Source organism: Pseudomonas sp. 2 (assembly GCF_056627435.1).
In genome coordinates this window covers 281,040-337,113 of record NZ_JBWXNG010000002.1, presented here as the reverse complement: position 1 = coordinate 337,113, position 56,074 = coordinate 281,040, and the positions used below count along the sequence as shown (strand labels likewise).

The 56,074-nt window shown below is 62.2% G+C and carries 50 protein-coding genes, 1 tRNA gene and 1 riboswitch (2 of these 52 only partly in view); of the genes, 18 read left to right on the top strand and 33 right to left on the bottom strand.

All coding sequences use genetic code 11. The features are described 5' to 3' along the window. Positions 1 to 549: the 3' portion of a TetR family transcriptional regulator gene (locus AC1MEK_RS04530; RefSeq protein WP_480395063.1), read on the top strand. It extends 99 nt beyond the left edge of the window; the window shows 549 of its 648 coding nt (coding positions 100–648); its start codon lies off the left edge, out of view; its stop codon occupies positions 547 to 549. A 153-nt stretch (positions 550 to 702) separates the two neighbouring features. Here AC1MEK_RS04530 and AC1MEK_RS04525 read toward each other — a convergent pair whose 3' ends face one another. The 3 genes from AC1MEK_RS04525 to AC1MEK_RS04515 all read right to left on the bottom strand — a co-directional run bounded on the left by AC1MEK_RS04525 (position 703) and on the right by AC1MEK_RS04515 (position 3,557). Beyond that, positions 703 to 2,211 (bottom strand): MDR family MFS transporter, encoded by a 1,509-nt coding sequence (locus tag AC1MEK_RS04525; RefSeq protein ID WP_480395062.1) that lies wholly within the window; start codon positions 2,209 to 2,211, stop codon positions 703 to 705. 138 nt (positions 2,212 to 2,349) lie between these two features. Further along, positions 2,350 to 2,526, bottom strand: a complete 177-nt coding sequence (locus tag AC1MEK_RS04520) for a hypothetical protein (protein WP_480395061.1) — start codon at positions 2,524 to 2,526, stop codon at positions 2,350 to 2,352. A 149-nt stretch (positions 2,527 to 2,675) separates the two neighbouring features. After that, positions 2,676 to 3,557 carry a LysR substrate-binding domain-containing protein gene (locus AC1MEK_RS04515; protein ID WP_480395060.1) on the bottom strand — a complete coding sequence of 294 codons (882 nt, stop codon included), beginning with the start codon at positions 3,555 to 3,557 and terminating at the stop codon, positions 2,676 to 2,678. A 130-nt stretch (positions 3,558 to 3,687) separates the two neighbouring features. Between AC1MEK_RS04515 and AC1MEK_RS04510 the strand changes: the two genes are divergently transcribed. Next, positions 3,688 to 5,325, top strand: coding sequence for a 5-guanidino-2-oxopentanoate decarboxylase (locus AC1MEK_RS04510; RefSeq protein ID WP_480395059.1), 1,638 nt, complete (start codon positions 3,688 to 3,690; stop codon positions 5,323 to 5,325). Beyond that, a complete protein-coding gene (locus AC1MEK_RS04505) occupies positions 5,322 to 6,782 on the top strand; it encodes an aldehyde dehydrogenase family protein (RefSeq protein ID WP_480395058.1) in 1,461 nt (486 codons plus the stop codon). Before AC1MEK_RS04510 ends, AC1MEK_RS04505 begins: the two co-directional genes overlap by 4 nt. Here AC1MEK_RS04505 and AC1MEK_RS04500 read toward each other — a convergent pair whose 3' ends face one another. After that, a complete protein-coding gene (locus tag AC1MEK_RS04500) occupies positions 6,783 to 7,670 on the bottom strand; it encodes an AraC family transcriptional regulator (protein WP_480395271.1) in 888 nt (295 codons plus the stop codon). It abuts the gene before it with no gap. 411 nt (positions 7,671 to 8,081) lie between these two features. Here AC1MEK_RS04500 and AC1MEK_RS04495 point away from each other — a divergent pair, with 411 nt between their 5' ends. Both AC1MEK_RS04495 and AC1MEK_RS04490 read left to right on the top strand, forming a co-directional pair. Then, positions 8,082 to 8,432 carry an antibiotic biosynthesis monooxygenase family protein gene (locus AC1MEK_RS04495; RefSeq protein WP_480395057.1) on the top strand — a complete coding sequence of 117 codons (351 nt, stop codon included), beginning with the start codon at positions 8,082 to 8,084 and terminating at the stop codon, positions 8,430 to 8,432. 180 nt (positions 8,433 to 8,612) lie between these two features. Continuing rightward, the gene (locus AC1MEK_RS04490) at positions 8,613 to 8,852 is read left to right on the top strand and encodes a hypothetical protein (protein ID WP_480395056.1); all 240 of its coding nucleotides are present in this window, start codon (positions 8,613 to 8,615) and stop codon (positions 8,850 to 8,852) included. Positions 8,853 to 8,878: 26 nt separating this feature from the next. Here the strand turns inward: AC1MEK_RS04490 and AC1MEK_RS04485 are convergent, their stop codons facing one another. The 7 genes from AC1MEK_RS04485 to bglX form a co-directional block, all read right to left on the bottom strand. Continuing rightward, positions 8,879 to 9,502: a flavin reductase family protein gene (locus AC1MEK_RS04485; RefSeq protein WP_480395055.1), complete on the bottom strand. Its 624-nt coding sequence runs from the start codon at positions 9,500 to 9,502 to the stop codon at positions 8,879 to 8,881. A 195-nt stretch (positions 9,503 to 9,697) separates the two neighbouring features. Then, positions 9,698 to 10,099 carry a hypothetical protein gene (locus tag AC1MEK_RS04480; RefSeq protein WP_480395054.1) on the bottom strand — a complete coding sequence of 134 codons (402 nt, stop codon included), beginning with the start codon at positions 10,097 to 10,099 and terminating at the stop codon, positions 9,698 to 9,700. 423 nt (positions 10,100 to 10,522) lie between these two features. Further along, a complete protein-coding gene (locus AC1MEK_RS04475) occupies positions 10,523 to 11,026 on the bottom strand; it encodes a hypothetical protein (protein WP_480395053.1) in 504 nt (167 codons plus the stop codon). A gap of 299 nt (positions 11,027 to 11,325) precedes the next feature. After that, a complete protein-coding gene (locus AC1MEK_RS04470) occupies positions 11,326 to 12,657 on the bottom strand; it encodes an MFS transporter (protein ID WP_480395052.1) in 1,332 nt (443 codons plus the stop codon). 307 nt (positions 12,658 to 12,964) lie between these two features. After that, the gene (locus AC1MEK_RS04465; RefSeq protein ID WP_480395051.1) at positions 12,965 to 14,305 is read right to left on the bottom strand and encodes a sigma-54-dependent transcriptional regulator; all 1,341 of its coding nucleotides are present in this window, start codon (positions 14,303 to 14,305) and stop codon (positions 12,965 to 12,967) included. Beyond that, positions 14,299 to 16,056 (bottom strand): sensor histidine kinase, encoded by a 1,758-nt coding sequence (locus tag AC1MEK_RS04460; RefSeq protein WP_480395050.1) that lies wholly within the window; start codon positions 16,054 to 16,056, stop codon positions 14,299 to 14,301. Before AC1MEK_RS04460 ends, AC1MEK_RS04465 begins: the two co-directional genes overlap by 7 nt. 135 nt (positions 16,057 to 16,191) lie before the next feature. Further along, the gene (gene bglX / locus AC1MEK_RS04455; RefSeq protein WP_480395049.1) at positions 16,192 to 18,492 is read right to left on the bottom strand and encodes a beta-glucosidase BglX; all 2,301 of its coding nucleotides are present in this window, start codon (positions 18,490 to 18,492) and stop codon (positions 16,192 to 16,194) included. A 356-nt stretch (positions 18,493 to 18,848) separates the two neighbouring features. On the opposite strand from bglX, the gene AC1MEK_RS04450 reads away from it, so the two are divergent. The 4 genes from AC1MEK_RS04450 (at position 18,849) to AC1MEK_RS04435 (ending at position 22,090) form a co-directional block, all read left to right on the top strand. Continuing rightward, entirely contained in the window at positions 18,849 to 19,409 is a 561-nt protein-coding gene (locus tag AC1MEK_RS04450) for a LemA family protein (protein ID WP_480395270.1), read from the top strand. Further along, on the top strand, positions 19,409 to 20,152 hold the full coding sequence (locus AC1MEK_RS04445; protein ID WP_480395048.1) for a TPM domain-containing protein: 744 nt from the start codon (positions 19,409 to 19,411) through the stop codon (positions 20,150 to 20,152). Before AC1MEK_RS04450 ends, AC1MEK_RS04445 begins: the two co-directional genes overlap by 1 nt. A 26-nt stretch (positions 20,153 to 20,178) precedes the next feature. Next, positions 20,179 to 20,799: a TPM domain-containing protein gene (locus AC1MEK_RS04440; protein WP_480395047.1), complete on the top strand. Its 621-nt coding sequence runs from the start codon at positions 20,179 to 20,181 to the stop codon at positions 20,797 to 20,799. Positions 20,800 to 20,872: 73 nt separating this feature from the next. Beyond that, the gene (locus AC1MEK_RS04435; protein ID WP_480395046.1) at positions 20,873 to 22,090 is read left to right on the top strand and encodes a class I SAM-dependent methyltransferase; all 1,218 of its coding nucleotides are present in this window, start codon (positions 20,873 to 20,875) and stop codon (positions 22,088 to 22,090) included. On the opposite strand, the gene AC1MEK_RS04430 is transcribed toward AC1MEK_RS04435, so the two are convergent. Beyond that, the gene (locus tag AC1MEK_RS04430; protein WP_480395045.1) at positions 22,087 to 22,986 is read right to left on the bottom strand and encodes a DMT family transporter; all 900 of its coding nucleotides are present in this window, start codon (positions 22,984 to 22,986) and stop codon (positions 22,087 to 22,089) included. The genes AC1MEK_RS04435 and AC1MEK_RS04430 overlap by 4 nt on opposite strands. Positions 22,987 to 23,245: 259 nt before the next feature. Between AC1MEK_RS04430 and AC1MEK_RS04425 the strand changes: the two genes are divergently transcribed. Continuing rightward, a complete protein-coding gene (locus tag AC1MEK_RS04425; protein ID WP_480395044.1) occupies positions 23,246 to 23,476 on the top strand; it encodes a hypothetical protein in 231 nt (76 codons plus the stop codon). A gap of 332 nt (positions 23,477 to 23,808) precedes the next feature. On the opposite strand, the gene AC1MEK_RS04420 is transcribed toward AC1MEK_RS04425, so the two are convergent. Beyond that, positions 23,809 to 24,840, bottom strand: a complete 1,032-nt coding sequence (locus AC1MEK_RS04420; protein ID WP_480395043.1) for a DUF4917 family protein — start codon at positions 24,838 to 24,840, stop codon at positions 23,809 to 23,811. A gap of 208 nt (positions 24,841 to 25,048) precedes the next feature. On the opposite strand from AC1MEK_RS04420, the gene AC1MEK_RS04415 reads away from it, so the two are divergent. From AC1MEK_RS04415 to AC1MEK_RS04400, 4 genes are all read left to right on the top strand, one after another. Continuing rightward, a complete protein-coding gene (locus AC1MEK_RS04415) occupies positions 25,049 to 25,279 on the top strand; it encodes a hypothetical protein (protein WP_480395279.1) in 231 nt (76 codons plus the stop codon). A 99-nt stretch (positions 25,280 to 25,378) separates the two neighbouring features. Continuing rightward, the gene (locus tag AC1MEK_RS04410; protein WP_480395042.1) at positions 25,379 to 25,636 is read left to right on the top strand and encodes an SPOR domain-containing protein; all 258 of its coding nucleotides are present in this window, start codon (positions 25,379 to 25,381) and stop codon (positions 25,634 to 25,636) included. A gap of 197 nt (positions 25,637 to 25,833) precedes the next feature. Then, positions 25,834 to 28,128: a TonB-dependent receptor gene (locus AC1MEK_RS04405; RefSeq protein ID WP_480395041.1), complete on the top strand. Its 2,295-nt coding sequence runs from the start codon at positions 25,834 to 25,836 to the stop codon at positions 28,126 to 28,128. A gap of 164 nt (positions 28,129 to 28,292) precedes the next feature. Continuing rightward, on the top strand, positions 28,293 to 29,234 hold the full coding sequence (locus AC1MEK_RS04400; RefSeq protein WP_480395040.1) for a LysR family transcriptional regulator: 942 nt from the start codon (positions 28,293 to 28,295) through the stop codon (positions 29,232 to 29,234). Here the strand turns inward: AC1MEK_RS04400 and AC1MEK_RS04395 are convergent. The 15 genes from AC1MEK_RS04395 to AC1MEK_RS04325 form a co-directional block, all read right to left on the bottom strand. Continuing rightward, on the bottom strand, positions 29,147 to 30,355 hold the full coding sequence (locus AC1MEK_RS04395; protein ID WP_480395039.1) for a YbfB/YjiJ family MFS transporter: 1,209 nt from the start codon (positions 30,353 to 30,355) through the stop codon (positions 29,147 to 29,149). The two genes, AC1MEK_RS04400 and AC1MEK_RS04395, sit on opposite strands and share 88 nt — an antisense overlap. Positions 30,356 to 30,596: 241 nt before the next feature. Then, a complete protein-coding gene (locus AC1MEK_RS04390) occupies positions 30,597 to 30,731 on the bottom strand; it encodes a hypothetical protein (RefSeq protein ID WP_480395038.1) in 135 nt (44 codons plus the stop codon). Further along, positions 30,706 to 31,248: a hypothetical protein gene (locus AC1MEK_RS04385; protein WP_480395037.1), complete on the bottom strand. Its 543-nt coding sequence runs from the start codon at positions 31,246 to 31,248 to the stop codon at positions 30,706 to 30,708. The genes AC1MEK_RS04390 and AC1MEK_RS04385 overlap by 26 nt, the downstream gene beginning before the upstream one ends. A gap of 228 nt (positions 31,249 to 31,476) precedes the next feature. Beyond that, a tRNA-Gly gene (locus AC1MEK_RS04380) sits at positions 31,477 to 31,550 on the bottom strand. A gap of 182 nt (positions 31,551 to 31,732) precedes the next feature. Next, the gene (locus AC1MEK_RS04375) at positions 31,733 to 32,617 is read right to left on the bottom strand and encodes an alpha/beta fold hydrolase (protein ID WP_480395036.1); all 885 of its coding nucleotides are present in this window, start codon (positions 32,615 to 32,617) and stop codon (positions 31,733 to 31,735) included. A gap of 309 nt (positions 32,618 to 32,926) precedes the next feature. After that, entirely contained in the window at positions 32,927 to 33,619 is a 693-nt protein-coding gene (locus tag AC1MEK_RS04370) for a pseudouridine synthase (protein WP_480395035.1), read from the bottom strand. A 143-nt stretch (positions 33,620 to 33,762) separates the two neighbouring features. Then, positions 33,763 to 33,984 carry a cysteine-rich CWC family protein gene (locus AC1MEK_RS04365; protein WP_480395034.1) on the bottom strand — a complete coding sequence of 74 codons (222 nt, stop codon included), beginning with the start codon at positions 33,982 to 33,984 and terminating at the stop codon, positions 33,763 to 33,765. Continuing rightward, on the bottom strand, positions 33,981 to 35,462 hold the full coding sequence (locus AC1MEK_RS04360) for a sensor domain-containing diguanylate cyclase (RefSeq protein WP_480395033.1): 1,482 nt from the start codon (positions 35,460 to 35,462) through the stop codon (positions 33,981 to 33,983). The genes AC1MEK_RS04365 and AC1MEK_RS04360 overlap by 4 nt, the downstream gene beginning before the upstream one ends. Before the next feature lie 96 nt (positions 35,463 to 35,558). Then, positions 35,559 to 38,762 carry a dermonecrotic toxin domain-containing protein gene (locus tag AC1MEK_RS04355; protein WP_480395032.1) on the bottom strand — a complete coding sequence of 1,068 codons (3,204 nt, stop codon included), beginning with the start codon at positions 38,760 to 38,762 and terminating at the stop codon, positions 35,559 to 35,561. 146 nt (positions 38,763 to 38,908) lie between these two features. Beyond that, positions 38,909 to 42,562: an urea carboxylase gene (gene uca / locus AC1MEK_RS04350; protein ID WP_480395031.1), complete on the bottom strand. Its 3,654-nt coding sequence runs from the start codon at positions 42,560 to 42,562 to the stop codon at positions 38,909 to 38,911. Between the two features lie 123 nt (positions 42,563 to 42,685). Then, positions 42,686 to 43,309: an urea amidolyase associated protein UAAP2 gene (locus AC1MEK_RS04345; RefSeq protein ID WP_480395030.1), complete on the bottom strand. Its 624-nt coding sequence runs from the start codon at positions 43,307 to 43,309 to the stop codon at positions 42,686 to 42,688. 10 nt (positions 43,310 to 43,319) lie between these two features. Then, entirely contained in the window at positions 43,320 to 44,045 is a 726-nt protein-coding gene (locus tag AC1MEK_RS04340) for an urea amidolyase associated protein UAAP1 (RefSeq protein WP_480395029.1), read from the bottom strand. Between the two features lie 12 nt (positions 44,046 to 44,057). Further along, positions 44,058 to 44,822 (bottom strand): ABC transporter ATP-binding protein, encoded by a 765-nt coding sequence (locus AC1MEK_RS04335; RefSeq protein WP_480395028.1) that lies wholly within the window; start codon positions 44,820 to 44,822, stop codon positions 44,058 to 44,060. Further along, the gene (locus tag AC1MEK_RS04330; RefSeq protein WP_480395027.1) at positions 44,819 to 45,634 is read right to left on the bottom strand and encodes an ABC transporter permease; all 816 of its coding nucleotides are present in this window, start codon (positions 45,632 to 45,634) and stop codon (positions 44,819 to 44,821) included. The genes AC1MEK_RS04335 and AC1MEK_RS04330 overlap by 4 nt, the downstream gene beginning before the upstream one ends. Positions 45,635 to 45,661: 27 nt before the next feature. Further along, positions 45,662 to 46,729, bottom strand: a complete 1,068-nt coding sequence (locus AC1MEK_RS04325; RefSeq protein WP_480395026.1) for a putative urea ABC transporter substrate-binding protein — start codon at positions 46,727 to 46,729, stop codon at positions 45,662 to 45,664. A 62-nt stretch (positions 46,730 to 46,791) separates the two neighbouring features. Further along, a riboswitch (guanidine-I (ykkC/yxkD leader) is annotated at positions 46,792 to 46,893 on the bottom strand. A gap of 279 nt (positions 46,894 to 47,172) precedes the next feature. Between AC1MEK_RS04325 and AC1MEK_RS04320 the strand changes: the two genes are divergently transcribed. After that, positions 47,173 to 47,700 carry a hypothetical protein gene (locus AC1MEK_RS04320; RefSeq protein WP_480395025.1) on the top strand — a complete coding sequence of 176 codons (528 nt, stop codon included), beginning with the start codon at positions 47,173 to 47,175 and terminating at the stop codon, positions 47,698 to 47,700. 39 nt (positions 47,701 to 47,739) lie between these two features. Here AC1MEK_RS04320 and AC1MEK_RS04315 read toward each other — a convergent pair whose 3' ends face one another. Beyond that, positions 47,740 to 48,852, bottom strand: a complete 1,113-nt coding sequence (locus AC1MEK_RS04315; RefSeq protein ID WP_480395024.1) for an enoyl-CoA hydratase/isomerase family protein — start codon at positions 48,850 to 48,852, stop codon at positions 47,740 to 47,742. A 170-nt stretch (positions 48,853 to 49,022) separates the two neighbouring features. Between AC1MEK_RS04315 and ung the strand changes: the two genes are divergently transcribed. Then, on the top strand, positions 49,023 to 49,718 hold the full coding sequence (gene ung / locus AC1MEK_RS04310; protein ID WP_480395023.1) for a uracil-DNA glycosylase: 696 nt from the start codon (positions 49,023 to 49,025) through the stop codon (positions 49,716 to 49,718). A gap of 114 nt (positions 49,719 to 49,832) precedes the next feature. On the opposite strand, the gene AC1MEK_RS04305 is transcribed toward ung, so the two are convergent. The 4 genes from AC1MEK_RS04305 to AC1MEK_RS04290 all read right to left on the bottom strand — a co-directional run bounded on the left by AC1MEK_RS04305 (position 49,833) and on the right by AC1MEK_RS04290 (position 53,901). After that, entirely contained in the window at positions 49,833 to 50,867 is a 1,035-nt protein-coding gene (locus AC1MEK_RS04305) for an AbrB family transcriptional regulator (protein WP_480395022.1), read from the bottom strand. Then, positions 50,860 to 52,374 (bottom strand): tripartite tricarboxylate transporter permease, encoded by a 1,515-nt coding sequence (locus AC1MEK_RS04300; RefSeq protein WP_480395021.1) that lies wholly within the window; start codon positions 52,372 to 52,374, stop codon positions 50,860 to 50,862. Before AC1MEK_RS04300 ends, AC1MEK_RS04305 begins: the two co-directional genes overlap by 8 nt. Position 52,375: 1 nt before the next feature. After that, complete coding sequence (locus AC1MEK_RS04295) at positions 52,376 to 52,834, bottom strand: tripartite tricarboxylate transporter TctB family protein (protein ID WP_480395020.1); 459 nt, start codon at positions 52,832 to 52,834, stop codon at positions 52,376 to 52,378. Between the two features lie 80 nt (positions 52,835 to 52,914). Beyond that, positions 52,915 to 53,901, bottom strand: coding sequence for a Bug family tripartite tricarboxylate transporter substrate binding protein (locus AC1MEK_RS04290; RefSeq protein ID WP_480395269.1), 987 nt, complete (start codon positions 53,899 to 53,901; stop codon positions 52,915 to 52,917). A gap of 448 nt (positions 53,902 to 54,349) precedes the next feature. Here AC1MEK_RS04290 and AC1MEK_RS04285 point away from each other — a divergent pair, with 448 nt between their 5' ends. Further along, the gene (locus AC1MEK_RS04285; protein ID WP_480395019.1) at positions 54,350 to 55,021 is read left to right on the top strand and encodes a response regulator; all 672 of its coding nucleotides are present in this window, start codon (positions 54,350 to 54,352) and stop codon (positions 55,019 to 55,021) included. Then, positions 55,014 to 56,074, top strand: the 5' portion of a protein-coding gene (locus AC1MEK_RS04280) for a sensor histidine kinase (protein WP_480395018.1). 352 nt of this gene lie beyond the right edge of the window; only the first 1,061 of its 1,413 coding nucleotides appear in the window; the start codon lies at positions 55,014 to 55,016; its stop codon lies off the right edge, out of view. The genes AC1MEK_RS04285 and AC1MEK_RS04280 overlap by 8 nt, the downstream gene beginning before the upstream one ends.

Genomic DNA, 56,074 nt, shown 5'->3' with positions numbered 1-56,074 from the left:
CTGGCGGACATCGCGGCGCTGGCGGGCGTCACGCGAGGCGCGATCTACTGGCATTTCAGCAACAAGGCCGATCTGGTGCAGGCGATGCTCGACAGCCTGCATGAACCGCTGGAAGAGATGGCCCGTGCCAGCGAAAGTGCCGACGAACTGGACCCATTGGGCTGGACGCGAAAGCTTCTGGTTCATTTGTTTCAGCAAGTTGCTACGGACCCAAAAACCCGCCGCATCAATGAAATTCTTTTTCATAAATTCGAATTCACCGATGAAATGTGCGACATGCGCCGCCAGCGTCAATTCGTCTGGCTGGACGCCAACGAGCGAATCGCCCTGGCCCTGAGCAACGCCGCGCGCCAAGGACAGCTCCCCGCTGACCTGGACCCACAGCGAGCGGCCATTTGTCTGCATGCTTATATACACGGCATTCTGGGCCAGTGGTTACTGGTGCCAGACAGCTTCCCTCTGTCCGAGGACGCCGAACGACTGGTCGATACCGTGCTGGATATGCTCCGTTACAGTCCCGCGCTGCGCAACTCTGAGTCCGGTGCCTGAGCCACCGTCTTCGCGTCACAGAATGTTGCGTCTACGTGACCGGACTATAACGGCGTGGCGCATAGCCTGCATCTATACCTAGGTTCTATCCACTTGAACAGGTGGTTTACCTGCTCTTTACCCGGATTATGCCGCCATTCAGTTAACTGACAGTTAACGGTCCTTGTCCTCACGTCCGCGCAGCACCGTGTTGGGCATCGCCAGCGCGGCCGCCAGCCCCAGCAGGGAAATCGCGGCGCTGGCCAGCAGCAGGTGCTGGAAGGTCATCGACAATTGGCCGCGCAACAACTCCAGTGCCGGGCCGCTGACCTTGCTCAGGCTGTCCATCAGCACATTCCCGGATTGACCTTCGCCGCCGATCGCACCTGCGCCGAGTTGGTCCAGCCCCGAACCTGCCAGCATCGCCAGTAGCAGCGCCGACATGCTCGCCACCCCGACCGCGCCGCCGAGCGAGCGGAACAGGTTGGTGGTGCTGGTGGCCACCCCCATGTCCTTCATCTGTACCGAGTTCTGCGAGCCGACCAGCGAGGTCGGAAATTGCAGGCCGCAAGCGATGCCGGTCAGGACCATGAACAGGCTGGTGAGGACCACAGAGTCGGCCGGGGTGAAGGCGATGCCGATAATGGTCAGTGGCATCAACAGCGCGCCGCTCAGGATGATCGGTTTGTAACGGCCGCTGAGTGACGTCCGGCGGCCGCCGAAATAGGCGCCCATGGGCATGCCGATGGCCAGTGGCATCAGGTGCAGGGCGGCGCTGTCGGCGCCGCCGCCGGTGACGGTCTGGAAGCGCAGCGGCAGCAGGACGATCAGCGAGATGGCCTGAAAGTTGGTAAAGAACACCGTGCACCAGCACAGCACCGCACTGCGATTGGCGAACAGGTGCATGGGCAGCAACGGCTCGGCGGCACGCCGTTCGTGGACGACGAACAGCACCAGCGCCAGCAGCGCGACACCCAGTTGGCTCAGCACATGCGGGTCACGCCAGCTGTGGCCCTGGCCGATTTCGGTGATCCCCAGCAACAGCGCGGTCAGGCCGACGATCATCAGCACCGTGCCCAGGTAATCGATGATCGGTTTGCGCTGCGGCACCGGCAGTCCGATCAGCGTTTTACGTGCGACCCACCAGGCAAGCAAACCCAGCGGCAGGTTGATGATGAACACCCAGCGCCACGACAGGTACTCGGTCATGAACCCGCCGAGCACCGGGCCAGCAACGCTGGCCAGCGCGTACATGCTGCTGAAATAGCCCTGATAGCGACCGCGTTCGCGAGGGGGGACGATGTCGCCGATGATCGCCTGGCTGACCGAGACCATGCCGCCGGCGCCGATCCCTTGCAGCACCCGGGCCAGCACCAATTGTTCCATGCTCTGGGCCATGGCACAGAACAGCGAGGCGAGGGTGAAAGTGCCCAGGCCGAACAGCATCAGGCGCCGGCGGCCATACAGATCGCCCAGCTTGCCGTAGATCGGCACGGCGACAGTCAACGCCACCATATAGGCCGAGATCACCCAGGCCAGCAGGTCGAAATCCTTGAATTGGGCGGAGATGGCCGGCATCGAGACCGCGACGATGGTCTGGTCCAGGGCACTGAGAAACACGGCCATCATCAACGCGAACAGAATGCTGCGGATGTCCGTATGGGATTGGTTGAGACTGGTCACGGGGCAGGACTCGAACAGGCAGTTGAATCACCGCAAGCGCGGCGGGAAAGTCTGCCCAGTCTAGTCCGTTAGCTTGCTAATCGATAGCTGCCTTGCACGGCTTCCACGAAATCGGATCGGCCGCAAAAGGGAGTGTGATCAGCGCAATGAACTGAAGGTGGCATCGGCGGGTGCGCAATGGCCGAAGGTGCAGACCAGCGCACTTCGTGGCTGCTGACGCAACTGCTCGATCCGGTAGGCGCCTGCGGCGTAGATACCCAGAACCACTGCAACGGCGACGACATAAACGCATTGTCTTTTTATTGTGGTTTGCATGACGGCTGCCTCGATCCGGTTAAAAAATGATCTTTTCTACGGATAAGGTCAGTGTAGGCCCGGATCGTCAGTGATGGCGCAGTGATGGGGATTGAATGTTTTTATCGGCAGCGCCAGCGTAGTGGCGTTATGACGATGGAACTAAATGGCTAGCGCTGCGCTGCCTGCATCAGCAACCAATCCAGCAACTCCTGCAGATGCCCGGCAGGCCGGGTGCGCTCCGGATAGACGAAATAATACGCCGAGCCCGTCCGCACCTTCAGGTCGAACGGCGCGACCAGCCGCCCGGCGCTCAGGTCTTCGCCGATCAATGCCCAGTCTCCCATCGCCACCCCCGAGCCTTGGGACGCGACAGTCATCGCCAGGTCCATGGTGTCGAAGTGCTGCCCCTTGCCCAGATTGCTCAACCGCACGCCCGCCGCCTTGAGCCAGTGCCCCCAGTCCTGTTCGCCCAGCGTGGGGTGCAGCAGCATGTGCTGTTCGAGGTCGCTGAAACGTTCGAGAGGCTGAGCCCCGTCGCGCAACGACTGCGAACAGACCGGCGTCAGTTGTTCGTCGAACAGGTGATGAACGTGCAGCGATTCATCGGGATAAGCGCCATATACCACCGCTGCATCAAAGCCTTCATGTCGAAAGTCCACACCGTGGGCGATGGTGGTCGTCAACTCCACCGGAACATCCGGACGTTCCTTTTGCCACTGCAACAAGCGAGGCAGCAGCCAGCGGGTGATGCAGGTCGGCGCCTTCAATTGCAGCGCCTGGTGGCGATCGCCGACCTGATCCACGGCGTCCTCGATCAGGCCGAAAATGTGCTCGATCCGCGGAAACAGTTCGCGACCCTCGGGCGTCAGGCTCAAGCCCCTGGCCTGGCGCTGGAACAGGCGATAACCCAGATGGCTCTCAAGGCCCGCGATCTGCCGGCTCACCGCGCCTTGGGTGATGTGCAGCAGTTCGGCAGCGCGAGTGAAGTTGCAGCAGCGCGCCACCACCAGAAAGGTGTGCAGCGAGGGCAGGGGAGGCAATCGTTTCATGGATGGCTGAGGCATGAGCTGGAGACATGGCTAAGCATGACATTTTTTGCGTTGTCACTGGTATCCGTGCGCAGGTCCAATGCCTGCACATCCGTGAACCGGCAAACAGAACAACGAAAGGTCCAGACACATGGCGACGTGCGGCGAAGTATTGGTCAAGTTACTCGAAGGCTATGGCGTGGAGCAGGTGTTCGGCATTCCCGGCGTGCACACCGTGGAGCTGTACCGCGGGCTGGCCAGCTCGAAGATCCGCCATGTTACGCCTCGCCACGAGCAGGGCGCCGGTTTCATGGCCGACGGTTACGCGCGTACCAGCGGCAAACCGGGCGTGTGCTTCATCATCACCGGCCCCGGCATGACCAACATCACCACCGCCATGGGCCAGGCCTATGCCGATTCGATCCCGATGCTGGTGATCTCCAGCGTGCAGTCGCGCAGCCAACTGGGCGGCGGGCGCGGCAAGCTGCACGAACTGCCTGCGCAAGGCGCGCTGGTGGCGGGCGTCGCGGCGTTCTCCCACACGCTGATGTCGGCGGCCGAGTTGCCTGCGGTGCTGGCGCGGGCCTTCGCGCTGTTCCAGGCCGGTCGCCCGCGCCCGGTGCACATCGAAATCCCGCTGGACGTTCTGGTGGAAAACGCCGACGACCTGCTGGCCAGCGAGCCTGTGTCGATTACCCGCGCAGGCCCGTCGCCTTTAGCGATCAAGCAGATGGCCAAGCTGCTGGCCGGCGCCAAACGCCCGCTGATTCTCGCCGGTGGCGGCGCCATCGATGCCGCGCCTGCGCTGACGCAACTGGCCGAGCAACTCGACGCGCCGGTGGCCCTGACCATCAACGCCAAGGGCATGCTGGCCTCGCACCATCCGTTGCTGATCGGCTCGACCCAATCGCTGGACCCGACCCGCGAGATAATCGAAGGCGCTGACGTAGTGCTGGCGATCGGCACCGAGCTGGCGGAAACCGACTACGACGTCACTTTCCAGGGCCGTTTCAAGATCCCCGGCACCTTGCTGCGCATCGATATCGACCCGGATCAGACCGTGCGCAACTTCCCGCCGAAGGTGGCGCTGGTGTCCGACGCCGCGACCGCTGCGCAAGCCCTGGTCGAGGCTCTGAGTGAATTCCCTATTGCCGAGCGCGCCCACGACTGGGGCCAAAAGCGCGCCGCCGCCCTCAAGGCCACGCTGGACGCCTCGTGGGATGAAGCCACGCGCGGTCAGACGCTGTTCCTCAACACTTTGCTTGAGGTGCTGCCGCAGATCGTCATCGTCGGCGACTCCACCCAGCCGGTGTACACCGGCAACCTGACGCTGGACCTGGACCAGCCCCGTCGCTGGTTCAACTCGTCCACCGGCTACGGCACCCTGGGCTACGCGCTGCCTGCGGCGATTGGCGCCTGGCTCGGCAGCCAGGACGCGGGCGAGCGCAATCCGGTGGCCTGCCTGATCGGCGATGGCGGCCTGCAGTTCACCCTGTCGGAGCTGGCCTGCGCGGTGGAAGCGCAGACGCCGATCATCGTGCTGCTGTGGAATAACCAGGGTTACGAAGAGATCAAGAAATACATGGTCAACCGCGCCATCGAGCCGGTGGGCGTGGACATCTACACCCCTGACTTCATTGGCGTGGCCAAGGCCCTCGGCTGTGCGGCCGAAGCCGTGGCCGGCGTCGAGCCACTGAAAGCGGCCCTGATCGCGGCGAGCGATCGCCAGGGGCCGACCGTTATCGAAATCGACCAGCGCGGCTGGATGAATGGGTTGAAAGCATCGTGAGTGAGGCAACTGTGTTGAGTCCGGTTCTGGCAGGTCTGTACATCGATGGCATCTGGCGCTCCGGCGCCGAGCAATTGCCGGTAATCAATCCGTCGACTGAAGAGCGTCTGGCCATCGTCACCGGTGGCGACGGGCGCGCCGTGGACGACGCGGTGCAGGCCGCGCGCGCCGCGTTTGGCGGCTGGTCGCAAACCACGGGCGCTGCGCGGGCGATGATCCTGCGCCGAATCGCCGAAGACGTGACGGCCCGGCGTGAGCGGCTGATCGAATTGCAGATGAGCAACAACGGCAAGCCGGGTTTCGAAGCGGCCATCGACGTCGACGATGTGATCGCCACGTTCAGCTATTACGCGGATCTGGCCGAAGCCAGCGATGGCCAGCAGAACCGCGCGGTGGAACTGCCCAGCGACGACTTCACGGCACGCCTGCGTCGCGAGCCGTGCGGCGTGGTCGGGCTGATCGTGCCGTGGAATTTCCCGATGGTCACCACCGCCTGGAAGCTGGCCCCGGCCCTGGCGGCAGGCTGCTGCGTGCTGCTCAAACCTTCGGAAGTGACGCCGCTGGCCGAGCTCGAACTGGCAAAGATCATCGCCGACAGCGGTTTGCCTCAGGGCGTGTTCAACGTCGTGTGCGGCACCGGGTTGTCAGTGGGCGCGCCGTTGTCGGCCCATCCGGGCATCGCCAAGGTGTCGTTCACTGGCAGCAATGTGGTGGGCGTGCAGGTGATGCAACGTGCCGCCGAAACGGTGAAAGGCGTGAGCCTGGAGCTGGGTGGCAAGTCGTCGCTGCTGGTCATGGCCGACGCTGATCTGGACCTGGCCGTGGAATTGGCCAGTGGCGGCGGTTATTTCAATGCCGGGCAGATGTGTTCGGCCACCAGCCGCGTGCTGGTGGCGCAGGAAGTGCTGGCACCGTTTCTCGAGCGTCTGGTGGCCAAGGCCCGCTCGATCAAGGTCGCCGGCCCCGACAACGAAAGCGCCGAGATGGGCCCGCTGGTCAATCAGGCGCAATACCGCCGTGTGGTCGCGCACATCGAAGCCGGCAAGGATTCAGGCGCGCGTCTGTTGTGTGGTGGCGTGCGGCCTGCGGATCAGCCGCGCGGCTACTTCCTGCAGCCTGCGATCTTCACCGACGTGCCGCTGGAAACCGCCCTGTGGCGCGAAGAGATTTTCGGCCCGGTGCTGTGCGTGCGTGGTTTCAGCTCTCAGGCCGAAGCCATCGCGCTGGCCAACGACACGCAATTCGGCCTGGTGGCCAGCGTCGTCAGTGGCGATGTCGAGGCGGCCGAGCGCATCGCCAACGCACTGGAGGCGGGCATGGTGTGGATCAACTCGCCGCAGGTGATCTTCCCGCAAACCTCATGGGGCGGTTTTAAGCAGAGCAGCCTGGGCCGCGAGCTGGGGCACTGGGGCATGCAGGCCTTTCAAGAGATCAAGCACGTGGTGCGGGCTGTCTGATCACAGCGTCTTGCGCAGGCGCGCCAAGTCCCGCAGGGGCGGCGCGCCGAACAGCCGGCTGTATTCGCGGCTGAACTGCGACGGGCTCTCGTAACCCACCCGGTACCCGGCGGCCGAGGCTTCCAGCCCTTCGGCCAGCATCAGCCGGCGGGCTTCCTGCAGACGCAGTTGCTTCTGGTACTGCAGCGGGCTCATGTTGGTCACGGCCTTGAACCGATGGTGCAAGGTCGAGACGCTCAGATTCACCTCTTTGGCCAATTCCTCGATGCGCAGCGGCTGCTGGAAGTTCTCATTGAGCCACTTGATCGCTTGGGTCACGCGATGAGTCTGGCAATTGGAAATGGCAATTTCGTACAGCCGATAGCCTTCGCTCCCACGTAACAGTCGGTAAAGGATTTCCCGGGTGATCAGCGGCGCGAGCATGGGGATGTCTTTTGGGCTGTCCAGCAGGCGAATCAGGCGGATCACTGCGTCCAGCAACTGCGAATCGATGCGCTCGACGTACATCCCGCGTCCGCTGGGGCGGGTCGGAACGCTCATCGGGCCGGCTTCGGCGATCAGCGCGTTGATATCAGACGGGTCGATGTCCAGGCGCATAGCCAGATGCGGTTCGTCAGGCGTGGCGTAGATCACCTTGCCGCAAATCGGCATCGCCACCGACAGCACCAGGTAATTGAGCGGGTCGTAGGTCATGACTTCGTCGCCCAGTGTCACGTCCTTGCGGCCCTGGGCCATGATGCACAGCGCCGGTTGCACCAGCCCCGGCACCGATTGCACGGGATGGTCATGGCGGACCATGAACAAAGGGCTGATCACTGTCTGGAAACTGCCGTCAGTGGGAGCGTGGCGACGGATCAGCTCGGCCAGTTCGGCGCGCTGTTGCTCCATGTGCGGGCTCAGTTCAGGCACGGGCCGTGGGGCGGGCAGGGTGTCTGGCGAGGCAGGGGCGGCGGCGGTGGGCAACATGGCAAACGTCCTCTGGCGAAGCTTGGATGTCGCACAGATTATTTTTGTGCAATCGAAGGTGGTAGACGAATACTGCCCGATGATTGCCCGATCCTGCAGCGGGTTGTTGCGATATGCGACGAAGTGCCCTGTTCATCGGGGTCGCTTGCTTGAAAGTCCCGAGGTGCCTGTGACAGCTTCGTGACGCTCCACGCCTCAATTGATGTGTGCCCGCGCAGGATCAGGCAATCAGCGGGCAGTATCTGGCTAACGAAGATTGCACCCGGCCCACTAATCTTCACTCCCAGCCGCAAAGCTTTCCCCTGTCGCGGCTGTACCAAGGGAGCACAGACAATGCAAAGCACCTCCATCGTCAGCCATCTGGTATACGCCCGCGCCAGCGCCGGGCACAGCGCGCAACTGGGCGCGCGTTTGAGCACCCTGATTGCCCAGACCTCCAGAACCGTCGGGTGTCTGCATTTCGGCTTGCAGCGTTCCGTGACCGAGGACGATCTCTGGGTGATCAGCGGGTTGTGGGCGGACAAGTCAGCGATGAACGACTGGTTCGCCAGCCCCGAGCTGAACCTCTTTGCCGATTTGATGACCGAGCGCGTCGTGAGCAGTCTGGATTTCCAGACCTTTGCCAACGTGACCGCCGCCCAGGCGCGGGCCGCGTATGGCGTTGACGTGAGGATGGCGGGGTGAACATCGCCAGCATTACCTGCGAGGTTCGATCCCCTGTAGGAGCGAATTCATTCGCGAAAAATGTTCCAGGCGCCGCAAATGTGGAAGATGTACCACCGCATCGCGAATGAATTCGCTCCTACAGATCTGTCCCCAGGTTTAAAATCCCCGCCTTTCTCTCAAAAGGCAGACCTCGCTCCCATGGCACGCAAAGAATTCCAGCATCACGAAGCCGTTTCCGCCGCCATTCCCGGTGAGGGCGGGTACAGCGCCGCCATTGCGGTCAAGGGCCTGGGCGCCAGCGGTGCACCGACCTTCCATCGCGTGCTTGCGGAGCAGAAGTTCACCACTGCGCTGGCTGCCGATCAGGCTGCCGTCGATGAGCTGGAGCGGCTGATCGACGTCACCTCAGAAGGCGAGCTGATGTTCGCGCAGGACTGATCAGGCCTTGGGCCGATGCTCTCCAATCAAGCCTTCGGCCTATACATTTTGAACAACGCCTCCGGGCCCAGCTGGAAGTAATCGGCCGGGCCGCCGCCACGCAGGATCGGCTCGCCGGCTGCGGTGTCGTAGACGCCGTCCTTGAGCAGGCGCTTCTCAATATGCACGGCCACCACCTCTCCCAGAATCAGCCAGCTGGGCACGACCTCCTTGTCGGCGCGCTGCAGTTGGATGATCTGCGTCACCTTGCACTCGAACGCCACCGGCGTTTCTTTCACCCGAGGCACCGAGACGATGCGCGACGGCGCGGCCGTCAGGTTCGCCAGTTCGAATTCATTGACATCCGCCGCCACGGCCGCACAGCTCGCATTCATCTGCTCGGCCAGCGGGCGGGTGGCCAGGTTCCAGACGAACTCGCCGGTCTGTTCGATGTTGTTCAGGCTGTCTTTGCGGCCAATGCTGCAGAAACCAATGATCGGCGGCACGTAGTTGAACGCGTTGAAAAAGCTGTACGGCGCAAGGTTCAGATTGCCCTGGGCGTCGTGAGACGAGATCCAGCCGATGGGGCGCGGGCCGACGATGGCGTTGAACGGATCGTGTGGCAGGCCGTGGCCTTTGGAGGGTTCGTAGAAATGAATATCGTCTGACATGGCGCAGCCCCGGATTAGCCGCGTCGACAGCGGCTGAGCAGAATGATGGCCGCCATAGTGCAAGCCATCGGCGGCCGATGCCAGCCCCTTTCCAATGCGCAGGCAAAAAAAAGCCCGACATCAGCCGGGCTACAAAGGGAGTTCGGGAGGAGAACTTTGAAACGTGAAACATGAAGCGTGGAACGTGAAGCGGTATCAGCTGGTGCGGTTGGCGCCTACGTGGTCGGCACCGTCAGCGGCCAGGCGGTTGGCACCAACGTGGTCAGCGCCATCGGCGGCTTGACGGTTGGCACCAACGTGGTCGGCGCCGTCAGCGGCCAGGCGGTTGGCACCGACGTGGTCAGCACCATCGGCAGCCTGACGGTTGGCACCGACGTGGTCAGCGCCGTCAGCGGCCAGACGGTTCGCACCAACATGGTCGGAACCGTCGGAAGCCTGACGATAAGAACCGGTGTGCGAAGCATTAGTGTGGGAAGAACCACCTTCGGCGACCACATTGCCGTTCAATACGGAGTGAGTGTCCGAGACAGGCAGAGCGAAGGCGCTCGATGCCAGGATGGAAAGACTAAGGCCAAACAGAATGTTCGAAGTTTTCATGACGGTTGCTCCAACTAAAGTTCAATAATTTTTTCAACTTGGGTATGGAGCTAATGTTACGCGCGTACGGATTAAGTAGAAGTTAACAAGCTTGCTAACGATCATCGTTGAAAATGATAGTCCTCTGAAACGCCCGGTTTTAAGGCGCTCCAGCGATTTTTGCCTCGCGATGGGGCGAAAACTGTCAAGATCGTCAGTTTTGTTTCTTGACAAGATTTAATTTGTGTGAAATTTGATTTTTGTGTGGATCGATTCGCGTGATGGGGTGAGATTCAGCGGATTCATGTCCGCATTTGCGCAAATCGTGGAATTGCTCGGCAGATCGCCTGGAAAGCCCTGAGAATTCAAGGGGTTTAAGAAATGTTTCCCGCAGAAAAAATCAAGCCCGGCATAAGCCGGGCCAGGAGAGGAACTGCTTTCGGATCAGCTCAGGCGGTTTGCACCGACGTGATCTGCACCATCGGCAGCCAGACGATTTGCACCAACATGGTCAGCACCGTCAGCAGCAACGCGGTTGGCACCTACGTGGTCAGCGCCGTCAGCAGCAACGCGGTTGGCACCTACGTGGTCAGCGCCGTCAGCAGCAACGCGGTTGGCACCTACGTGGTCAGCACCGTCAGCAGCAACGCGGTTGGCACCTACGTGGTCAGCACCGTCAGCAGCAACGCGGTTGGCACCTACGTGGTCAGCACCGTCAGCAGCAACGCGGTTGGCACCTACGTGGTCAGCGCCGTCAGCGGCAACGCGGTTGGCACCTACGTGGTCAGCACCGTCGGCAGCCACTCGGCCGATGTTGGTGTGGGAAGAGCCGTTTTCGGCAACTACGGGGGCGTTGAGGTGTTGGCTTGCATCAACACTTGGAAGTGCGAAAGCGCTGCTTGCCAGAATCGAGAAAGCCAGGCCGAAGATCAGTTTGTTAGTTTTCATGATTAGTTGCTCCAGATCGATTTAGTTAGGTGGGTAACTCGGTATGGAGCTAACTTTACTCGGGTCTGGATTATTAAGAAGTCAATCGCATTGGTAGCGAACATCGCTGAAATTGATACTACGAAAAGCGGCTGGTAATTCAGTGATTTAGCTGCCATGGCAGCGAAAAAAGGGCGGCACACACCCCTGAAAAGCGCGAGCCTGCGAGCTTCGAACCTGTGGGAGCCGGCTTGCTGGCGAATGCGTCTTCAAGATCGCCCCGCCGGCAAGCCGTGCTGCTACGGATCAGTATCGCTCGATCAGTCCGTCTCGATCCGCGAATGCTTGCGGGTGTCCTTCATGAACACATAGACCAGCAGCGACACCGCGATGCAGGCCGTGACGTACCAGTAGTAGCCAGTCTCCATGCCGATGCTCTTGAACCACAGGGCGATGTATTCAGCGGTGCCACCGAAGATTGACACGGTCAGTGCGTACGGCAGGCCGACGCCCAGCGCGCGGATTTCGGTGGGGAACAGCTCGGCTTTGACCACCGCGTTGATCGAGGTATAGCCGCTGACGATGATCAATGCCGCCATGATCAGGAAGAACGCGCCCCACCAGGTCTGGATGGTGTGCAGGGTGCTGAGGATCGGCACGGTGCAGATCGTTCCCAGCACGCCGAAGGCGATCAGGATCGGGCGCCGGCCGATCTTGTCCGACAGTGCGCCGATCACCGGTTGCAGGCACATGAACAGGAACAGCGTGGCAGCAGAAATGGTGGTCGAGTCGGAAATGCTCATGCCGACGGTGTTCACCAGGTATTTCTGCATGTAGGTGGTGTAGGTGTAGAACGCCAGCGTACCGCCCATGGTCAGGCCGACCACGGTCGCCAGTTCCTTGGGATGGCGCATCAGGGTGCGCATCAGGCTTTCCTTGGCTTTTTCGGTTTCCTTCTCCTTCTTGGTGAACGACTCGGTTTCTTCCATGCCGCGACGCAGGAACAGCGCCACCACTGCGCACAGCGCGCCGATGGCGAACGGAATGCGCCAGCCCCACTCGTTCAGTTGCTCGGTGGTGAGGGTATGTTGCAGGACGATCAGCACGCCTAGCGCGATGAGCTGGCCGGAGATCAGCGTCACGTACTGGAAGCTGGAGTAGAAGCCGCGGCTTTCCTTGGTCGCCATTTCACTGAGGTAGGTGGCCGAGGTGCCATATTCGCCGCCCACCGACAGGCCCTGCATCAGGCGCGCGAGTACCAGCAGGATCGGGGCGCCGACGCCGATGGTTTCGTAACCCGGGGTCAGGGCGATGATCAGTGAGCCGAAGCACATCAGCAGCACCGAAGCCATCAAAGCAGCCTTGCGGCCTTTGCGGTCGGCGTACAGGCCCATCAGCCAGCCGCCGATGGGGCGCATCAGAAAGCCCACGGCGAAGATCGCCGCGGTGTTGAGCAGTTGTGCGGTGGTGTCGCCCTTGGGGAAGAAGACTTTGGCGAAATACAGCGAGAAGGCGGCGTAGACGTACCAGTCGTACCACTCGACCATGTTGCCGACCGAGCCCGAGAAAATGGATTTCAGGCGGCTCTTGGTGGTTTTCTCAGCGACAGGCGTGGCAGCCGATCCGGCGGATGCAGAGTTGGGGATAGCCATGGGGATTCCTGCAAGTCATTGTTTTTAGAGGGAGCGCAGCAATGCGGTCTGACCTGGGTGATAGCAGGAGCTGTGCCAAGGCGTGAAAGGTGCGGAATAGAAGGGTTGGCGCTTGAGTGATGAGCGGAAATCCGCTTATGGGGTGCAAATGCATGCGCGAAATTTCGCCGACTGGATCGCTCTGCGTTCATTCGACTCGCAAAACGCCCGCGATCCTTGTAGGAGTGAGCTTGCTCGCGAATGCGGTGGGTCAGTGACTTATAGGTTGGCTGACTCACCGCATTCGCGAGCAAGCTCACTCCCACAGTTATGCATTGTTCTCGGGGAGGAAGTTCTCCCGCACCAACCCATGGCGCTGCATCTTCTCGTTCAGCGTCCGGCGCGGCAGCTGCAATTCCTGCAGCACCGCCTTGATATCGCCCTTGTGCCGGCTCAGCGCCGAGCGGATGCAATGGGCTTCGAACGCCTCTTGCTGCGCCACCAGCGATTGCCCGGAAGGCAGTTCGACCGAGGCGGGGTTGTCCAGCCCGAGCAACTGGCGCTCGGCGGCGTTGGCCAGTTCGCGGACGTTGCCTGGCCAGTCGTGGCTGAGCAGATGGCTCAATTGCCCGCCGCCGAGCACCGGCGCTGCCCGGCCCAGGCGTTCTGCGGCCTGGCGCGAGAAGTGGCTGAACAGCAGCGGGATGTCCTCGCGCCTTTCGCGCAAGGGCGGCAGGCGCAGTTCGGCGATGTTCAGCCGGTAGGCCAGGTCTTCGCGAAAGCGCCCGGCGCGGGCCTCTTCGAGCAGGTCAGGTTTGGTCGCGGCGATGATGCGCAGGTCTACCTCGATGCTCTGGTTGGAACCCAGTCGCTCCAGGCGCCGGTCTTGAATCACCCGCAGCAGCTTGACCTGCTGGGCCAGCGGCATGCTTTCGATCTCGTCGAGGAACAGCGTGCCGCCGTGGGCGAATTCCAGTTTGCCGATGCGCTTGCCCTGGGCGCCGGTGAAGGCGCCGCTTTCATGGCCGAACAGTTCCGCCTCGAACAACTGCTCCGGAATCGCCGCGCAATTGACTGCCACGAAGGGTTTGCTGGCCCGTGGGCCGAAGTCGTGCAGGCAGCGGGCGACCATTTCCTTCCCGCTGCCGGTCTCGCCGCGGATCAGCACGTTGACCGGCAATTGCGCCAGGTCCAGCACCTGACGACGCAAGGTCTGCATGGTCGGTGACAACCCTAGCAATGTGCCGTCGAGCCGCGTGCGAATGTCCGCCTGTTCGTGCAGGCGCCGGTTCTCCAGCACCAGTTCACGTTTCTCCAGGGCACGACGCAGGCTGCTCAACAGTGTTTCCGGGGTGAAGGGTTTTTCCAGAAAGTCGTAGGCGCCATCGCGCATGGCCTCCACCGCCATCGGCACATCACCGTGGCCGGTGAGCAGGATCACCGGAAGGTCGGCGTCCCGCGTCTGCAACTGGCCAAGCAACTCAAGGCCGCTCATGCCCGGCATGCGCACGTCGCTCAGGATCACGCCGGGAAAGTGTTCCGGCAGCTGTGTCAGGCAGTCTTCGGCGCGGCTGTACAACTGCACTTCGAAGCCCGACAACGACAGCCATTGCTGCACCGCCTCACGAATGGCCGCTTCGTCATCGACCACGATCACCGAGTTCAACATGCAGGTTCGGCCTCCGCAGCCCGGGTCAGAGAAAAGGAAAAACGTGCGCCGTCGTTGAGGTTTTCGGCGCTCAGGCGACCGCCCGATTCATGAACGATGGCATAGGACACCGCAAGGCCGAGCCCAAGGCCATCGCCCACCGGTTTGGTGGTGAAGAACGGGTCGAAGATATTCGCCAGATGTTCCTGCGCGATGCCGCCGCCACTGTCGCCGACGGACAGGCGCCACTGGTCGCCTTCGGCCTCTATACGAATCTCCAGACGCTTGAGCGGTTTTTCGCGCATTGCGTCCAGCGCATTGCGCAACAGGTTGATCAATACCTGTTCAAGGCGGATGGCATCGCCACGGACCCAGGCCGGACGCGTCAGGTCCAGCACGCAGCAGACCCGCTCTTCGCGAATGCGCGCGTCCAGCAGCAACATGGCCTGATCGACCACGCAGGCCAGGTCCAGCCGCTCGCGCAGGCCGCTGGGGCTTTTGCGGGCGAAGGTCTTGAGGTGGCCGGTGAGGGCGGCCATGCGGGTCAGTTGCTGATCGATCGGCGCCAGCGCCTTGTAGGCGTCGTCGACCCGGCCGTGATCCAGCAGCAGGCGCAGCGTCGCCAACTGCATGCGCTGGGCGGTCAGCGGTTGGTTGATTTCATGGGCCAGTGCGGCGGACATCTGCCCCAGCGCCGCGAGTTTGGCCGACTGCACCAGGCCATCCTGAGCGGTTTGCAGCTCGCGGGTGCGCTCCTCGACCAACTGCTCCAGTTCTTCCCGGCTGCGCTGACGCAAGCGCGCCAGGCGCAAGCGCTGGTAGAGAAACAGGCCCAGAAACACCAGGGTCAGCCAGGTACCCGCCGCTGCCAGCCCGGCGTTGCGAATGTCTTCGGACGCCGGCTGCGGTTTGCGCAGCAGGTGCAGCGTCCAGCCTTCCGGTTGCAGGGGCAGGGATTGCCACAGGTAGTCGGCCGGGGCATCCGGCGCCTCGACCCGGCTCAGCAGGCTGTTGTCGTTGAACCTGCGCAGCGGTTGTTGGACGAGTGGCGTCAGCGGCTGTTTATCGTACTGGCGGGTGCTGGCCAGCTCGGCGCGATCCTGCTCGGACAGCGCGTGCAAGGCCCGGTAGCGCCAGCCGGGCTGATTGGCGATGAAGACGATGCCTCTGGCGTCGCTGACCAGCAGCAGATCGTCGCCCTGGGCCCAGGTGTGCTCAAGGTCCGGGAACTCCAGCTTGACCACCATCGCACCGATGAACTGCCCGGCGTCGTCGTGCACGGCATTGGCCAGAAAATAGCCGGGGATGCCGCTGGTCACGCCCACCGCGTAGAAGCGTCCGACACCGGTGGCCTTGGTCTGGGTGAAGTAGGGGCGAAAGCCATAGTTGTGGCCCACATAACTGCTGGGCAGCTTCCAGTTGCTGGCGCCGATGGCCAGGCCGTTGCGGTCGAGCAGTTCCAGGGTCGACGACTTTGCGGCGCCGTTGATCTGCTCGAGTTTGAGATTGAGGACCTGAGTCGTTTCCGGGCTGACCGGCCCCTTCAACGCGTCGCGCAGTTGCGGGTCCAGCGCCAGCACGGCGGGCAGGGCGCGGTAGCGCTCGATCAGGGTTTGCAGGGTGTTGGCGTACAGCGAGAGTTGCGATTCGGCGCGGGCGGCGTCGTCTTCCAGCGCGTGGCGTTGGGCCTGGTGCATCGCCAGGGTGGCGACGATGGCGGCACCGGCGAGGATCAGCAGCACATAAAGAAGAAGGCGAGCGTAGCGGGGCATGGGGTCTGCCTGTAGTAGCCGGTTTTGATGGATACACGCCTTGTAGCAGCACGGCTTGCCGGCGGGAGCGATCTTGAGGACGCGCCCGCCGGCAAGCCGTGCTGCTACGGGCCAGACACCCGTCCGCCGTGATGATTACTGCAAGGTGAAAGTGGTTTCTTTCACATCCGCCGAATCCAGGCCGATCATCAGCTTGAAGTCGCCCGCCTCGGCCGCGTATTTGAGCGACGGGTTGTAGAACTTCAGGTCTTCCTCGGTCAGGGTGAAGGTCACGGCTTTTTCTTCGCCCGGCTTCAACATGACTTTCTGGAAGTTCTTCAGCTCTTTGACCGGACGGCTCAGGGACGCCGCCACATCGCGCAGGTACAGCTGAACAGTGGTTTCACCCGCAACCTTGCCGATGTTCTTCACCTGCACGGTGGCGGTCAGCTTGTCCTTGCGGGTCATCTTGTTCACCGACAGCACGATGTCCGACACGCTGAATTGGGTATAGCTCAGGCCATAACCGAACGGGAACAGCGGGCTGGTCGGCTCCTCGAAGTAGTTCGAGGTGTAGTTGGAGTCGTTGACGCGATACGGACGACCGGTGTTCAGGTGGTTGTAGTACGCAGGCACCTGGCCCACCGAGCGCGGGAAGGTCATCGGCAGCTTGCCCGACGGGTTGTAGTCGCCGAACAGCACGTCAGCCAGCGCGTTGCCGCCCTCGGTACCGAGGAACCAGCTCTCGACCAGCGCATCGGCCTGTTTGTTTTCCTCGCCCAGCGCCAGTGGCCGGCCGTTCATCAGCACGATGACCAGCGGCTTGCCGGTGGCCTTGAGCGCCTTGAGCAGGTCGCGCTGGCGACCCGGCAACACCAGGTCGACCCGGCTGGCCGCTTCGTGGGACATGTTGCGCGACTCACCCACCACAGCAACTACCACGTCAGCGCCCTGGGCGACCTTGACCGCTTCGTCGATCATTTCCTGTTCAGGGCGGCCGTCGATCGGGATCTGGTCGTCCATCTTGTCCAGGTAGGTGATGGCTTCCTGGTTGTCGGTGACGTTGGTGCCGGTGGCGTAGACCAGCTTGGCCTTGTCGCCGACCGCATTGGCCAGGCCGTCATAGGCGCTGACAGTCTGACGCGCAAGGCCCGCTGCCGACCAGCTGCCGAGCATGTCCAGCGAGCTCTTGGCCAGCGGGCCGATCACGGCGATGGTGCCTTGTTTCTTCAGTGGCAGGGTGTCGTTGGCGTTTTTCAGCAGGACGATACTCTTGCGCGCGACATCACGGGCTTCGGCGCGGTGAAGGCGGTTTTCCGCGTTGCGGTCGGCCGGGTCATCCACGGCCGCGCCGATGCGCAGGTAAGGGTTGGCGAACAGGCCCATCTCCCACTTGGCGCCCAGCACTTCACGCACGGCGTTGTCGACTTCCTTCATCGACACTTCGCCGCTCTTGACCAGCGCCGGCAGTTCTTCGCCGTAGGCCTTGTCGTTCATGCTCAGATCCACGCCGGCCTTGATCGCCAGCTTGGCGGCTTCGCGGAAGTCTTTCGCCACGCCGTGGTCGATCAGTTCCTTGATCGCGCCGTGGTCGCTGACGGTCACGCCCTTGAAGCCCCAGTCCTTGCGCAGCACATCCTGCAGCAGCCAGCTGTTGGCCGTGGACGGCACGCCGTTGATCGAGTTCAGGGCGACCATCACGCCACCGGCGCCCGCGTCGATGGCAGCGCGGTACGGCGGCAGGTAATCCTGCTGCATGCGCACCGGGCTCATGTCGACGGTGTTGTAGTCGCGACCGCCTTCCACCGCGCCGTACAGCGCGAAGTGTTTCACGGCGGCCATGATGCTGTTCGGCGCCTGGGTGCTGGTGCCCTGGAAGGCGCGGGTCATGGTCGCGGAGATGCGCGACACCAGGTAGGTGTCCTCGCCGAAGCCTTCGGAGCTGCGGCCCCAGCGGGCATCGCGGGTGATGTCGACCATCGGCGCGAAGGTCATGTCCAGACCGTCTGCCGCCGCTTCGATCGCCGAGACGCGACCGGTGCGGGTGATGGCGTCCATGTCGAAGGTAGAGGCCAGGCCCAGACTGATCGGGAAAATGGTGCGCTGGCCGTGGACCACGTCGTAGGCGAAGAACATCGGGATCTTGTTGCGGCTGTGCAGGACCGCAGCGTCCTGCATGGCGCGGTTGTCCGGCAGGACCACGGAGTTGAACGTGCCGCCGATACGCCCGGCCGCGATTTCCTTGACGATTTCCGACTTGGGCATCTCCGGACCAATACTGATGAGGCGCAACTGACCGATCTTTTCATCGAGGGTCATTTTCTGCATCAGGTTGGAGATGAATGCATTCTTGGCTTGTAGCGTGGAGAGGTTGCTGGCGGGGGTGGCGGCTGTCTGCGCCCAGGCGGACTGACTGGCCAAACCGACGACAAGACTCAATAGACACAGCTTATTCATGAATGATTTTCTCAAGACGTGAACCGGCAACTCGCGCGTAATACCGGGCGGCCTTCATTTTTGGTGTGAAACCTTTGGTTTTTATTGTCGTCAGGGCTGTCAGCCGCTGAACTCCCGATGCATCAGAGCATCTTTAGCGCAGCGAGTTTTATCCGATTGCGCCCTGGCAATCCAGAGCCCTGATGACGCGATGGGCCAAGATTATGCCGGGGATCGCCCGATTTGGCTAAAGTCATGTCTGGCGGGGCGCTGATCGAAACACCGATTCAAGGACTGGAAGGAGGGCACAGACCATGCAAATAGAGCGTTTGGGGCACATTCGGGGCAGTCGTTACAATTTGTCACTAACACTGCTGATGCTGCTGAGCACGCTGCTGGCCGGTTGCGGCATCAACAACATTCCGACCTACGACGAACAGGTCAAATCCGCCTGGGCCCAGGTGCAGAACCAGTACCAGCGCCGCGCCGACCTGATCCCCAATCTGGTGGAAACGGTCAAAGGCTATGCGAAGCAGGAACAGGAAACCCTGACCGCAGTGATCGAAGCCCGCGCCCGGGCCACCTCGATCCAGGTCGATGCCAATACCCTGAACGATCCGGCCAAGCTCAAGCAATTCCAGGACGTGCAAGGGCAACTCAGTGGGGCCTTGAGCCGGTTGATGGTGGTGTCCGAGCGTTATCCGGATCTGAAATCCAACCAGAATTTCCTCTCGCTGCAATCCCAGCTCGAAGGCACGGAAAACCGCATTGCCGTGGCCCGGCGTGACTTCATCGCGGCGGTCGAGCGCTATAACACCGAGATCCGCACCTTCCCCGGGCGGCTCTGGCACACGGTGATGTACAGCGACTTGCCGATCCGGCCGAACTTCGAAGCCACTGCCGCGGATGCCGACAAGGCGCCCCAGGTGAAATTCTGATGCTTTGGCGCTCGCGGCTGGTTTTCCTGGCGCTGTGTTTGGGGCTTTTTGCAGGCGTTGCCTCAGCGGTGCTGAAGTTTCCGGCGTTGAGCGGCCAGGTGGTCGACGAAGCCGGCATGCTCGACAACCAGAGCCGCGAGCACATCGCGCAGATGCTTCGCGCTCATGAGGAGCTGACCACCGAGCAGGTCGTGGTGGTGACGGTGCCGAATCTTCAGGGCAGCACCATCGAGGACTTCGGCTATCAGCTGGGGCGCTTCTGGGGCATCGGCCAGCAAGGCAAGGACAACGGCGCGCTGCTGATCGTGGCCAAGGAAGAGCGCAAGGTGCGTATCGAAGTGGGTTACGGCCTTGAGGACCGGCTCACCGATGCGCAGTCTTCGGTGATCATCAACCAGATCATCACGCCCGCGTTCAAACAGGGCGATTTCGTCGCCGGCATCACTCAGGGCGCCGAGGCGATGGTGCAGGTGCTCGGCGGCGATCCGCTTGCCGAGCCTGTGGTCGGCGCCTCGGGTGGCGATGACGTCACCGATTGGAAAATGAGCCTGTTTTACTTGGTGCTGTTCGTTGCCTTCATCTATATCAACATGCGCTGGGGGCGAGCCTTCGGCGGCCTGGGCGGTGGCTACATCGGTTCGGGCGGCAGCGGCGGGTTCGGTTCCCGAGGCTCGGGTGGTTCGGGCGGCATGCGCGGCGGGGGCGGCAGTTTCGGCGGCGGCGGTGCGTCAGGTGGCTGGTAGTCGTTCATTTCAAAGGGTTGTGATGCATGGCATTGCTGACTGAAGACGAACAACGGCAGGTAGCCCAGGCGGTCGAGGCGGTGGAGCGGCTGACCGACGCGGAACTGGTGACGGTGCTGGCCGCCAGCGCCGACGATTACGCCTATGTGCCACTGATCTGGGCCGGGCTGTTGGCGTTGCTGCTGCCGGGGCTGATCAACTTCTATCCCGGCTGGCTCAACGCCAATGAATTGCTGCTGACCCAGATCGCCACGTTCATCGTAGTGGCGCTGATATGCAGGCATCCGGACGTCACCTCGCGCCTGGTGCCCGCCTCGGTGCGCCACTGGCGCGCGGGAAGCCTGGCGCGCCGGCAGTTTCTCGAACAGAACCTGCACGCGACGGCCAATGGCACCGGCGTGCTGATCTTCGTCAGCGAGGCGGAGCGCTATGTCGAAATCATCGTCGACGACGGCATCGCCCGGCACGTGGATGATCTGGTCTGGCGCTCGATGGTCGACGTGTTCACCGGGCTTGTGCGCGAAGGCAAGATTCTCGAAGGGTTTCTGGGCTGCATTCGTTCCTGTGGCGAAGTGCTGGCCGATCAGGTGCCCGTGACCCAGCCGCGCAATGAGTTGCCAAATCGGTTGGTGGTGTTGGCGCCGTAATTAAATCCACACATCCGCCGAACCGGCCTTAAAATACCGCCCTCGCAATTTTCGCTTCCCGAGGCTGTACCCGATGTCCGCCACTGCACCCAACACCCCTTCGGCACAGGATCACCGCGCCGAGTTCCTGAGCCTGCTCGACACCTGCCTGACCCAGAACTCGCTGATCAAGCTGGTGCTGGCCAAGCATGTGGGCAGCGAAGCCGAGTTGCAGCGGATCATCATCAAGCCGACCACGATCAAGGATCAGCCCTGCCTGTCCTTCGTCTATCGCTACAAGACCCGCGACATCACCAAGAACCACCCGCTCGCTGAAGCCCTGGCGCTGATTGCCAGCCTGCTGCCGGAATCGTTCAAGAACGCTCACCTGTTGTCGCTCACCGATGAGGTGCAGCTGGAGTTCAGCAAGAAGGGCAAGAGCACGCTGTTTCGCAACAAGTCCGCGCAGCCGCGGGTTGCGCCCTCGGCCGAGCACGATCGCGAGAAAAAACGCTATCTGGAGCTGAGCCGGCCGTTTCTCACCGATCTGGGCGTGACCAACAAGCAGCATGAGCTGATCCCGGCCATGTCGCGCAAATGGAAGCAGATCAACAAGTTCATCGAGGTGTTTTCCCACGCCTTGAGCACCTCGCCGATCGCGCTCGACAAGCCGGTGACCGTGGCGGACTTCGGTTCGGGCAAGGGTTATCTGACGTTTGCCATTCACGATTACCTGCGCAACACCCTGCAGGCCGAAGGCAACGTAACGGGCGTGGAACTGCGCGAAGACATGGTCACCCTGTGCAACAACGCGGCCGCGCGGCTGGAGCACCCAGGGCTGGTGTTCAAATGCGGCGACGTGCGTTCGGTGGCGCCCAGCGAGCTGGACGTGATGATCGCGTTGCACGCCTGTGACATCGCCACCGACTACGCCATTCATACCGGCATCCGCTCGGGAGCTGCGATCATCATGTGCTCGCCGTGCTGCCACAAACAGATTCGCCTGCAGATCCAGAGCCCGACGCTGCTCAAGCCGATGCTGCAGTACGGCCTGCACATGGGCCAGCAGGCGGAAATGGTCACCGACGCGCTGCGAGCCCTGCTACTGGAAGCCTGCGGCTACGAGACCAAAGTGTTCGAGTTCATTTCGCTGGAACACACCAACAAGAACAAGATGATTCTGGCGGTCAAGCGCGCCACGCCGGTCGACCCGGCCGAGCTGCTGGCGAAGATTCAGGAACTGAAAACCTTCTACAACATCCACGAGCAATGCCTGGAGACGCTGCTCCAGGCCGACGGATTGCTCGGTTAAACCCGGGTCGCCACCACAGGTTTGGGCGCAATGACCGCGGTCTTGCGCCCGATCGCCAGCGTGACCACCACACCGGCTGCGAAAATCCAGGTGATAGGCTCGATGTGCTCGCCGAAGAACAGCGCCGAGAACGCCATGGTGAAGAACAGCTGCACCAGTTGGATCTGACTGACCCGCGCGATGCCGCCCATGGCCAGCCCTGCGTACCAGGCGAAGAAACCGATGAACTGCGAGAACAGCGACACGTAACCGAATGCCCACCAGGCACCCGCCGAAATCGGGCCTTCATGCTGCGCCGCCAGGTAACCCACCGGGAAAACCAGCACCGGAATCGAAATCACCAGTGCCCAGCAGATCACCTGCCAGCCGCCCATCTGTTTGGCCAGCCTGCCGCCTTCGGCATAGCCCAACCCGCCAATCGCCACCGCGCCGACCATCAAAAGGTCCCCGGCCTGAAGATTGCCCGCGCCGCTGATCAGCGCATAGCCGAGCACCAGCACGCTGCCCATCGCCGCACAGCCCCAGAAGGCCTTGGACGGGCGCTCGTGGGACAGCCAGGCGGCATAAATCGCCACCAGCAGCGGTTGCAGTCCGTTGACCAGCGCGCCATGTGAAGCGGGCAGGGTTTTCATCGCCCAGGCCGAGAGCACGGGAAATCCGACGATCACCCCTAGCGCGACCACCATCAGCCCTTTGAACTGCGCTCGGGTCGGCCACTTCTCACGCCGCCAGAGCAGCAGCGCTGCGGCCGGAATCGCCGCAAACAGGGCTCGACCCAGGCCGTTGAGCAATGGATGGATTTCCTGGACGACGATGCGGGTCATGGGCAGGGTCAGGCTGAAGATCACCACCCCGAGCAGGCCGAGGGCCATGCCGGTGTTTTCGCGAGAAGACATGTTCAATCGTGCCTTGTTGTTATGGATGCAGGGATAAAAAGCAGGCATCCATTCAGCCACAAATCCGGCACGAGCCCCCTTAACAGATAGCGACAGAATCGACCGTACACTTGTGGTTACAAGGGAAAAATGCCGTTCATGAGGATTTTTCGAAAGGCGCTTTGGACGGACTAAATGTTGGTTCAAAACTTGAATGCCATCTTGCTGCAACAGTTTGAAGGTCAAATGGTTGCCGTCGAAATTAGCCAGGAGAACGATCGTGTCGGTCATCGGAAAGTGGGCGTTGCAAGGTGTCGTGATGTTTCTGTTCGCATGGATGGCGACTGTAGCGGCTCAGTGGTCAGCGAGCGTCGGTCATTCGACGAGCAGCGACCGCCTTGCCGCCCTGACCAGTGCCCGGATCCACAGCGGATCACTGGCCGGCAGCGTCAATAAAAATGCTGCCGGTAACGTGGTTGCCGTTGGTGCCTTGTCGGAAGGTAACGAGTGAGCGATTGACGCTGGGAAGACAGGAAACGGTGGTGGTTTGATGCGTTGAGAACCGGGCCTTTGCAGGCCCGGTTTTTGTTTGGGCGGGGAGAGTCGAGGGATTTTGTCAGGGTGCGCCGCGTAGGGCCGTGGGACTTTTCTGAATTGCTTTCCTAGTCTTGAAACGTCGATGTTGGCTACTCATACTGCGCACGTTGTCAGCGAAAGCTGAAAGGAGTCTGAGCCCTGCATCATGCGGTTGACTCAGCGGCGCAGCCGGGGCGATGCAAGTTCTGCTGCGTGTCGATAGAAGCCGCCTTCGGGCGGCTTTGCTTTAACCGGAGAAAGGGATGATCAACCTTTCTTCAGTTCCGCGATTTCCTTCAACCGCTCCACCGGCACCTGCAGCCGAGCATCCCCAAGCGGATGCGTCCCAGCATCGAAAAACTTCAACTCCATGTTCTGCCCCTCGAACAGTGCGCTGTAGTGGCGTTTCTGGTGCTGAATGAACGCATCGCTGCGCGGGAAGACCGAGATCGCCAGGGCTGTCGGGCGGGCTTGCAGCACGGCGTCCAGAATGTGCCGGTCCTGTTTGCCCAGCGCGTGGCCGAAGATGCACAGTGCGCCCTGATGCCCGGCCAGTTGGGCGTGGCAGTACGACAGGTAGTCCGAGCCGCGGATGATTTTCATCTTGTCGGCGCTGCGGCCTTCGCAGACGAACAGGGGCACGTCTTCCAGCGCATTGACCGCGAAGCTGCCCAGCAGGGTGCTTTCCGATGACAACAGCTTGCGCGTGGTGCCGTCGAAGTTCTTCACCAGATGCATGCCGCCGTGCAGATAAAGGATGCGCGTGGCATGGCTGGCGGTGCGGTGCAGGTTGAACACGGCGTCGTCATCGAACAGGTCGTCGAACGGCTGCGCGCCGTGCATCACGGCCCAGTAGGCGAGCAGGTCGTAGTTGGTCGAGTAGACGGTCTGGTACTGGCTCAGCGCCTGGCTGATCTGCGCAATGCTCGACGCCTGCATCAGCCGCCAGGGAATGTGCGCCGAGCGGATGCCGTGAATCAGCGCTTCCTTGATCGCGAAGTAGCGGTTGCGCGGCGACGACGAACTGATGGTCAGCGCAGCGTTCACCCGCATCGCCACTTTCAGGCCGCTGAGCACAGGCTCGAAGTTTTCGGTTTCCATCGATTTGAACAGCGCAAGCTCGGTCGGGCTCAGCGGTTTGTTGCGCGTGGTCTGCGCCAGTTCGAACAGCGAGTCGTAGGCGAAATTCTTCCAGACCGCCCGGCTTGCGCCGTTGCCTAACAGCAAACCGCTGCACGGGTGGGTGTGTTGCAGCTCGGTCCAGTCGGCCAGTTCGGTGTCGAAATCGGTGAATTCCATCGTGTCGCTTCGCAATCAGTTGATGAGGCTGACCGGCGGCCAGAACGGAGTGGACTTATAGGAAAGCGCGGCCGGTGTGTCAACGCCGGATCCCTCTCTCACAGAACGGCCACACCGCCTGGCAGATTTTTCGAACGGCTGCAGTGAGCACGCTTCTAATCCATGAACCCACTGCCATGAACCTATAGCCCGCTTCGCTTGAGAGGTGATGATGAAAACCGATCCAGTGAATACCCCCGCAGCGCAAAGCCCCGGCCCGAATCCGAATCCCATGGAAACGACGAAAGGCAATGAGGCCGAACGCCAGGCCCGTGAATTCGAACGGGTTGAGCATACTCGCGACCAGGACCGCGAAACACCGCCGCCACAAACCTGGAAACACCCGGACGATGGGAAAAGCCTGTCGGAAAAAGACGAGGAAATACCGCTCAAACCCTGACGACCACCTGTCCTGCGGCGGTCGGAACACGTGCCGCCGGGTGTAAGGTCTTTCGGGAAAAAACACTCACAACACTCTCGACACGAGAGGGAGGTTGCCATGCACAGTGCGATGCTCAGCAAAACGCATTTCAATGGTTACGACGTGATCAACGTCAACAACGGCCCGTGGCGGGTCTGCACCCATCACGACCGCCTCGGCACGTTCGACACTCGCGAAGAGGCCATGGCCTTTGCCGCTTCATTGCCTGCCCATCAGGAACGTACGGCGATGCGGGCGCAGGCGCAGGTGGCGCAGATGAAAGCGCCGGATGAAAAGAAAGCGGCGCCGAAGGCCAAGGCAAAAGCGAAGAAATAATCTTGAGACCAAGGATCAAGCCCCGATGCAATCGGGGCTTTCCTTTGTTCAAGCCCGGGGCACTGAAATGTAATGAATTGTGTTATCCCCCCAGTCCCGCGCATCGCCATTACAAATCCCTGAAAAGCCGGCAAATCGTGATTGATAGAATTTCGCTGTTGTGAATGCGATCTATTCTCCTCCACGAAGGCCGACTGATGTCCTCCCCAACCCGACTCAACCTTTCGCGCAGCGTCAGCTTGTCGCTTGCCTCACCTCGTTCTCAAACACTGGCGCCGCTGATGGGGCTGGCGACGTTCATGGCGTTGCCGATGTCGAGCTGGGCGGCGGATCCGGCCCAGGCTGGCCAAGCCGTTGCTGGCGATCTGACCCTGCCGGCGACCAACGTCGACAGCCAGAGCGATTCGCCCTACAACAGCGAAAAACTCAGTTCGTCCAAGTCCACCGAGCCGCTGCTGGACACCCCGCAGAGCGTGACGGTGATCAATTCGCAGGTGCTCAAGGAGCAGAACGCCCAGAGTCTGAAGGACGCGCTGCGCAACGTGCCGGGTATCACCTTCAACTCCGGTGAAGGCGGCGGCGGGGTAGGGGATAGCCTGACCATTCGCGGTTTCAACGCCGACGGCAACATCTATCGCGACGGCGTGCGCGATCCGGCCAAGTATTCGCGCAACGATTTCTTCAACACCGAGTCGGTGGAAGTGCTCAAGGGTTCCAGCTCTGCTGGCTGGGGCGTAGGCGCGACCGGTGGTGCGGTCAACCTGGTGACCAAGGCGCCGGTGCTCGACGACTTCAACCATGTCAGCGCTGGCGTCGGCACCGCGGACTATCGCCGCGGCACCCTGGACGTGAACCACACGCTGGACGGCCTGGGCGAGGGCGCGGCGTTTCGCCTGAACATCATGGGTAACAATTCCGGCGTCGACGGCCGGGACTGGGTCAACGACGAGCGCTACGGTTTCGCACCGTCCCTGGCGCTGGGTCTGGGTACCGATACCCGCTTCACGGTTGCCTACGAATACATCCACGACAACAGCAACCCCGACTACGGCATCCCCACCGTCAACGGCACCAACGGCAGCAGCCCGAGCCGTGCTGGCGGCGCGAGCTGGAACAGCTACTGGGGCTGGCGCAACCTGAACTACGAAGACAACGAATCCCATCGCCTGAACATGAAGTTCGCCCACGACTTCAACGACGCGCTGAGCTTCGACACCCAGTTCACCTATTTCCACCTGAACCACGATTACTTCATCACCACGCCAGGCGGCGACACCACGGCCGGAGCGCCGGGCATTCAGGCGGGCAATGGCATTTACCGCCGCAACGTCAACACACCGCAGCGGGCCCAGACCAACGAGACCTTCAGCAACCAGACCAACCTGACCTGGAAGGTCGACACCTTCGGTATCGGCCACACGCTGGTGGGTGGTTTTGACCTGAGCAAACAGACGCTGGACTCGAAAACCGGCGCCCTGACTGCCGCCGACCGCGCGCGCATGGGCAGCCTGCCGGTGTCCAGCAACGACTGGTCGAAGTACCCGTTCAGCGCCAACACCTACTACTCCGCCAAACAGTCGGTGGAGCAGACCGACAAGGCGTTCTACCTGCTCGATACGCTGAAGTTCAACGACAACTGGCAGCTGCACCTGGCTGCGCGTCAGGACCACTTTGACACCCGCGTCACCGATAACGAGAGCCGCGCCAGCCAGACCGCTGCCTGGACCGATCTGGGCAACTCCGATCAGTCGGAAAAACTCACCAGCGTGCACACTGCGCTGGTCTACAAACCGGTGCACAACGGCAGCTTCTATATCAGCTACGCCAACGCCAAGCAGCCGTCAGGCGTGCTGGCCGTGGCGCAGACTGGCAACATCGCCTCGACCAAGGGTGATCGCGGCAAGACCTATGAGCTGGGCACCAAGTGGGAACTGTACGACGGTGCGCTGGAGCTGACCGGCGACGTGTTCGAGACGAAGCGCCAACTGACCTTCATCGATGACGACGAAGGCACCGCATTCACCGGCGGCGAGGAGCGCGTGCGCGGCCTGGAGCTGTCCGGCACCGGCAACATCACCCGCAACTGGTCGGTGTACGGCGGCTATATCCACGAAAACAGCAAGCTGACCAAGGCCTACAACGGCTCCGAGGAAGGCCTGGAACTGGCCAACACGCCCCAGAATGCGCTGAACCTGTGGACCACCTACAAGCTGCCGATGGATGTGTCAGTCAGTTATGGCGTGCGCTATGTCGACGAGGTGAAGATCTATCGCGGCCAGGGCGCCGTGCTGACCCGCTCGGGCCAGACCACCGTGCCTGATTATGTGGTTCACGACGCGATGGTCAGCTGGCAGGCCACCCGCGATCTCGACGTGCGCATGAACGTCAACAACCTGTTCGACAAACACTACTGGTCCACCTACAACGGCCGTGGCTACGGCCTGCCGGGTGCCGGTCGTGGACTCATGCTGAGCGCCGACTACTCGTTCTGATCGCCTATTCGCGATCACGCTGTGCCCGGACGCGGGCGTCAGGCAGATATTCCCCAATCTGCCCGGCGCTCGCGTCATCTTGTTTTTGCAGGGATGCCGGATTAATCTCGAATAAGCATGGCCTATGCGCCATGTTATCAATCATCGAGATAGCAGGTGAGTCTTTGGACGTTACCGATCTGAAAGTGGTCGACGCCGTGGCCCGGCACGGCAGCATGAACAAGGCCGCCATTGAGCTCAATACCGTGCAGTCCAACGTCTCTGCCAGAATCCGATCCCTCGAAGATGAGCTCGGCGTCTCCCTGTTTCAGCGCAGCGCCAAGGGTGTTCAAGTGACACCGGCCGGTAGGCGCATCCTTCCTTACGCCGGTCGGCTCGCCAAATTGCTCAGTGATGCTTCAGCCGCTGCCCGTGATGACGGCCAGCCGTCAGGCGTGCTTGAAATCGGCACGCTGGAAACCACGCTGGCGTTGCGCCTTCCCTTGTTGATCGCCCGGTTTGCCAAGGCCTGGCCCGAGGTGCGGCCGTTGATTCGCACTGGCACCACCAACAGCCTGATTCAGGACGTGGTCGACTGTAAGCTCGAAGGCGCCTTCGTGGCCGGGCCGGTCAGCCATCCTGAGTTGCAGGCTGAGGCGGTTTTCCAGGAAGAATTGGTGCTGGTGACGTCCCGCGCCATTCGCTCGCTGGAGATGATCCCCTCGGCCACTCACCTGAAAACCGTGGTGTTCCGCATCGGTTGCTCGTATCGACAGCGCCTGGATTCACTGCTCGCGAGCATGGGCATTGTGGCGCCCGAGCCGCTGGAATTCGGTTCCATCGACGCCATCATCGCTTGTGTATCAGCGGGCGTTGGCATCACCTTGCTGCCCCGCGGCGTGGTCGCCAGTGCCTGGCAGCAGGGGCTGATTGCGGTACATGAACTGCCGCCTGCGCTGTCACAAGTAGAGACAGTATTTGTGCGGCGGCTGGACAGTCATTTCTCCAGTGCATTGGCGGCGTTTCTGCATGACGTGCATCAGGACAATGACGCGCGCGTGGCGGCCAGATCGATGATCAGTGCCAGCGCAATGGCTGCGGTGCCGATCACGAACAGCAGCGCATAAGTCCCGCCCGTGGCCGAGAACAGGTACGAAAACCCGTAAGCCGCCACGGCCTGGAACAGCGCAAAACCCACTGTCGCGGTACGCCAGGCCGGGCCTTGCTGGGCGGGATGGTGCGCCAGCAATTCCTGCACCCGGCCCAGCACCAGCGGCACGGTGCCGGTGACGAACGCCCCGACCACGATGCTCGATGCCATCAGCCAGGCGCTGCCGGTGGTCAGTGCCGGAATGCACACGCAAATCCCTTCCAGCACAAAGGACAAGCGCAAGGCGCGCCCGAACCCCACGCGGTCCGCCAGCACGCCGGCCAGCAACGGTCCCAGGGTCGCGCCGATGCCAAACAGCACCCAATACTGCGCCCCGACCTCAAGCCCCTTGCCCAACCCGTGGGCGACGAAGGCTACCAGGAAAATCATGTGCGGCACCCAGCCAGCAGCATTCAGGGCGTACTCGGCATACAACGCCTTGAGCGTATGGTTTTTCGATTGACGCGGATGTTGCGCGCTGCTCACAGCGGCGGACGTCTGCGTCGGCCAACCCGTCCAGGCAATCGCCGTGAACACCAGCGAAATCACGCCCAACCCCAACCAGGTATGCTGCAAGCCTTGCTGCAACAACAGCGGCACCAGCGTTCCCGACGCCGCGACACCCACCCCCACGCCCATGAAAATGATCCCGCCGGCCAAGCCACGCTTGGACGGCGCAACGTGGGCAAGCACCGCAGGCGCGGCCAGTACCATCAACGCACCCCCGGAAATGCCGGACAGCAGCCTCCAGACGAAAAACCACAGATAGGAAATCGGAAACCCACAGGCAAAAAACGCAACGCTCGCCAGCAGCATCATCGCCCTCAAGGCAAAGGCGTCAGAAGATTTTTGCGCCATCACCCGACCCGTCAGCGCCCCCAGCAAATACCCCGCAAGATTCGCCGCGCCCAAGTAGGCCGCCTTGGAAGAATCGAACCAGCCCGCATCGATGATCGCAGGCAACAACGGCGTATAGGCAAAGCGCGCCAAGCCGATGCCGACCAGACTTGCGGAGAATCCGGATGCGATGCCCCATTTGCTGTTGGGGGATTGCGTATGGGAGGTCCCGTTGTGGGGGGATGCTTGAGCTTTGTTCATTGTCGTTGCCTGCTGAACTTGGATGGGATCAGGCTACGCGCGGGCGTGGTATCTCAAGAAGCGAAAAGATTTGATTGGGGATATCTGGAAAGAAGATTGGTGCGCGCTACCGAAGCAGCAATTGTTTTAGGCCGCGAGTGAACAGGCATGCGATGACAAAGAAAAACGCCTCGACAATATCGAGGCGTTTGACATGAAAGGGGGAGCAAAAAGGAATGCAGAGAAGATTGGAAAGCCAACCTTACATCGATTTAGGCGGGGCAACTTGCTTCAGCGTGCCGTTCTTGATGGCGCGCTCGATTCTCGCGAATGCAGCTTCCACGCGTTCAGCCTTGAGCTTTCGAAGATCTTTAATGGTCATTTTTTCGGTAACCATGCCAGTCTCCCTTGAAGAGGTGTACGGGTCGAAACCCAATGGACGCGGCCAGCCTAGCACCGATGCGGTGGTACCACAAATTCAGACGGTCGATGCGAGAGTCCGAGTCAGCGCCCGCGATGAAGTAGAACTCGTCCGCGCGCGGTTGGAATGCCATGAAGGTCTGTACAGCCATCAAGAGCATTTCCGGGACAGTACGCCTTATCAAATCCTTGATAACTCCATCGGCCTCAAGCGGCGCAAATCGTTGTTTCGAAAAATAGGCAGATGTGGCTGCGTATTTGATGCTAAAGGCGTTTGGCCCTAACGCATGGTGTGCGTCTGCGTGAATGATTCTGGCGTAGCTCTCTGCGGCAGGGTCTTTGCTCATATCGCCAAAAATCATGATAAAGCGCTGACCGTGGCAAAGCACAGGAACGTACCATTCATTGATTTCTTCAGGCGATTGAAACACTCCCCCTACTTGGTCGCTGTGGTCGGCCAAACCGTCATACATCTTGGCAATAAGCTGATCCATGGCTGCTCCAGAAAATCCGGGCGCGCATGCTAACAGGATCAAACATGCGTGCAATCAGGACGCTGATGACTATGCCTGTAGGACGTTTCGCGGTTCTAAGTAAGGCGAATCTGGATACAGTCTTGCTGCATCGCGGGAATAGATTGAGGGGAATTCTTACAGGGTATGAAGTGCGGAGATGTACGAAGAAAAGGACATTTGAAAGCAGGAGGGCGACCGGAGAGAAACTGGAGCGGGTAGAGGGAATCGAACCCTCAACTAAAGCTTGGGAAGCTTTCGTTTTGCCACTAAACTATACCCGCTTTTTTCGTGTGTCTTTGCACGCTTTCAGCGGCTGACTTTGTACCAGAAGCACGCCTCGAATTGAAGCGCTAAATGCTTTTCATGCCAAATCCGTCATTGCTGCAGCAAGGTTCGGGATTCATCCGCCGGTTTTTGCGTAGTGGTGGCTGGCGGATGAATCCGTTCCTTGAGACCTGCATGGTCAGATTGCAAATGCATGGTTCGCGTGTACCTGTCGGTAGCGGTTTCGGCTGGGCTCGGGCGCCGGGGTGAGGAAGCTCAACAGGGCGTTTTGCGAGTCCAGGCAGGCGCTTTTATGCTCCATGTCCAAAAAGTGGCCTGCGTTCTTGATGGTGGTGAAGTGGCAGTCACGCACGTGGTTCTTGAATAGCCTGGCGTCGTCGGCCGAGGTGTATTCGTCCCATTCCCCGTTCATGAACAGCACCGGCACGTTGATGCGTTTGGCGGCTTTGAGCTGCTTTTGCGTCGAGGCTTCCATCACATGGTTGATGTGGTGGTGCATCTGTGCGTATTCGTGCAGATCCAGGGAGCTGACGTGCTTGTAGTTGAACCGCTTGAACAGCGACGGCAGGTGTTTGCCGATGGTGCTGTTGATCAGCGTGCCGACCTCAAAGCGGTCGAATGCCCCCAGGTGCTGTTGGCCGCGTTGCAGGTAGTCGCGCATCGGTTCATTGATGACCGGCGAGAACGAGCTGATGACGGCCTTCTCGATGCGTTTGGGCCGGTGCGCCAGGGCCACCAGGGTTGGTGCGCCACCCCAGGAGAACGACATGATGTGTTCTGCGTTGAAGTGGTCGATCAGCTCCAGCAGGATCTGCCCTTCGGTCTCTTTGGTCAGCGGTTTGTCGATGATGTTGTGGGGTTTGGACTTGCCCGCGTACGGCTGGTCGTACAGCACCACGTTGAAGTGGGGGTACAGGTTGCGGACGGTCTGGGCGAAAGATGCAGTAGTGGCCAGTGAGCCGTTGACCATGATGATGGTCTTTTCTGCGGCATCTGCGCGATAGAACTCCGTGTAAACCCGAAACTGGCCCTGTATATCAAGCACAGCGATTTCTGGCCTCATATCCATGTCTCCTGACGAAAAAACAGGTGTGCGCGCAAACACGTTGCACGAGTTTCGTGACAGGTAGGCAAACGCCTTGAAGGGAGCCCATGTCGGTCGGATGCCGCTTGCCGACAGGTATTGTTATTGGCGGGCGATTTGCCGAACGCGCCGCTTCGAGGCGGTCGTGACGACAAAAGGTTTCTTAGAATGCTTTCGTGACTCGTCGGTCACATTTGCGCCGACGGTTGGATTCAAGCAGGCGATCCGGGAACCCGCAAGTGCCGTTCGTGAATTGTCCTACACAGTCTGCCGAGCGGTCGAAAGACGTCAGACCTGCTGAATCTCTTCAGCCCTCAATGCCCGGTAATGGCCGGGCTTGAGCGCCGGATCGAGCACCAGCGGGCCCATGCTTTCGCGGTGCAGGCGCGTCACCTTGTTATCGAAGAAACCGAACATGCGTTTGACCTGATGGTAGCGGCCTTCAACGATGCTCAGGCGCGCGCGGTGGCTGTCCAGTATGGTCAGCTGGGCGGGCAGGGTGGTGAGGTCTTCAAAAGCAAAGTAAAAACCTTCGGAAAACTTTTCGACGTAGTGCGCACCGATTGCTTGCTCGGTCTCGACGTAATAGACCTTGGGCAGCTTGGTGGTCGGTTGGGTCAGGCGACGGGACCAAAGGCCGTCGTTGGTGATCAGCATCAGGCCCGAAGTGTTGAAGTCCAGGCGCCCGGCAATGTGCAGCTCGTGTTTGTCCGGCTCATCGAGCAGGTCGAGAACGGTGGGGTGTTGCGGGTCAACCGTGGCGCTGACGCAGCCGGGCGGCTTGTGCAGCATGAAGTAACGCGCCGGTTTGCCGGCCTGCAGGACTTCATCGTCGAGCATGACCTGGCTGAACTCGCGCACGTCATGCAGCGGGTTCTTGATCGTCACACCATCGACCCGGACCCGGGCGGCCAGCAGCGCCAGGCGCACGTCCTTGCGGCTGAAGCGGGGCAGGTTGCTGAGGAAGCGGTCGAGGCGCATGGCGAGTGGGTGTGCAGTCGGGAAGCGGCATGTTACGCGACGCTGAGAACCTGTAGGAGCGAATTCATTCGCGAAAAATCGTCCAGCCGACAGAAATGTGTTGGATGTACCGGCCAATCGCGAATGAATTCGCTCCTACAGGGTTACGCACCCGGGGCCTCTGTAGACTCCAGCAACCCCGCACACCGCGGGCACAGGCAGGCCTTGTTCCGCAACTCCTCAGGCAACGCGGCCAGCACAGCAGGGTCGATGGTTTCAGTGAAGCACCAGCACGCCCGGTCAACCGTGCGCGGGTCGGCCAAGGTGCATTTATTGCTCTGGCCGCAGACGGGGCAGGTGTCCGGGCCGGTTGTATCGCTGGTCATGCAGGTTCTGCCATTTCGGTGCAGACCCGGTTGCGACCGCTCTGTTTGGCGCTGTACAGCGCCTGGTCGGCGCGGGCGATCAGGGTTTGCAGGGTGTCGTCTTCATGCAGTTCGGTCAGGCCGAGGCTGACGGTGACCTGCAGGGCTGAACCGGTGAACACGTAGGTGTGTTGCTCGGCCAGCAGGCGAATTTTCTCGGCCACGCGTCGGGCACCGCTGCTGTTGGTGTCCTTGAGCAGAATGATGAACTCTTCGCCACCCCAGCGGCAAATGATGTCGCTGTCGCGCAGGCAGCGGCGTACGTCATCGGCGAATCCGGTGAGCACTTCATCACCGGCCAAGTGGCCATGGGTGTCGTTCAGGCGCTTGAAGTGATCCAGGTCCAGCAGCATCGCCGACAGCGCCTTGTGCTCGCGGCGGGCGTCGGCGATGGCGCTCAGGGCCTGCTGGTCGAAGCCGCGCCGGTTGGGCAGGCCGGTCAGGCTGTCGATCATTGCCTGGGTTTCGATGCGCATCTGGAAGCGGCGAATCACCCGGTTCAGCAGATACAACACCAGCAGCATCACCGCCAGGCAGATGGTCAGGTTCAGGTACAGAGACTGGCGAATGTCGGTGAGCGCGCCGTCCTCGCGCTTGTCGACGAACAGGTACCAGTTCAGTTCCGGGATATAGCGCACATTGAGAAAATGCGAATCGCCCAGCGAGTCGTATTGATAGCTGCCGCTCTGCGGCTTGGGCATCTGCTGTTGCAGTTCCTTGAGATCGGGGAGCTCGCGCAGCACCTGGCCGATCTTCGCCCCTTGCGGGCCGCCCTCGGCGCCGGTCAGCACCAGGCGGCCGAACGCGTCGACGAAATACACACTGCGTTGATAGCGCTGTTGGTAACGGTCGATCAGCTTGATCACGGCGTCGACCGTCAGCCCCACCCCGGTGGCGCCGATGAAGTGGTCGTTGTAGTCGAACACCTTGTAGTTGATGAAGAAGGTCAGGTTGTCCTTGTTCGCCAGATCCGGGTCGACGTTGATCTCGTACGGTTCGGCCATGTCGCGCACACGGTAGTACCAGACATCTCGAGGCTCGTCGGGGCTGATCTTTTTCAGCACGCCGCGGGCCTGGTAGTAGGTCAGGCTCTGGTTAGAGACGAAGAACGAGGTGTAGGCGCCGTAGTGATCCATCACCTCCTTGAGGTAGCGGGTCATCTGCTGCGGGTCTTTTTCCCCGGCCACCACCCAGTCGCGCACGAAGGTGTCGCGGGCCATCATCGAGGACAGCAGCACCGGGCGCACCAGGTCTTTCTGGATTTCCGAATAGACCGTGTCCGAGGTCAGAGGCAGTTCGGTGTTGACGATGCTGTCGCGAATCGCGTCGCGCGAGGCGAAGTAGCTGAGCAAGGACGTCGCCAGAAAGCCGCTCCCCAGCAGGATCACTAGCGTCAACAGCAGGGAGCGCTGTGAATTGCGCGTGGAACGAAAGGGCATGACCGGTCCGTGTAATGAAAAGTCCATTGAGCCGACATGCTAGCCTGAGGCCACTCGTTGCGCCATGCCCTGATACGCCGCGCCCTCAAAGACTTTTCAGGGCGTCGTTGCCACCGGTCCCGCGGGAGCTTGGTAGATCGGCGCCTCTCTCAGTACCGCACTGATGGCCGAGCAGCGGCAGTGCACCAGCAAGATCCGGTCGTAGTGAATGCCGTGCTGCGCAAGTTCGATGAACAGATCTTCCAGACTCGGGCTGGTGACACCGAAACGGTTGCGTACGGTCAGCACGTCCATGGGCGTCTGCGGCAGGCGGCCCGGCAGGCCCGGCTGATTGCTGTTGCGCACGATGACGCTGATGTCGCGATAGCTCTCGTGGGTGCTGGTCTGGAATTTCGCCAGTTTGTAGTTCTTGATCCGCCCGGGCAGCGTCGTGCCGGCCATCAGCTTGTGTCCTTCGCGCAGACTCGTGAACGGCCCGGTGACGGGGCCGGGTGTTGGTTGAACGTTGTCCAGCAATGAGTAAGGTTGTACCGACTGCCCGACAATCTTGTGCAGCAACGGGTCCACCAGTTCGGCGCCATGGGGCGCGTAGGTCCACAGCTGTGTGCCGTTGGGCACCGCAGTGGTGCGAGACCAGGGCAGGTAGTGGCCATGGCTGCTCAGCACCAGGGTGCGTGCCTGGCCTTGATCGGATGTCCACAGCAGGAAGCGCCGGCCCAGCTTCCAGGCCCTGACCGGGGCCGTGCCGTACAGCGCATTGCCCGCCACTCGCCAGCTTTTCAGGGGGCCGGCGCCGTTGAAAAAGGTGCTCAGGTAGGTCTGGCGCGGGTGCGTGGAGTGCTGCAGCCAACGGCTGAACGCCCGCAGCGGTGGAGCGGCGTGCGCGGCGCGCAGGACATTGATCGGCGTGCTGACCCGGCCGAACGCCCAAAGCAGCCTCGGTGTGGCCGGGCCCACTTGCAGCAGGCCCAGGGTCAGGATGCTCATGATCGCCTGGCGCCGCTCCTTGTGCCGGTGGCCTGGCAGGTAGGCCGCCTGGATATCCAGCGTCAGGCTGGCGGCAGCGACGCCCAATGAGGCGATGGCCGCCGCAGGCAATAAAAGCGCCATGGGTGCCAGCAACGATTGCAGCCGGTTGGCCAGCCGTTGCCAGTCACCGAGCAGCAGCTCGCGGTGCGTGGTGATACTGTCCTGGGCATCCTTGATGCTGTTCTGGCGCAGGCAATCTTGCACGAACGCCATGGGCGCCATGTCGATGGGGTGCTCGGTGAATTCGTGTCGCAGCGCCTTGTGCGCGGCTTCGTTGTACAGCCGGTCAGTCCAGGGACGGAGCAGGGAAGCGGGCGGCAGCGGTTTGAGCACGCCGCCCCAGAGTTTGAGGATGTACTCCAGCTGCGCATGAAAGCGCACGGGCATGTAGTTGAGCAGCGTCTTGCGCCAATGCTCATCGCTTGCCCCGCGGCGCAGGTGTTCCACGAGGTGCCGGTGGTTGTCGAGCTCCACCCAGCCGATGCGCTGTCCCGCCTGATACAGCAACAGCCCACGGGGATGACGCAGCAACAGCAGGCCCGGGCAGACCGGTTGCGTATCGCCGCCCAGATGTGCGCTGTACAGGGTGAAGCTCAGTACGTTCCAGCGTGAGCGAGGCTCGATGGCGCCGCGCTGATGCTCTTGCAGCGCCAGGATCAGCTCATTGAAGCCATGGGCGGAGAGGCTGGCGTTCTTCAGGTCGAACACCGCCCGGGCGATCAGCGTCGCATTCAGGCTGCGTTCGATGGCCGGGCCTTGCCTGTCCCAGAAAGCCTTGAGCCGAGTGTGCATGAGGGGCAGGAAATCAATTTGGGTTACCTGTGCTTCGATGCTGGCAGCGCTGACCGGCAGCTCGTGGGCGGGTCGATATTCCCCCACGCCGGTCGGGTCTCGGTACACCACCCAGCGCCCACCCTCGTCGTCATAGCCGCTGGGGGACTGCGCGCGAAAATGGTTCAGCAGCGCCTGGCCCAGTGCCACCGGCCTTTCATCTGGCACCACCAGCACATGATTGGCCGGAATCCGTGCCTGCCCCCAGGGCGTTATCGAGGTACCCGGCAGGTAACGCACGAACACCTGCTCGGGGTCCAGGTCCAGGCCGTAAGTCTGTTTCATCCAGCGGCCCATGATGGCGTTGGCGTCTGTACGAGGCGTGGGGATGCGCCCCACCAGCTGAGTGTCGCCGTACCAATAGTTGAGCGCACTGACAGTCTTGAGGGCCGCCAGAATCGGCCAGAGCAGGGCGTCGGACTCTTCCAGTGGCGACGCTTGGACAGGATCCTGGACGGCTTCGGCATCGTGGTGCTGGATCGAGAACTGGCGTTGCGCAGCATGAAGGTGAGCGAACACATCATCGATTTCGCTGCCCAGCTCCAGGCGGCTGGGGCCCTGGGCCGGGTCCAGATGCAGGCGGTGCCACGCCGAGTCGTTGAGCGCCTGGAGCACCTTGTGCGGGTTCCAGGGCGCGCGGTCGCTGATGTATTCGGTGCACGTCAGTTGCCCTCCCAGCACGTACAGGTAGCAATGTCCGGTCTGGCGCGATTTGAGGTGAAAAACCCCGGGGATCAACTCGTCGTTGAGCATCACGCCATGCAGGATCGAGCGCCGCGGCGCGGTGCGCGCCAGCACCTGCTGCAATGATGTCGGATAGTCCGTCAGTCCCAGTACGTCCAGCGCCAGCCAGCAGCCGTCGCGGGTGATCCGCTTGCGCTTGTGCAGGCGATAGATACCGTGCAGGAACGATAACCGCGCCAGCGTCTCCCAGGTGCTGCCGTGTTTTCTCCAGAAATGGCGAACCGCGGCCTCGTGGTCCCATGACCAGTCGGCATGCTGGATCAGCGTGAGCAATGCTTGCACCGTCAGGCCGGGCAGATCCTTGTGCACCGGGCGCCAGGATTGCGCGCAGCGCTGCAGGGCGCGAAACGCCTCTGGACTCAGTGCAGCCCGGCCCACTTGCCGCAGGGACAGACGCAGCTCGTAGCGCTCGCCGCCCAACGGGCTGACTGCCGGATCCTGTTCGGTGGCGAAGTCGATTTGCACGGCATCCAGATCGACAGCCTTGCCACAGCGGCGTTCGAGCGTGGTCGCCAGCCCCCGGTCGAGCCAGGTCTGAATCGAGGGCGGGCAATCGAGGTCCAGTTGCCAGGTTTTGAGAATCCAGACCGATCCTTCGAGCAGCCTGGCCACCGGGCTGTTGCACCAGTGCAGGACTTCCCGGTGATTGAGGGTGATGGGAGGCGTTTGGGCGGGAGGCGTGGCGCGTTCGTTCATGTTCGACGTTCAGTGAGAAAAAGAACTCACTATGTCGCGTCCGATACCCGAAAAAAGCCTAGGTATGTATCGCCACCGACGTTGGCTTTTCTGCTGGGAGGCCATGGCGCCGCAGACGCCCGGGGCAGGGCGCCTGCGACGATGGGTCAGACCTGCGCCTGAAGCACGACGATACGCTGGCCGGCGCGCACCGCCGAGCCCGGCTGCACGCGAATCTCCCTGACTACGCCGGCAAACGGAGCCAGTATCGGGATTTCCATCTTCATCGATTCCAGAATCACCAGCACCTCGCCGGCCTGGACTTCTTGCCCGACGCTGACTTGCACCTGCCAGAGGTTGCCGGCGATGTGGCTGTCCACGCTCGTCTGGCCTGGCAGGAGCGCGGCTTCTTCACTGGGTTCGGCGACGGCTTCATCGCTCTCGAACGTCGCCTGCCCGTTGGCGATCCAGCGCTCACGCTCGGCCTGGAAGGCAGCCTGTTGCTGCGTGCGAAATGCTTCGATGCCTTGGGCTTGTTCTGCCAGAAACGTCTGGTAATCGGCCAGGTTCAGGGTGCTGTGTTCGATCCCAAGCTCAAAGCGACCCAGCGGGAAGTCGCGACGGATTTTCAGCAGTTCCTCGGCGCTGACCGGGTAGAAGCGGATCTGGTCGAAGAAGCGCAGCAGCCATGGCTTGCCGTCGAACGCCTCGACGGCGCGGTAGCGATTCCACATCTGCAGCGTGCGGCCGACGAACTGATAGCCGCCCGGGCCTTCCATGCCGTAGACGCACATGTAGGCGCCGCCGATGCCCACCGAGTTCTCGGCGGTCCAGGTGCGCGCCGGGTTGTATTTGGTGGTCACCAGGCGATGGCGCGGGTCCAGCGGCGTGGCCACCGGCGCACCGAGGTAGACGTCGCCCAGCCCCATCACCAGATAGCTGGCGTCGAACACCGTGCGCTGCACCTCATCAAGGTTCGGCAGGTCGTTGATGCGGCGGATGAACTCCAGGTTGCTCGGGCACCAGGGCGCGTCCTTGCGCACGGTGGTCATGTATTTCTCGATGGCCAGCTGGCAGGCCGGATCGTCCCAGGACAACGGCAGATGGACGATGCGCGACGGCACTTCGAGGTTGTCGCTGGCGCAGACCGCCGCCCACTCACCCTCGACCACCGCCAGCAGATCGGCCAGCGGCAACTGTTCGGGCTGGTAGTGCACTTGCAGTGAGCGAATGCCCGGGGTGAGGTCGATCACGCCGCTCAGCGCCTTGCGTTCCAGCGCCTGCATCAGCGCGTGGCCACGGAAGCGCAGGACCAGGTCGAGTTCCGGCGCGCCGATTTCCAGCAGCAGGTGCGTGTCGCCGGACAGGCGGGCGACCAGGCGGGTGTCGTCCTCACCGATATCCAGCACGATCGGACTGGCGTTACGCACGCCCTGTGGGAGCAAGCTTGCTTGCGAAAGCGATAGCTCAGGTTGCAATGATCTGGAGGGTGTTCCGATCTCTTCGTGAGCAAGCTCACTCCCACACAGAGGCACGTTAGCCAGTTGGCGCGCGGTCGTCAGATCGACTGGCTTGAACCGCACCTTGTCCCCGGCTTTCAGCTGCCCCAACTGCCACAAGTCGGCCTCAATGATGGTCACCGGACACACGAACCCGCCCAAGCTCGGGCCGTCCGGGCCCAGAATCACCGGCATGTCGCCGGTAAAATCCACGGCGCCGATCGCATACGGGTTGTCGTGGATGTTGGACGGGTGCAAACCGGCCTCGCCGCCGTCGGCACGCACCCACTCAGGCTTGGGCCCGATCAGGCGCACGCCGGTGCGGCTGGAGTTGAAATGCACTTCCCAGTCAGTGGCAAAGAAGGTGTCGATGTAATTTTCGGTGAAGTATTCCGGTGCGCCGTGAGGGCCGTAGATCACTCGGATATCGCGGACCGCTGGCAGCTCGGCGATCGCTTGCGGCGCAATCTGCTGCCCTGCTTCGCGGTCGGTCAATGGCGCCAGATGCAACACATCGCCGGCCCGCAAGGCACGGCCACCGTGGCCACCGAACTGGCCCAGGGTGAAGGTGCTTTTGCTGCCCAGATAGTCCGGCACATCCAGCCCGCCACGCAGGCAGAGGTAGCTGCGCGCACCGGCACCGGCGATGGTGCCCAGGGCCAGGGTCGAGCCTGCGCTGACCAGAATCGACTGGTTCATCGGCTGTGCCTGGCCGTCCACTGCCAGTGGAATCACTGCACCGGTCACCGCGATAACCGCGTCGGTGTTGAAGCGCAGCACCGGCCCGCTCATGGTGATTTCCAGCGCGGCGCAGCCTTCGGGGTTGCCCAGCAGGCGATTGCCCAAACGCAGCGCGCGGCTGTCCATCGGCCCCGACGGTGGCACGCCCACGGCCCAGTAACCCAGGCGCCCCGGATAGTCCTGCACGCTGGTCTGGGTGCCGCCGCTGAGCACTTCGAAGGTGTCGGCGTGATAGACCAGGCCTTCCAGGCAGCGGGTCCAGGGCTGGCCGCTGGCGAATGGCGCGTCAACGATGATCTGGCGCAAGTAGTCGCGGTTGGTTTCCACGCCATACAGACGCGTGTCGAGCAGCGCCCGGGACAATCCCGCGCTGGCCGACTCACGGTCTGGCGCCCAGCTGATGAGCTTGGCGATCATCGGATCGAAGAACGGCGGGATCTCGCAACCGGCGTCGACCCAGGTGTCGATGCGCAGCTGTTTGCCATCGTTTTCAGGAAACTCAACCGAGGTCAGCAGCCCTGGGCTTGGCTGAAAATCCCGGCCCGGATCTTCGGCATACAGACGCGCCTGAATCGCGTGGCCCTGCGGTTCGAGGCCTGCCATCAGCTGCTGCAACGGCGGCAAGTCGCCCGCGGCCAGTTGCACCATCCAGCTCACCAGATCCACACCCCAGACCTGTTCGGTCACGCCGTGCTCGACCTGCAGGCGGGTGTTCACTTCAAGGAAATAGAAACGCTGGTCGAGGCTGTCGAATACGAATTCGACGGTGCCCGCGCTGCGGTAATTGACCGCCTTGGCCAGCTTGATCGCTGCCGCGCAGAGTTCCTCGGCCATGCCGTCGGGCAGATTCGGCGCCGGGGTTTCTTCGAGGACTTTCTGGTTGCGCCGCTGCACCGAACAGTCGCGCACGCCGAGGGCGATGACCTCACCGCAGCCGTCGCCAAACACCTGAACTTCCAGATGGCGGGCGCGCTGGATGTATTTCTCCAGAAACACACCAGCATCGCTGAAATTGTTTTGCCCCAGACGCTTGACCGCTTCGAACGACTCGCCAAGCTCCGCCGCATCCCGGCACACGCGCATGCCGATGCCGCCACCGCCGGCGGTGCTCTTGAGCATCACCGGATAGCCGATCGAGCTGGCGGCGCTCAAGGCTGCTTCGACGCTGTCCAACAGCTCGGTGCCTTCGAGCATCGGCACGCCGTGCTGCTTGGCCAGGGCGCGCGCCGTGTGCTTGAGGCCGAACACCCGCAGTTGCTCCGGGGTCGGGCCGACAAAGGCAATGCCGGCGTCTTCACAGGCCTGGGCGAAGGCTGCGTTTTCCGAGAGAAACCCGTAGCCGGGGTGAATCGCCTTGGCGCCGCTGGCCTGGGCGATGGTGAGGATCTTGTCGACTGACAGGTAAGTGCCTGCCGCGCCGCCTTCGCCTAGGCTGTGGGCCTGGTCCGCCTGGAGGATATGCAGGCTGGCCGCATCGGCTTCGGAGTAGACCGCAACGCCTTCGACGTTCAGGGCGCGCAGGGTACGCAGGATGCGGCAGGCAATGGCGCCGCGGTTGGCGATCAGCAGTGTGTCGAACATGTTCTGGACCCCAGCAATCGCAGTGGACGATTGCGCATCGGGTAGCGGGCCGTCCCGCTGTTGTACTGTCGGCGCGAAGGTCGTCCCTCGCGGCAAAGCCTTGAATCGGTGAGCGCGAAAGGCTCAGTCCCAGACCAGCAGTTCGGCGGGCGTGGGGTTGTAACCGTTGCATGGGTTGTTCAGTTGCGGGCAGTTGGAGATCAGCACGATCACGTCCATTTCCGCGCGCAGCTCGACGTATTTGCCAGCGCCGGAAATGCCGTCCTCGAAGGTCAGGCCGCCCTCGGCGGTGACCGGCACGTTCATGAAGAAATTGATGTTCGGGCTGATGTCGCGTTTGCCCAGGCGGCCGTCGTGGGAGCAGGCGCGCAGGTAGTTGTCACGGCAGCTGTGCATGTGGCGTTTTTCCAGGGCGTAGCGCACGGTGTTGCTCTCTTGCGCGCAGGCCCCGCCGAGGGTGTCGTGGCGCCCGCAGGTGTCTTCGACGATGGTCAGCATCGGCTTGCCGAGGTTGGAATACAGCACGCTGCCTTTGCTCAGGTAGACGTTGTTCTGCTTGCGCAGCGTGCGCTGCACGTCGTAACGCTCGCGCGGGTTGGCCAGGCTGTAGAACAGCGTGTCGACCGCCTGATTGCCTTCGAGGTCGAGCAGGCGCAGGGTCTGGCCGGCCTTGAGTTCGGTGAGCGACGGCTCGCCTGCGGGGATGCGGGTGATGGAAACGGGGGCTTTCTTTGCGGCTGTGGTCATCGCAGGATCCTCAGGCGAACAGGCGGTCGGTATTGATGAAGCCGCGCACGTTTTCCTCGCGCGAGGTGCGGCAGTGTTCGGCCACGCTGGCGTCGGCCTTCATCCAGCTCAGCTTCACCGGCTGTGGCGCGTAGGCGGGGTTGGGGTCCATCGGGTGTTGCAGGGCCGTGAGCACCACCAGCGTGTCCATCGGCGCATACAGTTCGATGTAGTCGCCGCCTTTCGAGTTGCCGGGGACGAAAGACAGCGCGCCGCGGTCGTCGACATTGACCCGGCTGAACAGGTTCAGGGTCATCAGCAGGTCCGACAGGCCCAGTCCCCACTTGCCCATTTCCACCAGCAGGTTGTCGGCGCCGTTGCGGAAGAAGCCGTTGCGCAGTTCCTGATAGCGGCCCTGGCCGTACTTTTCGCTGACTTCTTCAGCGCACAGCACGCCACCCAGGCTGTCGCTCCAGCCGCAGGTGTCGGCGGTGATCGCTGCCAGCACGCGGCCCATGTCCGAGTACAGGCAGTGGCCGCTGGTGAGCTTGGCGGTGTGTTGGCACTTGAGGCTGTCGGGCAGGTTCAGGCGCTCGGTTTTTTCATGGGCGTTGAACAGCGTCAGGCTGACGTTGGCGTTGCCGTTGAGGTCGGTCAGGCGCAGCAGTTCGCCACGCTTGAGCACGAACGACAGATGGCCGCCGCCGGGCAGGGTTTCTTCGGCGAATACCGGGAATACAGAGAACGAGTCAGTCATGTTTTTTATCCTTCAAGCCGATTGCAGCGATTCGAGGGCCGCGCGGGCAGCGCGACGGTCGCTGTTCAGGGGAATGTCGTAAGTGATGCGCGCGCCATAGGCACCGGGGGCGTGCGGGTCGACGCGCACCTTGTCGAACACCATCAGGCGCGTGCCCAGGTTGAAACCTTCGGACAGATCATGGGTGACCATGAACACGGTCAGCTTCGTTTCGCGCCACAGTTCCAGCAGCAGCGCGTGCATGTCCTTGCGGATGCCCGGGTCGAGCGCGCCGAACGGTTCATCGAGCAGCAACACGCGCGGCTTCATGATCAGCGCCTGGGCGATCGCCAGCCGCTGCTGCATACCGCCGGACAGCTGGCTCGGGTATTTGTCCAGCGCGTGGCCCAGGCCGACCTTGCGCAACAGCGCCGCCGCCTGTTCGCGAGCCTCGCGTTTGGCGCCGCCGAACAAGCGGCCCAGCAGCCTGGAACGCGGCAGTTCCAGCCCCAGCGCGACGTTGTCCAGCACCGACAGATGCGGGAACACCGAGTAGCGCTGGAACACCACGCCACGGCTGGCGTCCGGCTCGTTGGCCAGTGGCTGGCCGTCCAGCAGGATCTGCCCTTTGCTTGGCACTTCCTGGCCCAGCAACAGGCGCAGAAAGGTCGACTTGCCGCAGCCGGATGCACCGACCATGGTGCAGAACTCGCCCTCGGCGATGCTCAGGTTCAAGCCTTCGAGCACCACCTGTTCGCCGTATTGCTGCCAGACGTTTTTCACCGAAATGAAGCTCATGGGCGTGCTCCCTCGTACCAGGGAAAGGCCTTGCGGGTCAGGGTTTTCAGGCCCCAGTCCATCAGCCAGGCGAGGAGGGTGATCCACACCACGTACGGCAGGATCATGTCCATGGCCAGATAACGCCGCACCAGAAAGATCCGGTAACCCAGCCCATCGGTGGAGGCGATGGCTTCGGCGGCGATCAGGAACAGCCACGCCGAACCCAGCACCAGCCGCAGTGCGATCAACAGACGCGGCAGCAGTTGCGGCAGCACCACGCGCAGGATCAGGGTCCAGGTCGAAGCGCCCAGGGTCTGCGCCTTGATCAGCAGTTCTACCGGAATCTCCCGGGCGCGCTGCTCCAGATCGCGCGCCAGCACCGGGGTGATGCCGATCACGATCAGCATCACTTTGGACAGCTCGCCCAGGCCGAAGACGATGAACAGGATCGGCAGAATCGCCAACGGCGGCACCATCGACAGCACCGTCAACAGGGGCGACAAGGGTGCGCCGAACAGCGGCAGCACGCCCGAAGCGATGCCCAGGCACAGGCCCACCAGCGCGCTGATCGCAAGGCCGGTCGCCAGCCGTTGCAGGCTGGAGGCGGTGTCCTGCCAGAGCAGGTATTCGCCGGTGCGCGGGTCGGCCACCAGCGCCACGCGTTTGATCGCGTCGGTCATTTGCACGGCACTGGGCAGCAGCTTGTCGTTGGGGTTTTCCGTCAGCCGCGTCGCCGAGCCTGTGAAGTAGGCGAACAGCAACAGGGCGAACGGCAGGATCACCAGAACCAAACGGCTGGCACCATCGGGGCGGCGGTTTATCAGGCGCATAACAGGAACCTTGGAAGCGTGCGGGGATTACAACGTGCCGTCGGCCGCCATCTGTACGTAGGTGGGGTCGAAGTGCAGCTTGAGGTTGCCCTTGTCGCCTTCGCTCACGTTGTTGGCGAAAGTCATGCCCACCGCGCTGGCATCCTTGGCGCCTTCGCCGAGCAGGCCATGCTCGAAGGAGAAGTCGGCGACCTTGCGCATGGTGACGGGCAGCTGTTTGCTGGTGGCGAACTCCAGCGCCTCTTTCGGCGTGGCGAACAGTTTGGTGGTCTGCAATTGCGCCTGGAAGCCGGCCAGATCAGTGCCCGAGGCCTTGGCCATGTGCTCCAGCGCCTGGGTCGATTCGGCGTTTTTCGCGTTCATCAGCGCCACCACTTCGAACCAGGCACCGGTCAGGGCCTTGCCCAGCGCCGGGTTGTCCTTGAGGGTCTGGGAGTTGACCACCATCATGTCCATGATCTCGCCGGGGATCTTGCTCGAGTCGAACACTTGGGTGACGCCAGGCTTGGCCTTGATTTCCGACAGCATCGGGTTCCAGGTGGTGACGGCCTTGACCTGGTCGGTGTTGAAGGCGGCGGCGATGTCGGCATCGGAGGTGTTGACCACTTTCAGGTCTTTCTCGGTCAGGTCCACCGAATCCAGCGCGCGGGCCAGCAGGTAGTGCGAGACCGACAGTTCCACCAGATTGACGTCCATGCCCTTGAGGTCGGCGACTTTCTTGCCGTCGCCCTTGATCACGATGCCGTCGTTGCCGTTGGAGAAGTCGCTGACCACCAGCGCGGTGCTTTCCACGCCACCGGCTGCCGGAATGGTCAGGGCGTCCATGTTGGTCATGGTGCAGCCGTCGAACTGGCCGGCGGTGTACTGGTTGATCGATTCGACGTAGTCGTTGAGCTGGGTGACTTTAATATTGATGCCGTACTTCTTGGCCCATTTGTCGACGATGCCCTGGGTCCCTGCGTATTCCCATGGCATCCAGCCGGCATAGATGGTCCAGCAGACATCGAAATCCTTTTTCGGGGCGGCGGTGGCCGAGAGGCTTAGAGCAGCGATGAGGCCTGCGGTGAGCAAGCCGAACAGACGGGATGTTTGCATCGTGAAAAACCTCCAGTAACGAAAAGGGGCGGGCAGGAGTCCGGCGACACCATCGGTGTCCTGTCTCCCGGGCTTTTATCCCGCCGTGTAACCTCTACTGGAGGTCGCCGACTCTCGGACCAGCCACTCGCGTCAAGCGAGCCGGAACCCTAGTCGGCTATTTGCAAATTGTGGTGCCGCGAACCTTGAGTGACTCCTGCACGGGGTTTTCATAGCCAGAGCCGTGCCAAGTGCCCACAACCCATGGGGGCTGCGGCGTGCGTGGAAATCTCAGGCATATCGAGACGTTGCAGCGTGCACCGTTGCGGGGCGCCGTCCGGCGGATGAGTTTTGGAATGGGGCACTCGCGACGGATTTTGCAGTCTGAATTTACGTTCTCGGCAGTTGTGAGAACGCCGACCAGCGCCGCTGGTTTGTGCTCTATCGCGGTCCAGGAGGCCGCCATGTATCGACGAAGCCTGATTACCCTTTTGATGACCCTGTCCCTGGCCGGTTGCTACGGAGGCTACTACGAATCAGAGACCTACACGCAGCCCGTCTACAGCAGCGGGTACAGCAGCGGCTACGTGTATGACAGCTATCGCCCTTACGGGCCGACCGGGTTCTACGGCGGCTCTTCGGTCTACTACTCATCGCCGCGTTATTACTCGGCGCCACGCTACTATTCACCGCCCCGGTATTACGCGCCGCCACCGCGTTACTACGGGCCTCGTCCGGGTTATGACGGCGGGCGGCCTGGCTATGGCGGCGGCCACTGGAACGGTGGTGGCCACAACTGGAATGGCGGCTCGGGCTACCGGCCTCCACCCACCGGACCCCGGCCGGGGCTGGGTGGTGGTGGATGGAACGGCAACCACGGCGGTGGAGGCGGTGGTGGTTTCACGCCAGGCAGACCCTCAGGTGGCAATGTCCGCGAAGACGGCAATTTCGGTCGCGGCGGCCATGGGGGGCCGGGTGGTGGGAACCGGTGATGTAAACAAAACGGCGCTCTGGTGAGCGCCGTTTCTAGTTCAGTACCCTGAAAGATCCGCCAACGGATGCCGTCCCTCCCACGCCTTTTCAAAATGTGCATCCACCACCGCCTGCGGAATCGTCGCGACATCCGGCCAGTGCCAGTGCGGCTTGTGATCCTTGTCGATCAGCCGCGCCCGCACGCCCTCGGCGAACTCCGGATGCCGGCAGCAGTTCAGGCTCATGGTGTATTCCATCTGAAACACCTCGGCCAACGACGAATGCCGGGCGCGGCGGATCTGTTCCCAGACCAGATGCGCGGTCATCGGGCAGCCTTCACTCAGGGTTTTCGCCGCCTTGGCCAGCAACGCGTCGCTTGAGTGCAGTTGGCGCTTCAAGGCGTTCCAGGCACATGCAACGTCCGCGACATCCAGCAGCTCATCAATCTGCTGACGGCGGGGTAGCCACTGCGGCTCAGGCCGCTGATCCCGCGCTTCCTGCTCCAGAGCCTTGAACAGGCTGTTGAGCTGCACGGCGGTCTGTTCCTGCCAGTTGAGCTGCAACAGCCGATCGATCATTTCTTCCTGTTGATCGTCTGGCAGCAAGCGGTCTGCCAGGTCCAGATCCAGCGCGTCGCGGGCGTTGATATGCGCGCCGGTCAGGCCCAGAAACAGCCCCAGTTTTCCCGGCAACCGGGACAGAAACCAGCTGGCGCCGACATCCGGGTACAGGCCGATGCTGATCTCAGGCATCGCCAGGCGGCTGCCCGGTGTCACCACGCGGATGTTGGTGCCCTGCAGCAGGCCCATGCCGCCGCCGAGCACGTAGCCGTGGCCCCAGCAGATCAAGGGCTTGGGAAAGGTATGAAGCTGGAAATCCAGCCGGTATTCCGCGGCGAAGAACTGCGCGGCCAGTGTCGGGACTTTTCCGGGCTTGCCTCGCCCGGCCTCGACCAGCGACCGCACATCGCCGCCTGCGCAGAAGGCTTTCTCGCCGTTGCCGCGCAACAGCACGCAGACGATCTGCGGATCGCCAGCCCAGGCGTCGAGGCGTTCGCGCAGCGCCAGAATCATCGGCAGCGACAGGGCATTCAGTGATTTTTCTGCATCCAGCGTGGCGATGCCCAGTCGGGCGCCGCCGGTTCCAATGAGCTCTTCGAATTGCAGATTCATCGTGACCTCGTGTTCTGGGTCATGGCCTTCATCAAGCACTGTGAGTGCCGTCTAGATCGGGAAGTTGCACCGGGCCGATGCACTGGAGTGTAGGAAAAGCGTGGCGCGTTGCGCTGGAAATAAATGGTCGCAGCCCCTAAAGTCCGCCCATTGTTTTTCCGGATACGACCATGACCGACGACGACCGCATCAAACTCGAGCCCAGCTGGAAGCAGGCCCTGCGTGCAGAATTCGAACAGCCCTACATGGGCGAACTGCGCGAGTTCCTGCGCCAGGAGCACGCGGCGGGCAAAGAGATCTATCCACCGGGCCCGCTAATCTTCAATGCGCTCAACTCAACACCGCTGGACAACGTCAAGGTAGTCATCCTCGGCCAGGACCCGTACCACGGCCCGAACCAGGCCCACGGGCTGTGCTTCTCGGTGCAGCCGGGTGTGCCGGCGCCGCCGTCGCTGGTCAACATCTATAAAGAGCTCAAGCGCGACCTCAACATCGACATCCCCAACCACGGCTATCTGCAGTCCTGGGCCGATCAGGGCGTGCTGATGCTCAACACCACCCTGACCGTCGAACGTGCCAACGCCGCTTCACACGCCGGCAAGGGCTGGCAGTATTTCACCGACAAGATCATCGAAACCGTCAGCGCCCACCAACCGCATCTGGTGTTCCTGCTGTGGGGCTCCCATGCGCAGAGCAAGAAGAAACTGATCGACGCCACCAAGCACCTGATCCTGACCTCGGTGCACCCATCACCGCTGTCGGCGTATCGAGGGTTTCTGGGGTGCGGGCATTTCAGTCGGGCGAACAAGTATCTGGTCGAGAACGGCCTTGCGCCGATCGAGTGGCGGTTGCCGGCTGACGTCTAGCGCAAACTCTGTGGGAGCCGGCTTGCTGGCGAATGCGGCAGGTCAGACAACACAGCGTTGATTGACACACCGTATTCGCCAGCAAGCCGGCTCCCACATTGGATTTGCGTCACTTCACGCCACCGGCTGCCGGTTCCAATACCTGAACAACGGCTCGGCCAGAAACAGCACGAACAACAAACGCATCACCTGCATCGCCGTCACCAGCGGCACCGAAAGCTGCAGCACCTCGGCGGTCAGGCTCATTTCCGCGATACCGCCGGGCATCATGCCCAGGGTCAGCGAGCGCAGGTCCAGGTGGGTCGCTGCGCTGAGTATCCAGGCGCACAGCGCCGCGATGCTCATGGTCAGCGCGGTGCCGATCAGCGTGCGGCCCATGAACGAGGGCGCCCGGCGGAAGAACGCGCGGTTGAAGTGACAACCCAGGCCGCTGCCGATCAGCCACTGGCCGATCTGGCTGCCGCCGTTGGGCAGGCCGATGTGCAGATCGAAGCTGACGCTGATCACGGCGCTCACCAGCAACGGCCCGAACAGCCACGGGTTGGGCTGTTTCAAGCGCTGCCAGCCCCAGGCCACCAGCGCACCCAGTGGAAACAACAGCGCCAGCCACGTCCAGTCCACCACCGTGGCGTGGGAGGGCGGGGCGCCATTGCCCATCAGGTATTTGAAGATCGCCGGCACGCACAGCACCACGGCCAGCACCCGCAGGCTCTGGCCTGCCGCGACGTTGCTGAGGATCGCGCCGTTGCGCGCGCCGAGGTTGACCATCTCTCCCGAGCCGCCGGGCATGCTGGAAAAGAACGCGGTGGCGCGGTCTTCGCCGGTGCGCAGCATCAGCCACACGCCGACCACGCTGGAAACGCTGGTCACCAGTGCGCCGATGAAGATCAGGCCGAAGTGTGAAAGGACTTGTTCGATGACGACGGGAGTGAAGTGCAGGCCGATGCCGATGCCCACCACCCATTGGCCGCATTTGCGACCGCCGGGAATTTCAGCCAGCTGCCAGGGTGTCAGGCAGCGAACCAGGATGATCGCCAACAGCGAGCCGACCATCCAGGGCAAGGGCCAGCCGACCTGGCTGGCGAGGTATCCCCCCAGCAGGCCGACCAGCGGTGTTCCCCACCAGGTCTTGAAGGGCCGGTCAGACATCGGCCAGCGCGCGACGCTGAACCGAGCGCTTGCGCCAGATGCGCAGCAGCGGCAGCACCAGCATGAACGCGGTCACCACCCAGACGCCGACGGTGATCGGGCTGGACCAGAGGATGTCCATCGCACCGTTGGAGATCGACAGCGCGCGGCGCAGGTTCTGCTCCATCAGCCCGCCGAGGATGAAACCCAGCAGGATCGGCGACAGCGGGAAGTCCAGCTTGCGCAGGATGTAACCGAAGATGCCGATGCCGACCATCAGGAACAGGTCGAAGGTGGTGGCGTGAACCGCGTAGACGCCGATCCCGGTGATGATCGCGATGACCGGCACCAGGGCCCAGTTCGGCACCGAGAGGATGCGGGTGAAGACGCGGATCATCGGGATGTTGAGGATCACCAGCATGATGTTGGCGACGAACAACGACGCGATCAGGCCCCAGACGATGTCCGGTTGCTGTTGGAACAACAGCGGGCCCGGGGTGATGTTGTACAGCGACAGCGCGCCGATCATCACCGCAGTGGTGCCCGAACCCGGAACGCCAAGGGTCAGCATCGGCACCAGGGCGCCACAGGCGGTGGCGCCGATGGCCGTTTCCGGGGCTGCCAGACCGCGCATGTCGCCTTGTCCGAATTTTCCGCTCGCGCCTGCGATACGTTTCTCGGTCATGTAGGTCACGGCACTGGCCAGCGTGGCTCCGGCACCGGGCAGCACGCCCATGATGAAACCCATCAGGCCGCAACGGATGTTGACGATAAAGACCGAGCTGGCTTCCTTGAAGTTGAACAGCATGCGCCCGGTGGCTTTGACCGCTTCCTGGCCGCGATGGGTCTTTTCCAGCAACAGCAGGATTTCGCTGATCGAGAACAGGCCCAGCACCAGCACCACGAACTGAATGCCGTCGGCCAAGTGGATGTTGTCGCCGGTGAAACGGTACACGCCGCTGTTGGCGTCGATGCCGATGCTCGACAGGAACAGGCCGATCAGCGCCGCGATAAAGGTTTTCAGCGGTCGATCACCCGCCATGCCGCCCAGGCAGACAATCGCGAACACCATCAACACGAAGTATTCGGCGGGTCCGAAGGCGATCGCCCATTTGGCGAGCAGCGGCGCGAACATCACCATGCCGCAGGTGGCGATCAGCGCGCCGATGAACGAACTCCACGCCGACAGCGACAACGCCACGCCGGCCAGGCCCTGACGGGCCATCGGGTAGCCATCCAGCGCGGTCATCACGGTCGAGGCTTCGCCGGGGATGTTGAGCAGGATCGAGCTGATGCGTCCGCCGTATTCGCAGCCCAGATAAACCGCGGCCAGCAGGATCAGCGCCGACTCGGGCGGCAGGCCCAGGGCGAACGCGATGGGGATCAGCAGCGCCACGCCATTGATCGGGCCCAGGCCTGGCAGCAGGCCGACGATGGTGCCGATCAGGGTGCCGGAAAGGGCAGTGACCAGGTTGTACGGGGTCAGCGCGACGCCGAAGCCCTGGCCGAGATAGCCGAGAGTATCCATATCAGTTCTCCAGAACGTCGAGCAGGCCCAGGGGCAGCGGTACATCCATCACTTTGTCGAAGAGCACGTACAACAGGATGCTCATCAGGGTGGTGATGACGATGCTCGGCAGCCAGCGGCCGCCATACAGGCGGGCCATGGGAATGCCGATCAGCATGCTGCTGAGCACGAAGCCCAGCGGTTCGAAGCAGCCGGCGAAGACCAGCAGCAGCGCCGTGCAGATGGCGATCTTGACCAGGGTCGGGCGATCCAGCGGTGGCTCGTCTTCGGAGTGCTTGATCGGGGTCGGACGAAACAGCATGTACAGGAGGGATACGCCCATGAGTGCCAGCATCAGCAGCGGGAACGCCCGCGGGCCGACCGGCTCGTAGGAAAACGGCGCCTGATAAGGCCAAGCCATCAGTGCCAGGCCGATACAGACCAGCAGCAGCACCAAGGCGAAAAGTCGTTGCAAGACCATGGAAAATTCTCCGCACGCCGCCCCCGCGCAGGAGGCGGCGTGCTCAATCAGTCAATAGAAAAGCCATCGATCGGCTTCAATCACTGAATCAGGCCGAATTCCTTGGCCAGCATCTTGTAGTCGGCGACCTGCTTTTTCACGTAGGTGTCCAGTTCCGGGCCGGTCATGGCGAACGGGAACAGCTCGCGCTGGTCACGCAGCTTGGCGAAATCGTCGGAAGCCAGCAGCTTGTCGAACGAGGCTTTCCACCAGTTGTATTCCTCGTCTGTGACTTTCGGGCCGAGGTAGAAGCCGCGCACCACTGGCCAGACGATGTCGTAGCCCTGTTCCTTGGCGGTCGGGATGTTCTTCATTTCCGGCTCGTCCAGACGCTGTTCGGAGAACACCGCCAACAGGCGCATGTCGCCGCTCAGGATGTGCGGCATGGAGTCGGAGATGTCGGTGGAGCCCACTTGAATGTGCCCGCCGAGCAGCGCGGTGGCGATTTCGCCGCCGCCTTCGAGGGCCACGTAACGCAGGTCACGCGGGTTGATGCCGGCGGCCTTGGCGATCAGCGCGGTCTGCATCCAGTCCTGGCTGCCGACGGTGCCGCCGGAGCCGATCACCACTTTGCTCGGGTCGGCTTTGAGCGCCTTGACCAGATCGTCGAGGGTCTTGTAAGGCGAATCGGATTTCACTGCGATCGCGCCGTAGCTGGTGCCGACCGCTGCCAGCCAGCGCACGGCGTTTTCATCGAAGCGACCGAACTTGCCCTGCGCCAGGTTCAGCAACGAACCGCTGGACCAGGCCACCAGGGTGCCGGCGTCGGCAGGGCGCTGAGCGACCACTGCGTTGTAGGCCACCGCGCCTACGCCACCTGGCATGTAGGTCACGCGCATCGGTTTGGTCAGAATTTTCTCGTTGACCAGCGCGCTCTGGGCCAGTTTGCAGGTCAGGTCGAAGCCGCCGCCGGGCGAGGCCGGTGCGATGCATTCAGGGCGGTTGGGCTCGGCAGCCCACAGTTGAGTGGCCACCAGCATGCAGCTGGCAGCGACGCTGATACGGCGCAACGATAGATTCATGGTCAGTCTCCGATGGAGTTGTTGTTTTTAAAGGTGCTCGGTCAGGCAGATGGCTTTCGCAATGCAGACAGAAACCGGGACGTGACGACACGTCGCGCGCGCAAGCGGCGAGACGAACTCAAAACAGGACGGGATTTTCGAGGCGCGAGGGCCTGTGATTTCAGTGATGGCATCACCGATGACTCCGATATTGTTTTTATTGTTGAAAACGCATCGAGGCGTTTTTCGTCACGACTCAGGGGCGTTACGCGGGCCATGAACGGCGCAATCGTAACGAGTCGTAACCGGATCCTAATCAGCGAAGCTTTCATCAACCTTTCAACTACCTTTCATGAACCTTTCGCCGGCCGGAAATCCGGCGGCTGTGGCTATTCTTTACATGTTTGGGGCCTTCACAGACGCCAGCGCGGCTGTAAACTCCGCCCCCACCAAACGCCTCAATCGGGAGAAATCGATGCGTGTCCTGCTCGTCGAAGATCATCTGCAACTGGCCGAAAGCGTCGCGCTGGCGCTCAAGGGCAGCGGCCTGACTGTGGACGTCTTGCACGATGGCGTGGCGGCCGACCTGGCCTTGGGCAGCGAAGAATACGCGGTCGCCATTCTCGATGTCGGCCTGCCGCGCATGGACGGCTTCGAAGTGCTGGCGCGCTTGCGCTCGCGGGGCAAGAACACTCCGGTCCTGATGCTCACCGCCCGCAGCGACGTCAAGGATCGGGTCCATGGCCTGAACCTCGGCGCCGATGATTACCTGGCCAAACCTTTCGAGTTGTCCGAGCTCGAGGCGCGGGTCAAGGCCTTGTTGCGCCGCAGCGTCCTGGGCGGGGAGCGTCAGCAGCGTTGCGGCGAGCTGGTCTACGACCTCGACACCCGCCGCTTCACCCTGGGCGAAGAAACCCTGACCCTGACCTCTCGCGAGCAATCGGTACTGGAGGCTTTGATCGCCCGCCCGGGCCGGGTGATGAGCAAGGAGCAGCTGGCCTCGCAGGTGTTTGGTCTCGACGAAGAGGCCAGCGCCGACGCCATCGAAATCTACGTGCACCGGTTGCGCAAGAAGCTCGACGGGCACCCTATCGCCATTGTGACCTTCCGCGGCCTGGGTTATCTGCTGGAAAGCCGGGATGCTTAACCCGTTCCGCGCCGCCGAGAACAGCCTGCGCTGGCGGCTGCTGTGGAACCTGGGGCTGTTGCTGGTGGTGCTGATGATCGCCAGCGGCATGAGCGCCTACTGGAACGGTCGGGAAGCGGCCGACACGGCCTACGACCGCACGTTGCTGGCCTCGGCGCGAACCATCGCTGCCGGGCTGTCGGAGCGCGACGGCACCCTCAGCGCCGATGTGCCCTACGTGGCCCTCGACACCTTCGCCTACGACAGCGCCGGGCGGATTTATTACCAGGTCAACGACATCAACCAGAAGCTGATTTCCGGTTACGAAAACCTGCCTGCGCCACCGCCCGGCACCCCGCGTACCGATGATTATCCGGCGCTGGCCAAGTTCTACAGTGGCCGCTACCTGGGCCAGGACGTGCGGGTGGTCAGCCTGCTGCGGCCAGTGAGCGAGCCGAACATGAATGGCATCGCGGAAATTCGCGTGGCCGAAACCGAAGAGCAGCGGGTGAATATGGCCCGCGGCTTGATGGCCGACACCTTGCTGCGCCTGGGCATGCTGGGTGGCGGCGCGCTGTTGTTGGTTTGGTTCACGGTGAGTGCGGCGCTGAGGCCGCTGGATCGGCTGAGCGCGGCGGTGGAAGAGCGGGAGCCCGACGACCTGCGCTCGCTGCCGCTGGTGGAGGTGCAGCACGAGCTGCGGCCGCTGGTGAGTTCGCTCAACCACTTCACCGAGCGGCTGCGCATGCAGTTCGAGCGTCAGGCGCAGTTCATCGCCGACGCCTCCCATGAACTTCGCACGCCGCTGGCAGCCCTCAAGGCACGGGTCGAGCTGGGGCTGCGGGATCAGGACCCGGCCGCATGGCGCAGCACGCTGGAAAGCGCGGCCACAGGCACCGATAAACTCACTCACTTGGCCAACCAGTTGCTGTCGCTGGCGCGCATCGAAAACGGCGCGCGGGCCATCGCCGAAGGAGGCGCTGAGTTGCTCGATCTCAGCCAGCTGGCGCGGGAGCTGGGCATGGCCATGGCGCCGCTGGCCTATGCGCGCGGCGTGTCACTGGCGCTGGAGGC

Bases quoted from the DNA above. Each gene is read 5' to 3' on its own strand.
- AC1MEK_RS04520 (WP_480395061.1), bottom strand. From the start codon at position 2,526: ATGCAAACCACAATAAAAAGACAATGCGTTTATGTCGTCGCCGTTGCA.
- AC1MEK_RS04515 (WP_480395060.1), bottom strand. From the start codon at position 3,557: ATGAAACGATTGCCTCCCCTGCCCTCGCTGCACACCTTTCTGGTGGTG.
- AC1MEK_RS04510 (WP_480395059.1), top strand. From the start codon at position 3,688: ATGGCGACGTGCGGCGAAGTATTGGTCAAGTTACTCGAAGGCTATGGC.
- AC1MEK_RS04500 (WP_480395271.1), bottom strand. From the start codon at position 7,670: ATGGAGCAACAGCGCGCCGAACTGGCCGAGCTGATCCGTCGCCACGCT.
- AC1MEK_RS04495 (WP_480395057.1), top strand. From the start codon at position 8,082: ATGCAAAGCACCTCCATCGTCAGCCATCTGGTATACGCCCGCGCCAGC.
- AC1MEK_RS04490 (WP_480395056.1), top strand. From the start codon at position 8,613: ATGGCACGCAAAGAATTCCAGCATCACGAAGCCGTTTCCGCCGCCATT.
- AC1MEK_RS04485 (WP_480395055.1), bottom strand. From the start codon at position 9,502: ATGTCAGACGATATTCATTTCTACGAACCCTCCAAAGGCCACGGCCTG.
- AC1MEK_RS04480 (WP_480395054.1), bottom strand. From the start codon at position 10,099: ATGAAAACTTCGAACATTCTGTTTGGCCTTAGTCTTTCCATCCTGGCA.
- AC1MEK_RS04475 (WP_480395053.1), bottom strand. From the start codon at position 11,026: ATGAAAACTAACAAACTGATCTTCGGCCTGGCTTTCTCGATTCTGGCA.
- AC1MEK_RS04470 (WP_480395052.1), bottom strand. From the start codon at position 12,657: ATGGCTATCCCCAACTCTGCATCCGCCGGATCGGCTGCCACGCCTGTC.
- AC1MEK_RS04465 (WP_480395051.1), bottom strand. From the start codon at position 14,305: ATGTTGAACTCGGTGATCGTGGTCGATGACGAAGCGGCCATTCGTGAG.
- AC1MEK_RS04460 (WP_480395050.1), bottom strand. From the start codon at position 16,056: ATGCCCCGCTACGCTCGCCTTCTTCTTTATGTGCTGCTGATCCTCGCC.
- bglX (WP_480395049.1), bottom strand. From the start codon at position 18,492: ATGAATAAGCTGTGTCTATTGAGTCTTGTCGTCGGTTTGGCCAGTCAG.
- AC1MEK_RS04450 (WP_480395270.1), top strand. From the start codon at position 18,849: ATGCTGCTGAGCACGCTGCTGGCCGGTTGCGGCATCAACAACATTCCG.
- AC1MEK_RS04445 (WP_480395048.1), top strand. From the start codon at position 19,409: ATGCTTTGGCGCTCGCGGCTGGTTTTCCTGGCGCTGTGTTTGGGGCTT.
- AC1MEK_RS04440 (WP_480395047.1), top strand. From the start codon at position 20,179: ATGGCATTGCTGACTGAAGACGAACAACGGCAGGTAGCCCAGGCGGTC.
- AC1MEK_RS04435 (WP_480395046.1), top strand. From the start codon at position 20,873: ATGTCCGCCACTGCACCCAACACCCCTTCGGCACAGGATCACCGCGCC.
- AC1MEK_RS04430 (WP_480395045.1), bottom strand. From the start codon at position 22,986: ATGTCTTCTCGCGAAAACACCGGCATGGCCCTCGGCCTGCTCGGGGTG.
- AC1MEK_RS04420 (WP_480395043.1), bottom strand. From the start codon at position 24,840: ATGGAATTCACCGATTTCGACACCGAACTGGCCGACTGGACCGAGCTG.
- AC1MEK_RS04415 (WP_480395279.1), top strand. From the start codon at position 25,049: ATGATGAAAACCGATCCAGTGAATACCCCCGCAGCGCAAAGCCCCGGC.
- AC1MEK_RS04410 (WP_480395042.1), top strand. From the start codon at position 25,379: ATGCACAGTGCGATGCTCAGCAAAACGCATTTCAATGGTTACGACGTG.
- AC1MEK_RS04405 (WP_480395041.1), top strand. From the start codon at position 25,834: ATGTCCTCCCCAACCCGACTCAACCTTTCGCGCAGCGTCAGCTTGTCG.
- AC1MEK_RS04395 (WP_480395039.1), bottom strand. From the start codon at position 30,355: ATGAACAAAGCTCAAGCATCCCCCCACAACGGGACCTCCCATACGCAA.
- AC1MEK_RS04390 (WP_480395038.1), bottom strand. From the start codon at position 30,731: ATGGTTACCGAAAAAATGACCATTAAAGATCTTCGAAAGCTCAAGGCT.
- AC1MEK_RS04385 (WP_480395037.1), bottom strand. From the start codon at position 31,248: ATGGATCAGCTTATTGCCAAGATGTATGACGGTTTGGCCGACCACAGC.
- AC1MEK_RS04375 (WP_480395036.1), bottom strand. From the start codon at position 32,617: ATGAGGCCAGAAATCGCTGTGCTTGATATACAGGGCCAGTTTCGGGTT.
- AC1MEK_RS04370 (WP_480395035.1), bottom strand. From the start codon at position 33,619: ATGCGCCTCGACCGCTTCCTCAGCAACCTGCCCCGCTTCAGCCGCAAG.
- AC1MEK_RS04365 (WP_480395034.1), bottom strand. From the start codon at position 33,984: ATGACCAGCGATACAACCGGCCCGGACACCTGCCCCGTCTGCGGCCAG.
- AC1MEK_RS04360 (WP_480395033.1), bottom strand. From the start codon at position 35,462: ATGCCCTTTCGTTCCACGCGCAATTCACAGCGCTCCCTGCTGTTGACG.
- AC1MEK_RS04355 (WP_480395032.1), bottom strand. From the start codon at position 38,762: ATGAACGAACGCGCCACGCCTCCCGCCCAAACGCCTCCCATCACCCTC.
- uca (WP_480395031.1), bottom strand. From the start codon at position 42,562: ATGTTCGACACACTGCTGATCGCCAACCGCGGCGCCATTGCCTGCCGC.
- AC1MEK_RS04345 (WP_480395030.1), bottom strand. From the start codon at position 43,309: ATGACCACAGCCGCAAAGAAAGCCCCCGTTTCCATCACCCGCATCCCC.
- AC1MEK_RS04340 (WP_480395029.1), bottom strand. From the start codon at position 44,045: ATGACTGACTCGTTCTCTGTATTCCCGGTATTCGCCGAAGAAACCCTG.
- AC1MEK_RS04335 (WP_480395028.1), bottom strand. From the start codon at position 44,822: ATGAGCTTCATTTCGGTGAAAAACGTCTGGCAGCAATACGGCGAACAG.
- AC1MEK_RS04330 (WP_480395027.1), bottom strand. From the start codon at position 45,634: ATGCGCCTGATAAACCGCCGCCCCGATGGTGCCAGCCGTTTGGTTCTG.
- AC1MEK_RS04325 (WP_480395026.1), bottom strand. From the start codon at position 46,729: ATGCAAACATCCCGTCTGTTCGGCTTGCTCACCGCAGGCCTCATCGCT.
- AC1MEK_RS04320 (WP_480395025.1), top strand. From the start codon at position 47,173: ATGTATCGACGAAGCCTGATTACCCTTTTGATGACCCTGTCCCTGGCC.
- AC1MEK_RS04315 (WP_480395024.1), bottom strand. From the start codon at position 48,852: ATGAATCTGCAATTCGAAGAGCTCATTGGAACCGGCGGCGCCCGACTG.
- ung (WP_480395023.1), top strand. From the start codon at position 49,023: ATGACCGACGACGACCGCATCAAACTCGAGCCCAGCTGGAAGCAGGCC.
- AC1MEK_RS04305 (WP_480395022.1), bottom strand. From the start codon at position 50,867: ATGTCTGACCGGCCCTTCAAGACCTGGTGGGGAACACCGCTGGTCGGC.
- AC1MEK_RS04300 (WP_480395021.1), bottom strand. From the start codon at position 52,374: ATGGATACTCTCGGCTATCTCGGCCAGGGCTTCGGCGTCGCGCTGACC.
- AC1MEK_RS04295 (WP_480395020.1), bottom strand. From the start codon at position 52,834: ATGGTCTTGCAACGACTTTTCGCCTTGGTGCTGCTGCTGGTCTGTATC.
- AC1MEK_RS04285 (WP_480395019.1), top strand. From the start codon at position 54,350: ATGCGTGTCCTGCTCGTCGAAGATCATCTGCAACTGGCCGAAAGCGTC.